The organism is Prauserella aidingensis (genome assembly GCF_024171865.1).
In the GTDB taxonomy this organism is placed as follows: domain Bacteria; phylum Actinomycetota; class Actinomycetes; order Mycobacteriales; family Pseudonocardiaceae; genus Prauserella; species Prauserella aidingensis.
Window position 1 is genome coordinate 111,665 of the sequence record NZ_JAMTCN010000002.1, and the last position, 57,671, is coordinate 169,335.

The following is a 57,671-nucleotide window of genomic DNA, read 5'->3' on the forward strand; positions in this document are numbered from 1 at the left end:
CATCGACGCGGTCACGCGTGTGGTCAAGGCGACCGGGTTCGTCGCCTCCGCGGAGGGCTTCAACGCCCAGCCCGCGGTCATCAACGGCGCGTCCGAGCTGCTCGGCGAGGTCTTCGGTGAGGCCGGCGCGCATGCGCGGTCGGCCGTCGGCGTCGCCGAACTGCCACTGGGCGCGCCGGTGGAGGTCGAACTGATCGTGGAGGTGTCCTGATGGACCCCGATGTCGAGCAGGCGTGCCACGAGCTGCTGCTGCGCCTCTCCGGCAGGCTGCCCGACAACCTGGTCTGGCGGTTCCGTGACTGGCTGGGCGAGGGTGCGATGAGCACCCTCGCCCGCGTGCTGCCCAAGACTTTGCTCAAGCACAGGGTCGATCTCGACCAGGAGGAGTACGGCCTCCTGGTCGCCGGCCTCGTACCGCACGGCGCGGACCGGCATCAGGTCAGTTCCACCCTTGGGGTAGACGCACCGTTAGAGAGCGGGTACACATTCACCGCGAGTACGCCTAACTGGGTGAACTCCGTCGACTCGGTGGCTGCCGTGATCGACGCAACGTTGCGACGGCGTCCCGATGTGGGTGAAGTGCGAGAGGCTTGGCGGCAGGAACGTGGGACCGGCCCGGAGGGGGCGAAGCGGGTCCTGCTCGTCACGGCCACTGCGGGGCTTCCCCGGCTGACGGGCGAACTGCAGCGGGTACTGCGCGTGCTGGGCGACGAAGCGCCCTGCGTGGAGGTGCTGCCCGCCCGGTTCGACCCGCCCGCCTATCACCGGGAGGCGCTCGCGAACTCGCGGTTCGTGTGCGTGGGGGCGGTCGACGCCGGGCGGCAACTCGTATCCGCATAGCGTCCGCGGCCGGCGGGCGGGAGGGAGAGCGGCGACATGGTGGACCACCGGTCCGGCGGTGATCAGGACGGCTTCGGCGTCCCGTTACGGCTGTACAACGCGTTGCTCGGGTTTGCGGGCAGGCTCGACGACAGTGCGCTCTCCGAGGCACGCGAACTCGTCGCCCGCTCGAACCCGGACGACGCCGTCGAACTGACCGTGGGCTCGCTCGTCGCGGGCCGCCTTCCCGTCCGCCCGGCCGAGCAGCGCGAACTGGCGTCCCTGCTGGAGCTGACCCGCTCCGACGTGACGCTCGCCGATCAGCTCACCGTGGTCGACGACATCGCGGCGACCGATCACCGATTCAGTCGCGAGAACGACCCGGACGCAGGGGTCGGCGAGGCCCTGGACCGCGTGCTGCGCGTGCTGCCCGACCTGCGTTCCGTGCACGCCGTGTGGCGCAACACCGCCGCGGGCAGCATCCCCGGCCCGCTGCCGCAGCGGGCCGTGCTCGTCGACATCGGGCCCGACGCGCACCCGCCCGCCGTCGCCTTCCGCGTCGGCGACGCGCTGCGCAAGGCAGGCATCCGCGCGGTCGTCGAGGTCACCGGGCCCGGCTCGGAACGCACCGCCTATCACGACGCGGCGCTGTCCTCCGGCGTTCCCGTGTGGCTCGCCGGCCCGGACACCGTCCGCCACGACGCGGCGAGGGCCGAGTCTGTAAGAGCGGAGCCGGCTCACGCTGAGCCGGCACCCGCCCCCACGGGTCCGGCGAGCGTGCCCCCGCCGCCCGAATCACCCACCCCGGAACCGCCGCGTGCCGCACCTCCGGCCCCGGCGGCACCCGAGAACCCGCCTGCTGTCGCGGCGGTCCCCGAAACGCAGGCGGCCGACGGCTCACTGCGGGACCCGGCCGCCGAGCACACCTCGGCCGGCCGCGGCTGGAACGCCGAACCACCCCGGTCGACCAGGCCGAACGGGGACTCCACCCGCGGTCGCCGCGCGCGCCAGCCCGCCCGCGGCCAGACCGAACCACCCCAGTCGGCCGGCGGCGAACTGCCCCGCAGCGAGGGCGGCCAGGTGGTCGAGTTCCCTCAGCCGTCGCACGACACCGAACAGGACAACCGGTCGGCACAGACCACCGAGATGTCCCGCGAGGAGGTGGCCCAGCTGCGCGCCGCGATCGCCGAGGACCGCGACAACGGACAGGCACTCGCGTCGGCCGACCTGGACTCGGACCAGCTCGCCCGGATCCCGGACCTCAACCTCGACGATCCGCAGCTCACCGACCGCGACCGCGAACTCCTGCGGGAACTGCACGCCGAACTCGCCCAGCGCGAACGCGCCGAGGCGCAGCGCCAGCGGACCGGCGGCAATCCCGGTCCCGGCGCCGCCAACGGAACCGACGCCCGTTAGCCGGAGCCGGACGCCTCGCCGCGACGGTATGTTGCGGGCGTGGCTGCGAACTTTCACGTGCCGAGGAGCGCGGTGCCCGACCTGATCAGTGACGCGAACCGGCCGGACGAGCCCGTGCCCGTCCGCGACGCGGCGACCGTGATGCTGCTGCGTGACACCCCGGGCGGCGTCGAGGTGTTCCTGCAACGACGGGTCGCGGCGATGAAGTTCGCCGCCGGGATGACCGTGTTCCCCGGCGGAGGTGTCGACGAGCGGGACGCCGACGCGTCGATCGCCTGGGCGGGCCCGCCGGCCGCGCAGTGGGCGGCATGGTTCGGCTGCGACGAACGCGTCGCCAGGGCGCTGGTGTGCGCGGCCGTGCGTGAGACGTTCGAGGAGTCCGGTGTGCTGCTGGCCGGGCGGGGATCCGACACGACCGTCGACGACACGTCCGGCTACGCCGACGCCCGGGCCGCGCTCGTGGCCAGGGAACTCTCGCTCGCGGCGTTCCTCGCCGACGCCGGGCTGACACTGCGCAGCGACCTGTTGCGGCCGTGGGCGAACTGGGTCACCCCGGAGCCGGAGACGCGCCGGTACGACACGAGGTTCTTCGTCGCGGCGTTGCCCGCGGGGCAGCACGCCGACGGGGAGACCACCGAGGCGTCCGAATCGGGCTGGCGCACACCCGCCGACGCCATGGCCGACGGCGAGGCGGGACGCAGCATGCTGATGCCGCCCACCTGGGCGATGCTGTCGGACCTCGCGGCGTGCCGTGACGTGGCCGAGGTGCTGGCGACCGACCGGACACCCGTCCCCAAGGTGATGCCCACCCTGCGGGTCGACGGCGAGTCCGTACTCGTCGAACTGTGACCGTGACTGGAGGTGCGATGACCGGCGCGAACGCGCACCCGGCGTACGAGACACCGCGGGAGGTGACGGCGGCGGCGACCGTGGTGCTCGAGGACAACCCGTCGACCATGACGCTCGAGGGCACCAACACCTGGATCCTGCGGGAACCGGGCGCGGCGGCGTCGGTGGTCGTCGACCCCGGGTATCTCGACACGGCCCACCTGGAGCGCGTCGAGGCGGCCGCAGGCCCGGTCGAACTGATCGTCCTGACCCATCACCACCCCGACCACTCCGACGGCGCGCCCTGGCTGGCGGAGCGGACCGGCGCGCCGGTGCAGGCGTTCGACCCGGGGCTGTGCCTCGACGGCGATCCGCTGGGTGACGGCGACCTCGTGCGCGCGGGCGGACTGGAGCTGAGGGTCCTGCACACGCCGGGCCACTGCGCCGACTCCGTGTCGCTGCGGTTCGACCACGACGACGTGGTCCACGTGCTGACGGGCGACACCGTCCTCGGCCGCGGCACGACGGTCGTCGAGCACATCGGCGACTACCTGCGTACGCTCGACCGGCTCGCCGAACTGCCCGCCGGATCGCTGGGCCTGACCGGGCACGGTCCTGAGCGCGACGACCTGTCCGCGACCGTCGACGAGTACCGCAGGCACCGCCGGCAGCGCCTCGACGAGATCCGGGGCGCGCTCGAGGTGCTGGGCGGGGAGGCGACCCCGCGGCAGATCGTCGAGCACGTCTACGCCGACGTCGACCGTGCCCTGTGGCCCGCCGCGGAGAGCAGTGTGACCGCCCAACTCGAATACCTGCGCAGCTGACCGGCCGACGCCGATGCCCCCAAGGGCACTGTGGTTGCACTCAACGCAACCAAGGTGCCCCTGGGGGCGACACCGCGACACCGCGACACGGCGTCACCGCGACACCGCGCAGGCGCCCGCGGTCAGGCAGTCAGGACGGAGGCGGGTTCCGGCTGCGGCGCGTGGGGGCGGACCGTCCCCCGGAGGAGTGCCACGACCGCGGCCAGCGTCATCGCCACGGCACCGGCCGTCAGGAACGCGGCCGACGGACTCGCGTGCTCGACGACGTAACCGCTCACGGACTGGCCGCAGGCGATCCCGAGCGTCACGGACGTGAGGACCCACGAGAACGCCTCGGCCGCCGTGTCGCGCGGTGCGGTGAGCTCGATCGTCGTCGAGTGCGTGGTCGACTGCGGCGTGATCATCGCGCCCGCCGCGAACATCGCCAACGCCAGGCCCCACATCGACGACGGCCACGCCATGACCGCCACGAGCGCCCCGAACAGGCCGAGCAGGACGGGCAATCGCGTCGGCAGCGTCCTCGGCCACGGCCGGAGGCTGTAGGCCACGCCGAACGCCACCGAGCTCACCGACCACAGCGACAGCAGCACTCCGCCGAGAGAGACGCTGCCGGCCCGCTCCGCCGCCGCGGGTACCGCGACCTCGACGAAGCCGATCACGATGCCGAAGCCCAGCGCCGCGAGCGCCAGCGTGCGCATGCCCGGGCTCGCCAGCGCCCCGAGCAGCGACGAGCCCGCCTGCGGGTTCGGCCCCCACTCCCGCACCGCGGGGCTCAGTGCGAACAGCGCCGCGCCCGTCGCCATGCACGCGCCACCGAGGACCAGGCCGGTGCCGGGCCACGGCAGTGCGATCAGCACGCCCGCCAGCCCGGGCCCGAGGATGAAGAACACCTCCATGCTGATCGCCTCGTAGGAGAACGCCGCGTCGCGTGTCGGTCCCTCGGGCAGGAGCCGTCCCCACAGGGCGCGCGAGGCGGAGCCCGTCGCCGGTTCGCACAGCCCGATCGCGGCGGAGCAGCCGACGAGTACCGGCACTGCCGCACCCGCCTCGATGACGACGATCAGCGAGGTCAACGCCGCGACGAACAGTCCGGTGACCACCAGAAGTGGGCGTGTCGGCCCGAACCGGTCGATGATCCGGCCCTGGACGACCGATCCGGCGGCCACGCCGACGAGCGCCGCGGCCGACACCAGTCCGGCCGCGGCGAACGATCCGGTCTCGTGCTGCACGTACAGCAACGCCGAGATGCCGATCATGGCGATCGGCAGGCGGGCGAGTACGGAAGCCACGAGTGGCCTGCGGGAACGCGGCGTGCGCAGCACCGCGCGGTAGTCGGCGAGGGAGGTGCGGCCGTGGGACTCGGGTGGCGCCGACTGAGGTGGCTCGGACTGGGACATGACCGCTATTATGGCACGTGCGTACCAGTCCGTTTTCTGGACCGGATCAACCGGCGACCCTGTGTATCGAGGTGCATACCCACCCCTCTTTCGGGTATCCGGGTCTCAGTTGGGTAACAGAACAGCGTTATCGGGCATCTTTCAGCCCGCCTGAGCGTCCTTGAGGGTGAAGACCCTTGAAGAGCGGGGTGGGTTCCGTGCGATTCTGAATAAGTCAGCGAGTCTCGCGTCATGAGACTCGGCAGCGCGAGTCCCACCCGTGAACAAGCTGAAGACGACTCACGTGACCGGGTACTAAGCGCCATGCTTCACCGAGCACAGTGCTTCGACCGCGGTGACGGGGACCACGGGAGGCACGCACGGCGTGTCGGAGTGGACGTCGGACGCTCGATCAACTACATAGTCGGTTTCCTCGCTTCGCAGCGGGTACCCCGTAATCGAGGGGCATTCGGTGACACCGAGCCTCGGTTACGTGACCACACGCTGCTGGAGGCGAACACAGTCTCCCTCCGGGATTCGGGTCGGGGCCTTTCAACCGGAGGGCGGGGAGCGTGGGCTGTCGGGGGATGGTCCACGCACAGGCAAAGGGCCGGTGCGCCACGTCGGGGGTGGCGCCCGGCCCTTTGTCATGTCTTGTTGCGGTCGCGCTCGGCGATACGACTCCGAACGGTTCTGCCGCTGCGACGGCGACTTGCCCGGTTCGGCAGGCGGCGATCCGCGCGTCCCGCGGTGCGGCCCAGGAGGGTCCGCACCTGCCCGGGATGCCGGATCCCGGATGTCGCGCCTGTCTCCGCGTGCGCCGTCGGAGTCGCCGACCGGTCATACGGGAATTATGGGACGCCACCCGGGTAGAGGTGTCGAACCCGCAGGTCAGCGGGCGCGTCGCGCGAGTCGCTCGGGGTCGAGGATCAGCACGCTCTTGCCTTCGAGCCGCAGCCAGCCGCGGTGTGCGAAGTCGGCGAGCGCCTTGTTCACGGTCTCGCGGGAGGCGCCGACGAACTGGGCGATCTCCTCCTGCGTCAGGTCGTGCGTGACGCGCAGCAGGCCTGCCTCCTGGCTGCCGAACCGCTGGGCCAGCTGCAGCAGCGCGCGGGCGACACGGCCGGGAACGTCGGTGAAGATCAGTTCCGCGACCATGTTGTTCGTGCGCCGCAGTCTGCGGGCGACCACGCGGAGCAGCTGCTCGGCGATCTCGGGACGCGTGGAGATCCACTGCCGCAGGGCGGCGCGGTCCATCGTCACGGTGCTGACCTCGGTCACGGTCGTCGCCGTCGAGGTACGCGGTCCCGGATCGAAGATCGACAGCTCGCCGAACATGTCCGACGGGCCCATGATCTGGAAGAGGTTCTCCCGGCCGTCGGCCGACTTGCGGCCGATCTTCACCTTGCCCGACTTGATGATGTAGAGCTTGTCGCCGGGTTCGCCCTCGTTGAAGATCACGTGGCCACGCGGAAAGTCCACGGTCTCCAGGGTCTGCGCGAGCGCTTCGGCCGCAGCCGGCTCCACGCCCTGGAATATGCCCGCCCTGGCCAGGGTCTCGTCCACCTCGTGCCTCCTTTGAGAAGCGACCATCGCACCCGGGGGACGGGAGCGTGGCGCCGGTCACTACGTGCAGTGTAGGGCGTGCCCTCGAGATCGCTTCCCGGCTCGCCGATCCGCCGTAGCGACACCCCGTCCCGGGTGACGTACACGGCAATCACCCGGCGCTGGGCGCTGCCTGACACAGCTCGTCGAGACCGTACGCGGACGATCTCCGACCCGAAAGTTTAACCCTGGCGTAACGGTGGCGGGCGACCGCCTCCGGTCGGGTGATGATCCGTCACCGCGGGTGTTACGTCGACTACCGCCAGGTCACGCTGTGCGCGCCGGTCTGGGCCTGATGGGTGAGCCGTCGGTGCCGCTGCGTGAGGATGCCCGCGTCGCCCGGTGAGGTGACGTCAGCCTGCGCCGCGCTCGCCGGTTCCGTCGCGGTCCTGCGACTCTGCAGGCCGGGTCGTGGGTTCCGGCACCGAGGATGCCGACGACGCCGGCGTCCGGGTCTGTGCCGACTGCGGTTCGGGCGCGGGACGGCGGGTCTTTCCGAAGCGGCCGCCGGAGCGACCGCCGAACCGCCTGCGCCGGAACAGTTCGAGGGCCCTGCCGATGCCGTGCCCGTACAGCGCCCTGACCTCTTCGGGTTTGGCCTGCTCGAGGAACTCCTCGACGTCCTCGCCGCGCACGGACACGTGGCGCAGTCGGGTCTCGACGCGTTCCATGCCGAGTGCGAACAGCATGACCGCCAGTGGGACCGCGATGACGAACCAGACGGTCATTTCTCTCCATATCCGGCGATCTGGGGCACCGCCGCGCTCGAGGGTAGTGAAGCGTGTGCCCGTCCTGTCGGAGGTCGCACGTAGGCTAACGATGTGTCGTCAGCGGTTCCTGAGCACCCCCGGGAGGGGACTCCCCGAAAGAGTGTTGTCCGGTCGCGGCCGCTTACCGAGGAGAGTCGGCTGGCATTGGTGCGGCGGGCGCGACGTATGAAGCGTTGCCTGGACGAGGCGTATCCAAACGCCGAGTGCGAGCTCGACTTCTCCACGCCGCTCGAGCTGCTCGTGGCCGTCATCCTGTCGGCCCAGTGCACCGACGTGCGGGTCAACCGGACCACGCCCGCCCTGTTCGCGCGCTACCGCACGGCCGCCGACTACGCGGGTGCCGACCGGACCGAGCTTGAGGAGTACATCCGGCCGACCGGCTTCTACCGCAACAAGGCGACGTCGCTGCTCAAGCTCGGTGCCGCGCTGCTCGAACGGCACGACGGCGAGGTGCCGGACACGCTCGACGACCTCGTGAAGCTGCCCGGGGTGGGCAGGAAGACGGCGAACGTCATCCTCGGCGAGGCGTTCGGACTGCCGGGTATCACCGTGGACACGCACTTCGGCAGGCTCGTACGCAGGTGGGGCTGGACGGCCGAGCAGGATCCGGTCAAGGTCGAGTTCGCGGTCGGTGAGCTGTTCCCGCGGAAGGACTGGACGATGCTCTCGCAGCGCGTGATCTGGCACGGCAGGCGGATCTGCCACGCCCGCAAACCCGCGTGCGGCGCGTGTCCGCTGGCGCGCGACTGCCCGGCGTTCGGCGAGGGCCCGACCGACTTCGACGAGGCCGCGGAGCTGGTCAAGGGCGACGAACGGGACCACCTGCTGGCCATGGTGTCGCAGCGGTGACCGCCACGGCGCGCTGGGCGTTGGTGGCGGGTGTGCTGCTGGTCGCCGCACTGGTGGCGGTCGTGCCGATGGTGAACTCCGAGGACCGGCCCGCCCGGGGTGAGGACGTCGGCCCCGCCCGGGCGGCCGCACAGCTCCAGCCCTGTCGTCCCGGATCCGCCGCACCCGCCCGCGAACTGCGGGGCGTCGAGGTCGAGTGCCTGGCCGACGGATCCCGCGTCGACGCCGGAGAGCTCGTCGCCGCAGGGGACCGGCCGACACTGGTCAACATCTGGGCCACGTGGTGCGAGCCGTGCCGGGAGGAGCTGCCGTTGCTCGACGACTACGCCGCCGAACCGGGCGCGGCACGGGTGGTCACCGTGCAGGTGGAGAGCGAAAGGCGGGAAGGTCTCGAACTGCTGGCGGAACTCGACGTCGACCTGCCGGGTGTGTTCGACGGCGACGGCCCGTCCGGACCGATCAGGGAGGCGCTGTCGGTGCCGCGTGCGCTGCCGGCGTCGTATCTCGTCACGCCCGACGGGGACGTCGAGCTCGTCCGGCAGCCGCGGCTGTTCACCTCCGTGGACCAGATCCGGGAGGTCGTGCGCTCGGGAGGCGGCCGGTGACGTGCGAGACGACGGGTCCGCTGGTCGACCCCGCGGATGTGCCCGGCTGGCTGGCGGGACTCGTCGAGGCGAGCGACGGAGCCGACGCCGAGGCGTTCACGCGCCTGACCGTCCCCGACGGGGAGCAGCCGCGGGCGGCGTCGGTGCTGGTGTTGTTCGGGGAGCAGCCCGCCCACGGTCCGGACGTGCTGTTGCTGCGGCGTGCCGACACGCTCGGGTCGCATGCCGGGCAGGTGGCGTTCCCCGGCGGTGGTGCCGAGGACGGCGACGACGGCCCGATCGGCACGGCGCTGCGTGAGGCGGAGGAGGAGACGGGCGTCGAGGTCTCCGGGATCCGGCCGGTGGCCGTGCTGCCGAGGTTGTACATCCCGGTGTCGCGGTTCGCGGTGACGCCGGTGCTCGCCCACTGGGCCGAACCGTCACCGGTGCACGCCGTCGACCCCGGCGAGACCGCCGCGGTGGCGCGCGTACCGCTGTCCGAACTGGCCGACCCCGGAAACCGGTTCATGGTCCGCAAACCCGGCGGGGGCTGGAAGGGCCCGGCCTTCACCGTCGGTGAGCTGTTCGTGTGGGGCTTCACCGCGGGCGTGCTGACCGCACTACTGCGGCTCGGCGGCTGGGAACGGCCATGGGATCACACGGACGTGCGAGACCTTGACGTAGCGTGGGCGCGGCACATGGAGCGTGAAACGGGCCGGGAGTGACGGTGAACTGGGTCGACCTGCTGGTGATCGCACTGGCGCTGCTCGCGGCCGTGTCGGGTGCGCGCCAGGGAATGCTCGTCGCGCTGCCCGCGTTTATCGGCGTCATGGCGGGCGCACTGCTCGGGATCGAGCTGGCGCCGTGGCTCGTGGACTCGTTCGACGAGCCGGCCGCACGGGTGGCGATCGCGGTCGGCACTGTCGTGTTCCTCGTCGCGCTCGGCGAGACCCTGGGCGTGCTCGCGGGAAGTCAGCTCAAATACCGCATCCGGTCCCCGAAGCTGTCCAGCGTGGACAGCACACTCGGTGCGATCGTGCAGGGCCTCGTGGTGTTCGTCGTGGCATGGCTGATCGCGCTTCCGCTCACCAGCGTGGCGGCGATGCCGGGGCTCGCACGTGCGCTCAACCAGTCGTCGGTGCTGGGCGGCGTGAACGACGTGATGCCCGACGCGGCGCAGGGGCTGCCTGCCGACCTGCGGGACCTGCTCGACGCCTCCGGGTTTCCGTCCATTATGGATCCGTTCCAGCAGGCGCCGGTGCGGGAGATCTCGCCGCCGGACGACGACCTGCCCGAGGGTTCCGTCGTGCGCGAGGTGCAGCCGAGCGTGCTGAAGATCCGCGGTGTCGCCAGGTCGTGCTCCCGTTCGCTCGAGGGCAGCGGATTCGTCGTCGCCCCGCAACGCGTGATGACGAACGCCCACGTCGTCGCCGGTACCGACCAGGTGGCCGTCGAGACGCCCCAGGGGCGCGAGCCCGCGACCGTGGTGCATTTCGACCCGAACACCGACCTCGCGGTGCTGGCCGTGCCCGGACTCACGACACGCCCGCTGGACCTGCGGGAGGAGCCCGCGGTCACGGGCGACCCCGCGATCGCGCTCGGTTACCCGCTCGACGGGCCGTACACGGCCTCCTCGCTGCGGGTGCGGGAGCGGATCAACCTGCGCGGCCCGGACATCTACGACGCCAACACCGTCCAGCGCGACGTGTTCACCGTCCGAGGGCAGGTGCGCAGCGGCAACTCGGGCGGGCCGATGATCGACCCGGACGGCGACGTCGTCGGTGTCGTGTTCGGCGCGTCGGTCGAGGACCCCGACACCGGGTTCGTGCTCACCGCCGACGAGGTGCGCGACGAGTACGAACAGGCGTCGACGTACGGCTCGGAGGTCGGCACCGGCCCGTGCACGTCTTGAGGCGGCTCGGGCGGTGCCGTGCCGGGGCGGGTGGCGTGCTCAGGCGGTGACGAGGTCGCGGCGGCGGAACGCGGCGGCCCCTGCGCCCACCAGCAGGGCACCGACGGCCGTCAGGATCCCCACGGCGCCCCAGGAGATCTCCTCGGCCGGATGCTGGCCGACGTGCTGGAAGGGTGAGGTGTCCAGCACCGCCTGGTCGAACTCCAGCATCTCGCCGAACAGGCTCAGCACCGTGCCGTACACGAACACGATCCACACCAGGCCGAGGAGCCTCGGCGCGAGTCCGTAGAGGGCGACGGCCAGCCCGAGGAGGAGCCACGCGGCGGCCACGTGCACCGCGTTCCCGAGCGCGACCGGGCCGAACAGCTCCCAGTCGCCGGTGCCGAGTGCTGCGCCGAACCCCTGACCGAGGCCGGCGAGCAGCAGCAGCCACAGGGCGCCGACCGCGGTGACGGCGGTCCACGAGCCCAGCCAGGACGTCCGGCTCACGGCCGTGGCGAGGACCGGCTCGGCGCGCACGCCCTGTTCCTCGCCCCGCAACGACTGCACCGACAGCACCACGTACACGGCGACGATCAGGGCGAAGTAGATGCCCATGAAACCCAGGTAGCCCTCGAGGAGCCCCTCGGCGCCACCCATGATGGCGACGATGTCCTCCGGCATGTCCGCCGCGCCCTCCTGCATGGGCTGGGCGAAGGCACCGAAGGTGACGCCGGCGAGCACCATCGCCACCGACCAGCCGATGAGCGACGGACGCTGAAGTCGGTAGGCCAGCGCGAGCGTGCTGCGCAGCCACGCGGCCGCACGTGCCGAGCCGCGCCGGTCGGGCAGGACGCCCGCGGCGAGGTCCCGCCGGGTCTGGAGGGCGTAGCCGACCGCGGCACCGGCGCAGGCGACTGCGACCGACAACAGCAGCGGCCACCAGCGGTCCAGCGTGAACGGCGCGGTCTGCTGCGACCACCCCAGCGGCGAGAGCCAGGACAACCAGCCGAGGCCGCCGTCCTGGGTGGTCGACATGTCGCCGATTCCACGGACGACGAATGCCGCCCCGAGCACCGCACCGGCGATGCCCGACCCGGCTCGCGAGAAGGCCGAGAGCTGCGTGGTGATCGCCGCGACACCGGCGAAGGCCAGCCCCGCCGCGCCGATGCCGGCGCCCATGAGCAGCGACGGCCCCGCATCGGGCGGCGGCTCGATCGTCGAGCCCAGCGTGACCAGGCCGGTCAGTCCGGCGACCAGCAGGTTCATCACCGTCGCCAGGATCAGCGCCGCGGTGAGCTGGGCGTGCCGCCCGAGCACGTTCGCGCGGACCAGCTCGGCCCGCCCGGTCTGTTCCTCGACCCGGGTGTGCCGGGACAGGGTCGTGATGGACATGAAGGCGGCGCCCAGCATCAGGTACAGGGCGTAGAAGCCCGCGACGAGCCGGGCGACGGTGATGTCGTCGAAGCCGTAACCGGGTCCGCCGATCAGCGCCATCACGGGGTTCGCGGCCATCGTGGCCATCCCGGCCAGGCTCTCGGCGTCCATGACGGCGCCGATCGCGTTGGCGAAGTAGGCCCACAGCACCGTCAACCCCAGCACCCAGGCCGGCAGGCGCACGCGGTCGCGGCGCACCATGAACCGCAACAGGGTCCCGGTACCGGTGAGCGCGCCGCGCTGGCGGGAGGTGGTCTCCTGCGGCGCCGCACCGCCGGGCCGTTCGGTGGTGGTCGTCATGACGCCACCTCGTTCCTGCCGGCGCGGAGCTTGCCTGCGCGGCGCTTACCGGAGCCGTTGGTCCCGGAACCGTCGTCGTGGTTGCCGTTGCTGCCGGCGCTGCCCAGTTCGTCGCCGTAATGCCGGAGCAGCAGTTGCTCCAACGTCGGCGGCGTGGCGGTCAGGGCCTGCACGTCGTGGGAAGCCAGGTCGCGCATGATCGCCGGCAGGTGCTCGGCATCGACCTCGAACCGCATCTGCCGGCCCTCGGCGTGCAGGTCGTGCACGCCCTGCCGACGAGCGAGCTCGGTGAGGGGCTTGTCGGTCGACACGGTGACGGTCGTCCGGGACAGGTGCCGCAGGTCCTGCAACGTGCCGGACTCGACGACCGTGCCCTTGCGAATGATGGAGATCCGGTCGGCGAGGATCTCGACCTGGGCCAGGATGTGACTGGACAGCAGCACCGTGACACCGGCGTCCTTGGCCTCGCGGACGCACTCCTGGAAGACGACCTCCATCAGCGGGTCGAGACCCGCGGTGGGCTCGTCGAGCAGCAGCAGGTCGACGTCGGAGGCCAGCGCCGAGATCAGCGCGACCTTCTGCCGATTACCCTTGGAGTAGGTCCGGCCCTTCTTGCGCGGGTCGAGGTCGAAGCGCTCGACGAGCTCGTCGCGTTTGGCGGCGTCCACCCCGCCCCGCAGCCGGGCGAACAGGTCCATGGCCTCCCCGCCGGTGAGGTTGGGCCACAGCTCCACATCGCCGGGCACGTAGGCCAGCCGGCGGTGCAGGGCGACGGCGTCGCGCCACGGGTCGCCGCCGAGCATGCGTACCGTCCCGGCGTCGTGGCGCAGGATCCCCAGCAGGATCCGCATCGTGGTGGACTTCCCGGCGCCGTTCGGTCCCAGGAAGCCGTGGACCTCTCCGCGTGCGACCTCGAGGTCGAGGCCGTCGAGGGCGGTGACCTTCCCGTAGTTCTTGGTGACGCCGGAGATGTCGATGGCAGGGGACTCGCCCCTGGCGGATTCGGTGGACGACATGGTCGACCCTCTTTCTGCCGTGGAGTCTCGTGGTGTTCGCGATGTCGTTCGCGTGGTCTGCAGGTGTGCGCCGGCTGTCCGCGGGTCAGGCGGTGTCGGGTGTGGTGTCCGGTCCGGCGGGCGGATCGGCCGGGGGGTCGCTGTCGCTGAGTGGTTCGGTGCGGTCGGACACGTAGGCGTCGAGCAGGGTGCTGTCGGTCAGCAGGCCGTGGGTGTAGAGCTCGAGGGCGGGCGGCATCAGCTCGTGGGTCGTCTGCCGCCAGAAGTCCGCGTCGAGCTCGCCGAGCTCCTTGTCCGCCATCAGGACGGACTGGAGCATCCAGCCGAGCGAGATCGAGAAGGTGAGCTTGACGCGGGCCCGCTCGTCCCGACTGGGCCGCATCACTCCGGTGCGGACCCCTTCGGCCATCCAGCGCTCGGCCTCGCCGTACATGTCGGTGAGGAGGTTCCGTGCCGCATCACCGCCGTTCATGAGGCTGCGCACCACGTAGCGGATGAGCGGCTGGAACTCGTCGACCATCGCCATCTGCGTCAGGAACGTGGCGCGCAGATCGGCCGAGCGCATGGCCTCGGTCTTGTACTTCCGGGTCACGTCCACGACGTGTTCGTCGCAGGCGCGGCGCAGTTCCTCCTTGGAGTCGAAGTGCTTGAGGATCGCCGGTGCGCTCACCCCGACGTCGGCCGCGATTGCGCGCAGTGAGGCGTCGAAGCCGTCCTGCCCGAAGCGGTTGACGGCGGCCTCGAGGATGCGGGTCCGGGTGTCCGGAACGTCTGCGGGTGAACGCATGTAAACCACGGTAAACGCGTGTAAACCAGACGCGCAAGTGGGGGCGCGAGACGGACGGTCCGCCCAGCTCACAAGGGTGCTCAGTGCAGGGTCCCGCCCGCGGGTGCGGGTTCGCCGGAGATCGGGCCGGTCAGCCGTCGGAGCGGACGCCGCGGAGGAACGTCGCCAGGATCGCCGAGGTCTCGCCGGGTGCTTCGAGGTGCGGGAAGTGGCCCACGGCGGGCAGCGTCACGAACTCGGAGTGCGGCCCGCGCCACGGCGTCGAATCGCGGGCCGTGGCGGGCAGGATGCACGGGTCGTCCTCGCCGTGCAGCTGGAGCACGGGCATCGTGACGCGGGTGTCGACGTCGCGCCGGAACCGTCTGCCGTCGCTGCGGAACTGCGAGCGCACGGCCCAGCGGTAGTACTCGAGCGCGCTGTGGGCGACACCCGGTATGCGCATCGCGTGCCGGAGCGTGGCGGTGGTCTCGGCGAAGTCGTCGGTGCCGCGCCACGCCTCGCCTGCCCACGACGCGAGCAGCTCGCCGGTGTAGGCGGCGTCGTCGGCGACGAGCCGTTTCTCCGGCGCCATGGGCACCTGGAACCGGAGCACGTGTCGTGACGCACGGGCCTGGGCGCCCCGGCGTCCGACGGGCAGTGTCGCGGCGGCATGTCGCAGCGCCAGCGGATGTGCACCGCCCAGCACGCCGACGGACCGCACGACACGCGGCCGGATCGCCGCGGCCGACCAGGCGAGCAGCCCGCCCCAGGAATGGCCGACGACGTGTGCCGAGCGGAGGCCGAGCGCGCGAATCAGTCCCGCGACGTCTCCCGCGGCCGTCCACGCGTCGTAGCCGCGCGGCGGCTTGTCCGAGTCCCCGTATCCGCGGAGGTCGACGGCCACCACGCGGAATCCGGCGTCGGCGAGGTCGCGCAGCTGGTGATGCCACGTCCACCACAGCCCTGCGAACCCGTGCAGCAGCAACACGGGCTCGCCCTCACCGGCCTCCGCGACGTGCAGCAGAATGCCGTTGGCGGACACGTCGCGATGCGTCCACGGGCCGGGATACCGGACGGTCGACGGGTCGGGCGGGAGCACTTCCGGGCTGTGGTGACGCGAGGGATCAGGACCGCGGCAGCGGCCGGCCCGCGGTCGCGGGCGTCCCGTCGGCGGCCTCGCCCGACTTCTGCTGCGGCTTCAGCGCCGCCGCCGACTCCTTGATGCTGTCGATCGACCGCTGCGGCGCGCGGACCTTCTTGAACTTCCGGTAGCCGAGGAATCCGCAGACGCCGGCGAACACCAGCATCAGCAGGAACACGATGCCGAAGGCGGCCCAGCGCTGGAGCCACTCCGACAGCAGCTCGCCGAGGAAGAAAAAGAAGAAGAACGAGCTGTAGAGCGCGACCACCGCGGCGATGATGAAGAAGACGCTGCCCTTGGTGGCCTTCTTGACCTCGCCGACAGTCTCGGCCTTCGCCAGCTCCAGTTCGGCGCGGAACAGCGTCGACATGTGCTGTGTCGCGTCCTTGACCAGCGATCCGATCGACGCGCCTTCGGCGGAGTCGGCCGTGGAGTCCTCCGACAACGGGAGGTAGGGCACCCAGTCCCCGGCATCCCGGTTGTCGCCGTCGTTGAGTTCATGCTTCGGGCTGCTCACGCGCCTCATCGTGCCATGCGGACGGGGTCACGGTCGCGAAGGGCGCAGGGCGATGTCGATGTTGTGTGAAGTTGTCGTCCGAACGGGTCGCCCGCAGGTCGGATCGGAAATCCGCCGAATGGGTGAGAGCTGACGGCGACAGCTATCACGATCGGTAGCAAGTGGGGAGTATTGTTGAGTACTGGCCGGTAATCCGGGACAGAGTCGTCAAAGTACGCAAGATCGGACAGTATTCAACATGTCGGGCAACGCCACTGAAGCCGCCGGCGCGGGATCCGCGGGCGACGGCAACGAGAAGACCTTCTTCGGGCACCCTCGAGGGCTCGCCAACCTCTTCGGCGTCGAGATGTGGGAGCGCTTCTCGTTCTACGGGATGCTCGGCATCCTGCCGCTCTACCTCTACTTCTCGGCCGCCGAGGGCGGTCTGGAGATGGACAGAGGCACCGCGCTCGGCATCGTCGGTGCGTACGGCGGTCTTGTCTACCTGTCGACGATCATCGCCGCGTGGATCGCCGACCGCCTCCTCGCACCCGAACGGACCCTGTTCTACAGCGCCGTCCTCATCATGATCGGCCACCTCGGCCTCGCGGTGCTGCCCGGTTACCTCGGTGTCGGCGTCGGCCTCCTCTGCGTCGCGCTCGGCAGCGGCGGTGTCAAGGCGAATGCCACCGCCGTGCTGGGCACCCTGTACAGGGAGGGCGACCAGCGGCGCGACGCCGGCTTCACGATCTTCTACATGGGCGTCAACCTGGGCGCCTTCGTGGGTACCGCGCTCACCGGCTTCTTCCAGCACACGGTCGGTTTCCACGTCGGGTTCGGCCTCGCCGCGGCGGGTATGGCCCTCGGCCTGGTCCAGTACTCGATCGGCCGCGCCAACCTCGGCGAGGCGTCGCGCGTCGTGCCGAACCCGCTGCCCGTGTCCCGCCGTCCGCTGGTCGCGCTGGTCTTCGCGGCGGTCGTCGCCGTGGCCGTGGTCCTCGTGCTGACGGGCGTGGTGACCGCGGAGAACCTCGGTGACGTCGCGGTGGGTGTCGCCGGTGTCGCGGCCGTCGTGCTGTTCGCGATCCTGTTGACCAGCTCCAAGGTGGACGGTGTCGAGCGCAGGCGCGTGCTGTCGTTCGTCCCGATGTTCGTGGGCAGCGCGGCGTTCTTCGCGCTGTTCCAGCAGCAGTTCACGGTGCTCGAGGTGTACTCGGACGAACGGCTCAACCGCGACCTGTTCGGCTGGGAGATGCCGATCTCGTGGGTGAACCTGATCAACCCGGTGTTCATCCTGCTCCTGGCGCCCGTCTTCGCGACGGTGTGGGCGAAGCTCGGCGACCGGCAGCCGTCGACCCCGATCAAGTTCGCGCTGGGTACCGGCGTGGTCGGTGTCGGGTTCCTGCTGTTCCTGCCGATGGCGGGCGGACACGGCAACACGAGTCCGCTGCTGGCGATCGTGGGCATCCTCGCGGTGGTCACGATGGCGGAGATGTTCCTGTCGCCGGTGGGCCTGTCGCTGTCGACGAAGCTCGCCCCGAAGGCGTTCCCCGCCCGGATGGTGGCCCTGAACTACCTGTCGGTCTCCCTCGGCACGGCGTTGTCCGGCACGCTCGCCGAGTACTACACGCCGGAAACCGAGGCCGCGTACTTCGGCACGGTCGGTGCGGTCGCGGTCGTGATCGGTCTGCTGATCGCGCTGGCCTCGCCGTTCATCCGCAAGCTCATGTCCGGGGTGCGGTGACGGCACCGCACGAGTCGGCGGAGCCGCGGTGACGCGTCGCGTGCCCTCGGGGCGATTCGGAGGGCCTCTCGGTTCTCCCGACTCGGCGGTTCTCCCGACTCAGCCGGTGGACACGCCGAACAGGGAACCGACGCCGTAGGTGATCGCCATGGTGAGTGCGCCGACGCCGACGTTCCGCACCACGGCGGGCAGTCGGCGCGCTCCGCCGAGGGTGGCGCTCGTCCATCCGGTCAGCACCAGTCCGGCGAGCACGCCGATCGCGCAGGTCGCGACGCGGATCTCGGGCGGCGGCAGCACCATGGCCAGTAGCGGGAGCAGGGCACCGACGACGAACGCTCCCATCGACGCGAGTGCCGCGTGCCACGGGTTCGTCAGGTTGTCCGGATCGATGCGCAGCTCGACGTCGGCGTGGGCGCCGAGCGGGTCCTTCTCGGTGAGCTCGCGGGCGACGCGTGCGGCGAGGTCGGGCGAGAGGCCCTTGTCCTCGTAGATTCCCGCGAGCTGCCGCTCCTCGGAGTCGGGCATCGCCTCCAGCTCCCACTTCTCGGTGCGGAGCAACGCTTTCTCCGTGTCCCGCTGCGTACTGACGGACACGTACTCCCCGCCCGCCATCGACAGCGCGCCCGCGACGAGGGACGCGACGCCCGCGACGACCAGGGCGGACCGGTCGGTCGTCGCTCCGGCGACCCCCACGACCAGGCCCGCCACCGAGACGATGCCGTCGTTGGCGCCGAGTACTGCAGCGCGGAGCCAGTTGGTGCGCCTGCCGACGCCGTCGTCGCGGTGGTTCGTCCGGTCGCCGTCCACACGATCACCCTGGCGTCACCGGCGACGGGTATCAAGGAGGCATGCGCGAGCGGGAGCACACGTACAGGTTGACTCTGCGGTGGACGGGTGACCGTGGCACCGGCACCTCGGGATACCGCGACTTCGGCCGCGAGCACGACGTCGTCGCCGACGGGAAACCGCCGTTGGCGGGGTCGGCCGATCCGTTCTTCCGGGGCGACGCGGACCGGTGGAACCCGGAGGATCTGTTGCTGGCGGCGCTCGCCCAGTGCCACATGCTGTCGTACCTCGCCCAGTGCGCACGGGCGGGCGTCGTGGTCACCGGCTACGCCGACGAGCCGTTCGGCACGATGACGGAGACGCTCGGGGTCGGCGAGTTCAGGTCCGTGTCGCTCCGCCCGGTGGTCACCGTCGCCGACGCCGACATGGTCGAGCGGGCCCGCGAACTCCACGAACCCGCCCACGAGGCGTGCTTCATCGCCCGGTCGGTGAACTTCCCGGTGCGCCACGAGGCCCGCATCGCCGTCGACGGGGCCCGTGGCGGTTCCGCAGGCGACTGATCACCGGCGGGCGGGTCACTGCTCCAGTTCGGCCAGCTGCTTCCTGGCCTCTTCGAGCTGGGCCTCGAGCTCGGCCACGCGGGCCTGTTGCTGCTCCTTCGCGGCGTCGATGACCTCGTCGATCGGCGTGGACAGCTGCTCGTGGAGTTCCTTGGCCGCACGCGACACGGCCGAGGCGGTCACGGCCAGTCCGCGCGTGACCCACTTGCTGCCGTGTTTGAGTTCGGCCTGCCATTCGCCGTCCGCGGTCCCCGTGACGGTGAGTGTCAGCTCGACCGTGCGGGTCTTGCGTGCGTTCGACCCCTTCGCGCGGCCCCGCTTGGGCTTCGCCTCCTCGGTGGACTGACCCTCGTCTCCGGGCCGGGCGGCCTCGTCGGAACCGGCCGACGTCGCATCGGTGTCGGCGTCGGCATCGGCGGAGTTCCGGTCCGAACCGGAGCTGTCCGAACCGGTGTCGTCGCTGCTCACCGGGGTGTCGGTGGTCGGATCGGGGGCGTCGGTGGACGCGCCGGTCACGGCGGTGTCGGTGGCTCCCGTGGTGGCTTCGGTGGTGGCGTCGGCGGTGGCTTCGGCATTCATCGCGGGCAGGTCCCCTCGAAACGTCCGGCAGTGGCGTCCACAGTGTAGAACATTCGTTCGACCTCTTGTCCACCCGGGTGTTCGCGAACCCGGCGAATGGCGTTAACAAAATCCGGAAAAGTGTGCTCCAGATCTCATACCGTCGAGTAGTCCGCCGGCCCGATGTGTCCGAATGGCGATGTGGAGTCTTTTCCGGCACGAACGTCGCCTCGGCCGTCCTGCCTGCGAAGTCGCGGTCCGCACCCCGTGTCCGTAGCTCGATGGAGTGATCCCACGATCGGGCCGTGCCCTGCGAAAACGCCGCATCCTTGCAGCTCGGGGCGCTGTTGAAAATTGGCAACGCATTTGATCGCGCCTTGCGGTGGCGATAACAATGCGAACCGTCGCGTACGCGAACAGTAAACCCCTGTGCACGTAAAACCCGTGTGGCGCGGAACGTTGTGCACGCAGCGGGGTCGTACTGGGGGCTGCGCCGGCGGGTCCGGACTTCGGACGTTCGAGCACGAGGAACGCCCTGGTGCGGGCTTGCGCAAACGGTTGCACATCGCGTGGGCGGCGCACCACTGAACGCTCCACACCTCGCACCTTCGTGTGCCTAGTTGCAGGACGTGATCGATGGAAAGGCGTAACAACGCCGGCTGTTCCGGTCCCGCGGGACCTCAGGCCGGTGTATCCGCCGGGTTCGGAGCCGTGCACCGGAAGCGGTCGCGGTCGCTGGCGGCAGTGGCGAGTGCGGCGGTGTTCGCGCTCGTCGTGACCGCGTGCGGTGGCGGGGACGACTCCGCCTCCGGTGGCGGGCAGGACACCAAACCGGTCGCCGTGACCCAGGAGCAGCTCGCGAAGCTCCCCAAGGCCACGACTTACGGCGACCTCGAACAAGCCCCGGCCGACCCCGCGAAGGGGGACACGTCGGCGAGCGAGAACGGCACCGGAACGGTGCTGCACCCCGAGAAGACCTTGGCGGTGTACGACGAGCCGGGCGGCGAGCCGTTCGCGAAACTGCCGACCAAGCAGATCAAGTCGCCGACGTGGGTTCCGGTCATCGCCGAGAAGGGCGACTGGGCGCAGATCCTGCTGCCCACGCGCCCGAACGGTGCCAGCGGCTGGATCCAGGCCACCGACAAGACGGTCGAAGAGGCCACCAGCGATTTCGCCGTCACGGTGCACCGCGACGACTTCACCCTCGAGATCACCGAGAAGGGTGAGCAGATCGGGGAATGGACCATCGGGGTCGGGAAGGACGAGCACCCGACGCCGACGGGGCGGCAGTACATCATCGCTTCCATCGAGGAGCAGGTGAACGACTACAGCCCCATCGTGCTTCCGCTGAGTTATCACTCGGAGTCGCACGAGACGTTCGGCGGTGGCCCCGGCACCGTCGGAATCCACACGTGGCCGGACAACAGTTTCGTTGGCAAGGCCAACAGCGACGGCTGCATCAGGGTCACGAAGGAGGCCCTGGACGAGCTCGTCAAGCTGCCGCTGGGAACGATCGTCGAGGTCGTCTGACGCCCTCGCCCACGGCAGTGCCCCACCGGTAACGGGCCCCCGCCCGGAAACCCGACCCGAATGCATCACCGGAAAGCGAAAGGTAATTCCTTGTCCAAGAAGAAGACCGCCGCGTTCAGCGCCGGCATCATGTCCGCCGCTCTGGTCGGTGGCGTCATGCTCGCCCCCTCCGCGGTCGCACAGACCCAGGACTCGGCGTTCGGCATCGCCGCCGACGGCCTGGTCAACATCGCCCCGACCCCGTTCGTCGAGGGTGAGGGTTCCGAGGAGGTCGTCGGCACCAACGTGGCGGGCCTGGCCGATGCGACGGTGCTGACCGCCGAGGTGTCCCCGAACTACGCCTACGCCGACGTCGCGAACCTCAGCGTCCTGCCCGGTGGTTCTCCTGTGCCGGGGGTCGGCGCGCCGCTGGTCGCGGCCAACGGAACGATCAGCGCTACCTGTGACAACGGCGAGCTCAGCTCGCAGATCACCGAGCTGACCGTCCTCGGCAACACGATTCCGATCGACAACCTCGCGCCGAACACGACCGTCGTGCCCGAGGCGCTCGAGGGCGTCGCCCAGATCACCCTGAACCAGCAGGAGGGCAACACCGTCACTGCGGTGAGCGTCGAGCTGCTGCAGGGCATTCCGGGCCTCGACGGTATCGCGGGCCAGACGATCGACATCGCCTCGGCCACCTGCACCGCGGCCGACGACGGTGGCGACGACGGTGACAACGGCGGCGGCGACGGCGGCGACAACGGCGGCGACGACGGCGGCAACGGTGGCGACGACGGCGGCAACGGCGGCGGCGACAACGGCGGCGACGACGGTGCCGGTGACGGCGGCGGCGACGAGGCCGACGACGACGGTTCCGCCCCGACCCCGACCCCGCAGCCCGGCCACCTGGACGTGACCGGCTGACGCATTCCCCAGGGGTGCACTGAACGAACGAAAGCTGCCTCCACAGTGGACATCCACTGTGGAGGCCGCTTTCGTGTGCGTACCGGTGGGCTCAGTCGTCCGAACCGGACGAGAGGCCCTTCGAGATCTGGTCCATGACCGAACTGTCGGCGAGCGTGGTCACGTCACCGACCTCGCGGTTCTCGGCCACGTCACGCAGCAGCCGCCGCATGATCTTTCCCGAGCGGGTCTTCGGCAGTTCCGGCACGACCATGATCTGCCGCGGCTTGGCGATCGGGCCGATCTCCTTCGCCACGTGATTCCGCAGCTCCTGGATCGCGTCGTCACCCGCCTGCGCCGCATCACCGCGCAGGATCACGAACGCCACGATGCCCTGGCCCGTCGTCGCATCGCTGGCGCCGACGACCGCGGCCTCCGCCACCGTCGGGTGCGACACGAGCGCGGACTCGACCTCCGTGGTGGAGATGCGGTGACCGGAGACGTTCATGACGTCGTCGACGCGGCCGAGCAACCAGACGTCGCCGTCGTTGTCGTACTTGGCGCCGTCGCCCGCGAAGTAGTAGCCCTGGTCGGCGAACCGCGACCAGTACGTGTCCTTGAACCGCTGGTCGTCACCCCAGATACCGCGCAGCATCGCCGGCCACGGCTTGTCGAGCACCAGGTAGCCGCCGCCACCGTTGCCGACCGGGGTGCCCGCGTCGTCGACGACCTTCGCCGAGATGCCCGGCAGCGGCTGCTGCGCGGAACCGGGCTTGGCGTGCGTGACACCGGGCAGCGGCGAGATCATGATCGCGCCGGTCTCGGTCTGCCACCACGTGTCGACGATCGGGCAGTTGCCGCCGCCGATGTTCTCGCGGAACCACATCCACGCCTCGGGGTTGATCGGCTCGCCCACGGTGCCGAGCACCCGCAGTGACGACAGGTCGTACCCGGCGGGGATCTCGCCGCCCCACTTCATGAACGTGCGGATCAGCGTCGGCGCCGTGTAGTAGATCGACACCTTGTATTTCTGGATGATCTCCCAGTGCCGCCCCTCGTGCGGGGTGTTCGGCGTGCCCTCGTAGACGACCTGCGTCGCACGGTTCGCCAGCGGGCCGTACACGATGTACGAGTGGCCGGTGACCCAGCCGATGTCGGCCGTGCACCAGTACACGTCCTCGCCCGGCTTGTGGTCGAACACGACGTTGTGCGTGTACGCCGCCTGCGTCAGGTAGCCGCCGGAGGTGTGCAGGATGCCCTTCGGCTTACCCGTCGTGCCCGACGTGTACAGGATGTACAGCGGGTGCTCGGAGTCGAACGCCTCGGGCTTGTGGTCGGCCGACTGGGCCTCGACGAGCTCGTCCCACCAGACGTCGCGGCCCTCGGTCCACGGCACGTCGCCGTCGAGGTCGCGGCCGGTGCGGCGGACCACGATGACCTTCTCGACGCTCGCTGCGCCCTCGAGTGCCTCGTCGACGTTCGCCTTCATCGGCGCCGCCTTGCCCCGGCGGTACTGCCCGTCCGAGGTGACGACGACCTTGGCCTCGGCGTCGTCGACCCGCTGCCGCAGCGCGCTCGGCGAGAACCCGCCGAACACCACGCTGTGCAGCGCGCCGATCCGGGCGCACGCCAGCATCGCGACGATCGCCTCCGGGATCATCTGCAGCTGGATCGCCACGCGGTCACCGGCGGTCACCCCGAGCGACGTCAGCGCGTTCGCGGCCTTCGAGACGTCATCCTTGAGCTGGGCGTACGTGATGTCGCGGGTGTCACCGGGTTCGCCGACCCAGTGGATGGCCGTCTGGTCACCGTGGCCAGCCTCGACGTGCCGGTCGACGCAGTTGTAGGCCACGTTCAGCTTGCCGCCGACGAACCACTTCGCGAACGGCGCGTCCGACCAGTCCACGACCTGTGTCCACGTGGTGTCCCAGTGCAGGCGCTCGGCCTGCTTCGCCCAGAACGCCTCGCGGTCGGCGTCGGCCTCCGTGTACCACTCCGCGGTCGCGTTGGCGGCCGCGGCGAATTCCGGGCTCGGAGGAAAGCTCCGGCTCTCGGTCAACAGGTTGTCGAGTGCCGGCGACTGCTCTGTCGTCATCTGCAAGGCCTCCTGGTCGTTGCTCAGGCGCGCGCGTCGTCGTGGCTGCGCCTGCCTGTGAAGTTAGTACCGCACGAGACAGGTTGCAGCGACGTAAGCCCACCCACAAGGCCCCGCGCTCGTTCCGGCGGACCTGGGCGATGAGCGGCTGACGAACGGTCGGCGCATATGCTCGCCGGGGTGTGCAAGCGACGCGGGAGGATGGCCAGTGGCCGAGAGTGAGCCGGAGCGCGAGGTGCTCACGTGGGATCTGTTCGGGACGGCGAGTCGTGAGCTCGCCAAGACGGTGGCCGACAGCGGGTTCCGGCCCGACCTGATCCTGTCGATCGCCCGCGGTGGACTGTTCGTGGCGGGCGCACTCGGGTACGCGCTCGACGTGAAGAACCTGCACGTGATGAACGTCGAGTTCTACACGGGTGTCGACGAGCGCCTGGACCTGCCCGTGATGCTGCCCCCGGTGCCGAACGCCGTCGACCTGGCCGGTGCGAAGGTGCTGGTGGCCGACGACGTCGCCGACACCGGTGCCACGCTGAAACTGGTGCGCGACTTCTGCGCCGACGAAGTGGCCGAGGTGCGGTGCGCCGTCGTGTACGAGAAGCCCGCGTCGACGGTGTCGTGCGAGTACGTGTGGCGGCGGACCGACCGCTGGATCAACTTCCCGTGGTCGACGGAGCCGCCCGTGGTGACGAGGGAAGGTCAGGTGCTGGACGCATGAGTCAGGGTGCTGCCGGGGATGGCGACCCACTCGCGCCGCTGGTCGAGCTCGACGGTGTCGCGGAGGCGGCGAAATCGGCGCAGGACGCCGTGTTCGCCGTGCATCGGTACGGCGTGAACCTGCGTGAGGGCTCGGCGACCGCCGCCGAGGCGTCGGTGCGGGCCGCGCGGGCGTCGGCGGGCGTGGAGGGTGTCGAGCCCGAGATCCCCGACGAGGGAGAGGTGCGTGACCCGGTGCTGGCGGGGGCGCTGCGCGTGGCGAAGGCGAGCGAAACGCTGCTGCCGACGTGGCGCCGCGCCCCGATGCAGGCGCTCGCCCGGATCCACGTCCTCGCCGCCGCGGACCTGACGTCGGACTCCGATGCGCTGGGCAGGCCCGACCCGGCGACCTCTCCCCGGCTCGAGTTGCTCGGACAGCTGGTCACCGGCGGGACGAAGGTGCCTGCGGCGGTGCTCACCGCCGTCGTCCACGGGGAGCTGCTGGCGCTGCAGGCGTTCGGCAGCGCCGACGGTGTGGTCGCGCGCGCGGCCGCACGGCTGACGATGGTGGCGAGCGGGCTCGACCCGAAGTCGCTCACCGTGCCCGAGGTCGCCTGTTTCCGCAGGCAGGAACGGTACGTCGAGACGGCGGCCGCGTTCGCCTCCGGTGAGCCCGACGGCGTGCGGGACTGGTTGTTGTTCTGCTGCGCGGCCTTCGAGGCCGGTGCCCGCGAAGCGCAGAGCATCGCCGACTCGGCGGCCTGAGCCGAGGTTCGAGTCACGGCCACGGGTGGGGTCGCCCGAGCCCACCCGTGGCCGGCGTGCCTGGTCAGGACGCGCGGGGCCGGATCTCGTCGAGGGCGTCGCGGACATGTCCGCCGGCGTGTTCGAGTGCGCCTGCCGCGGTCGTCACGTCGACATCGCCGAGCAGGTGCACGAGCGCCACCTTCAGGTCGCCGTCAGCGCTGGTCAGCGCCTCGTCACAGTCCTGCTCGCTCGCGCCGGTCGCCTCGCGGAGAATGCGCAACGTGCGGCCGCGCAGCTTCGCGTTGGTGGCGAGCATGCCGACCATCAGGTTCGAATAGGTGCGCCCCAGCTTGACCATCGTGGCCGTGGAGAACGCGGTCAGCACCATCTTCTGCGCGGTGCCCGCCTTCATCCGGGTCGACCCGGCCACGGCTTCGGGGCCCGTGTCGACGACGATCGACACGTCGACCTCCTCGGGTACCGGCGCGGACGGGTTGTCCGACACCAGGCCGGTCCGTGCGCCGAGCCGCTTGGCCTCTTTGAGCGCACCGAGCACGTACGGCGTCCGGCCCGACGCGGTCAAGCCGAGGACGAAGTCGCCCGCGTCGACCGACTCCGCGATCTCGGCCGCACCCGCCGACTCGTCGTCCTCGGCGTTCTCCACGGGAAGCCGCAGCGCACGTTCGCCACCCGCGTGGTGCGCGACGAACCAGTCGGCGGGAACGTTGTACGTCGGCACCAGCTCCGCCGCGTCGAGCACCGCGAGCCTGCCCGACGTGCCCGCGCCGACGTAGTGCACCCGGCTGCCCTCGCGCAGTGCCGCCACCGCGTGGTCGACCGCGACGGCCACCTCGTCCAGCACCGCCTGCACGGCACCGGCGACCTGCGAATCCTCGGTGTTGATCGCCGCCAGAATGCCGCGGGTCGACATGCGGTCGATGTCCGTCGTGCGCGGATTGCGTTGTTCGGTCGGCGACTCGACGTGCGCGATCGTCGTGACCTGCTGCGGGCCCGCGTTCGTCGTGCGGGATGCCATGTTCCTCACCGTCTCAGTTCTCACCCGGCCACTTGTCGGCCCGGTTCTCATCGGGTGCGCCGCCGCCCGTCGGGGCGGGTCCCGAGCCTGTGTGTGCCCACCGCGTCGCGCGTGGCGTCGAGAGCTTGCACGGCATCGTCCATGTGCTGCTGCGCGACGCCGATGAAGAGGCAGTCGATCACCGTGAGCTGCGCGATCCGGCTGGCTGTGGCGCCGGAACGGAACGTCGTCTCACGTGCCGCGGTGGTGAGTACGTGGTCGGCGACCTCGGCGAGCGGCGAGCGCGGAAAGTTGGTCAGCGCGACCGTCGTGGCGCCGTGTTCCTTGGCGGCGCGCAGCGCCTCGACGGTGTCGGTGGTCGCGCCGGAATGGGAGATGCCGACGGCGACGTCACCCTTGCCGAGTACCGCCGCCGAGGTCAGCATGATGTGCGTGTCGGACCAGGAGAAGCTGACGCGGCCGATGCGGTGCAGCTTCTGCTGCAGGTCCGCGGCGACGAACGCGCTCGCGCCGACGCCGTAGACGTCGACCCGTCCCGCGCCCGCCATCGCATCGACGACCTGTTGCAGCCGGTCGACGTCGAGTTGTTCGGCGGTCTCCTCGACGGCCCTGGCGTCCGTGAAGCCGATCTTGCCGACGATCGACGCGAGGTCGTCGTCGTAGGAGATGTCGCCGCCGTGGACCTGCGGCGTGCGTGCCGCCGAACGGGCCGTGTCCGCGGCGAGCGCGATGCGCAGCTGCGGGTACCCGCCCACACCGATCGCTTTGCAGAACCGGGTGACGGTCGTCTCGCTGGTGTTGGCCGCGAGTGCGACCTCGGTGATGCTGCGGCGGGAAACCGTGGTCGGGTCGTCGAGCACGACCTTGGCGACGCGCTGTTCGGCCTTCGCCAGACCCGGGAGCAGGGAGCGGATGCGGACGAGCGGGCTGCCGTCCGGGTCGCCCGAGTCCGCGGCGGTGCCCGTGACGTCCCCGGCGACCTCAGTCAACGTTTCATCACCTGCTGGATCCGTTGGAAAATTCCTTACTGCTGGCGTCTGCGACAAGGTTACCCACACCCTCCAGTCGATTGCAGCCCACGGTCGGTCCCCCGACGACCCCGGCTGCCGGACCATCGTTGCTTAGAAAGTCGCCAACCGCCTAGGCAACGTTAGGCACAGGGGCTTAACGACTTGGCAACGTCACCTGCGGCTATGTGCCGGTAGCAGAGAGCGATTCCGCACGGTTTGTACCTTTCGACGAGGTGGCGGCGATGCCTGTGCCCGGATGGGGCATCCGTTCCGCACATGCGGGCGGTGCGACCGGCCCGGCCCACACCGGCGGTTGTGAATCTGCTGGTGAATGGCCAACAATCGCCGCCGAGCGCATCGCAAGAGTGCGCCGATGCCTGCCGGCCTCCGGGTCGGATCCACCGTGGCCGATCCGGCCCGAAGAGCCTCCTCGACACCCTGGATTCCCACATCGCGGGCCCGATACGCGTGGAACACGTGTAACGCACCTCGCGTTGCGTGCGCCGCCGCTCCGGTGCACCGCCTGTCGCGCCCGTACAGCGGGGAGCCTGCGTGTCCGTACGGCGGCGGATGAGCCGCGGAATGCTTCCCCACAGGGCGGGGCGCAGCGGACCGACCTCACGCAGCGCTGAGGCGGGCCCGCGAGCAGTGGGATGGCACTGCCCGCGGACCCGCCTCAGCTGTGGCCCGAGTTGCCCGCGGTTACGAGCCGGGGTGGTGCAGCACCGGCTTCGGCCGGAGGCCGCCGGTGGACGCCGAACCCTTCTCACCGGAACCGGCCGGGTTGCCGGCGCCGCCACCGTGCGGCTTGTCGCCGTCCGACTTGCCACGTTGGGACGTGGCACCGGCGTTGCCGCCCTCGAGCTTGTCGTCCTGTGCGGGAGTACGGAACCAGGAGTTTCCGCCCGCGTTCGGCTTGGCCTTCAGTGCCTGCGACATCGAGGTCGCCCACGCCTCACGCGCGTCGTTGATCGAACCCCACTCGCGGGTCGGGTGCACCCGGTTGGTCAGCAGGATCGCCATCGACTGCGTGCGCGGGTCGATCACGAACGACGTGCCCGTGTAACCCGTGTGGCCTGCCGTGACGGGCGAGGACAGCTCGCCCATGTACCAGTCCTGGTCGAGTTCGAAGCCGAGGCCGTGGGCGTGGTCGGGGAACTCCTGATTCCGGTCGGTGAGCATGTCCCGGACGCTGCGCTCGGACAGGATGCGCTCACCGCCGTAGACGCCACCGTTCAGCAGTGCCTGCCCGAGGACACCCATGTCGCGCACGGTCGAGAAGATGCCCGCGTGACCGGCGACGCCGTCGAGCGACCAGGCGTTCTCGTCGTGCACGGCACCGCGGATCATGCCGCGGTCCGGCTCGGACTGGTACTCGGTGGCCGCGATGCGGTCACGTTTCGAGGCCGGCGGGTTGAACCCGGTGTCGGTCATACCGAGCGGGGCCGTGATGTTGTCGTGGACGTAGTGGTCGAGGCGCTTGCCGGTGAGCTTGCCGACGAGCTCGCCGAGGGTGATCAGGTTGAGATCGGAGTACTCGTACTCCGTCCCGGGCTCGTTCACCGGCTCGGCGGCGAGAACCGCACCGATGCGGGAGGTGCGGTCCGGGTAGTCCTTCCACAACGGCATCGTGGCCTCGAGCCCCGAGGTGTGGGTCAGCAGCTGCTCGACGGTGATCGAATCCTTGCCGTTCGATCCGAACGCGGGCAGGTACCGGGCGACCGGTGCCGACAACTCGACGTCGCCGCGTTCGATCAGCTGCATGACGGCGATCGAGGTGAACAGCTTCGTCACCGACGCCATGTCGAACATGGTGTTCTCGCGTACGGGCACCTGCTGGTTCGGCGGCAGTTCGTTGCCGTTGCGGTCGAAGCGCACCGCGCCTCCCGCCGAGAACTTGCCCACGACCTTGCCGTCGTGGGCGAGCAGTCCGGCGGCGCCCGAGTACATCGGGTGGCCGTCGACGGCGTCCGGCGCCGTCAAGCCCGCCAGCTGCCGCTCGGCCTTGCGGATCGGACGCGGGTCCACGCCCGCGTCCTTGGGCTTGGCCTGCGCGAGCGCGTCCGCCGTGGGCGACAGCGCGGTACGCGGGCCGTCGAACCCGTGGTCACCGGGTGTCGACGCCGCCGCGGTGGTCGTGCCTGTCAGGGCGAAGACAGCCGTCATCGCCACAATTCTGCCTCGCACGCGAGTAATCCCCCTACCGGTAGATCAAATACTGCTCCCGGTTCCGGCGGAATCCGGCGATCTCATCGGACCACGAACCGATGATCTCGTCGGTGCCTGCGCCGGCGTTCACCATCGTGCGGAGGCGATCGGAACCGAAGAGTTTGTCGATGAAGTTGTCCTCGCGCCATCCGAACAGCTCGGGGTGCACTCGTTTCGCCGTAACGATCATGGCGATGCCCGTGCGAATGGGCTCGAACGCGTGCGGGTCGGTGATGTTCAGCTGTACGCCACCGCATTGTTCGTCGGTGAATTTGCCGAACGTCGGCACGAAGTACGTTTCCCGGAACGATACACCGGGAAGGCCTTGTTCCTGGAGTGCTTCACGCCACCTCCAGTTGACGCCGGGCGCGCCCATGATCTCGAACGGGCGGGTGGTGCCCCGTCCCTCGGAGAACACCGTGCCCTCGAAAAGGCAGGTCCCGGGGTATGCGAGTGCGGTTTTCGGTGTCGGCATGTTCGGGCTCGGCGGAGTCCACACAAGATCGGTTTGCGAGAACAAACGATCGCGCTTCCAGCCGCTGATCTCGATGACGTCCAGACTGTCGAGCTTCCCGCCGTCCTCGGGCAGGAATTCGTTGTTGAACAACCGCGCGAGCTCGCCGGCCGTCATGCCGTGTTGCAGGACGATCGGCTTCAGCCCGACACCGGAACTGAATTTCGGGTCGAGCATCGGTCCGTACGCCGACCCGCCGATGGGGTTGGGCCGGTCGAGCACGACGAATTCCACTCCGACCCGCGCGGCCGCGGCCATGCCCTCGTACATCGCCCAGATGTAGGTGTAGAACCGCGATCCCACGTCGTTGATGTCGAAGACGACGGTGTCGACGCCGGACTTGCGGTACATGCGGGCGAGTTCGTCGATCGTGGCGCCGTACGCGTCGTAGACGGGCACGCCGGTCCGCGGATCCTTGTAGTCGCCTTCCGACCCGCCCGCCTGGGCACTGCCCCGGAAACCGTGCTCGGGGCCGAACGCGGCGACCGGGCGGATGCCGGCCTCGATCAGCGAATCGACGATGTGGTCGCCGCTCTTCAGGACACCGGTCGGGTTGGACAGGATGCCCACCTTGCGGTCGGCGAGGCGTTTCCAGCCCTCGTCGGCGAGGAGGTCGGCCCCGGGCCGGACGGCCCGCCCCGGTTCGGGGCCGGACCGCCCGGACGCGCCGTCGGGCGAGGCGCCGGGCAGTGGGGCAGCGGACGCGAGCTGCGAACCGGAGGTGAGCAGCGGTGTCGCGAGCGCGGTCGCGCCCAGGAACGTGCGGCGGTTCAAAGGCATGTCATCACCAGGTCAGACCGTGGCCGAAGGGGTAAAGGGTCGTGTCGGGGTCGTCGCCCGCCGGAATCGTCACCGGCAACGTGCCCTGCGGGGCCTGCTGGCCGAGCAGCACCTTCGCGAGTGAAGTCATGGAGACGTCCCGCCAGTCGTACGTGGCGAGCCATGTCGGGACGTCGACGTAGCCGGGGTCGTAGGGCTCCTGGACCGAGACTGCCACGACGTTCGCGTCCGTCGCCAACAACTCGTGCAGCAGGTCACGTTGTGCGGCGTCGCCCGCGAGGCCGTTCGTGAGGACGACGACGGTGTCGGCGTCACCCGCTGCGTTCACCGCACGCCGGATCGTCGCCTCGTCGGGTTCGGCGCCCGTCGGAAGGGCCGTCGCGGAATCACCGAGCTTCGCCGCGAGCGACTCGACGGGCCGGGCCGGATAACCCGGGTAGTCGAGGTTGTTCCAGCCGGTCACCAGGGTCTTGCCCTGGCCGGACAGCGGCAGGACCCGGTCGTCGTTGCTCAGCAGCGTCGCGGCCTTGTCGGTGGCGGCCTGCACGGTGGCGCGGTTGTCCGGCGTGCCGACCTTCTTGTCCACGGCTCCGATGTTGGCCATCGGTGCTTCGGGGATCCCGCGCTTCTGCTTCAGCTCGAGAATGCGGAGCACGCTCTCGTCGATGCGCTCCTCGGTGATGCGCCCGCTCTTCACCGCGTCCAGTACGCCGTCGACGGCGACGTCGAGGTCCGGCGGCATCAGCATCTGGTCGACCCCCGCTTCGAGGGCGAGCACCGGAATCTCACGGTCCGAGTGCATCTCGCGCACGCCCTGCATCCCCAGCGAATCAGTGACGACGACGCCGTCGTAGCCGAGTTCTTCGCGCAGCAGGCCGGTCATGATCGGTTTCGACAGGGTGGCCGGCCGGCCCGACGGGTCGAGGTTGGGAAAGCGGATGTGGGCGGTCATGATCGAGTCGATGCCCGCGTCGATGGCGGCCTCGAAGGGCGGCAGATCGATCTCACGCCATTCCTGTTCGGTGCGGTCGATCGTGGGCAGGCTCGTGTGGCTGTCGGTCGCGGCGTCGCCGTGGCCGGGGAAGTGTTTCGCAGAGCTCGAGACCGTCGCGGTGTTGCTGTCCGAGTCCTGGTAGCCGTGGATCTGCGCGCCGACGAATTCGCTTGCGACCTGCGGGTCGGCCGAGAACGACCGCGAGCCGATGATCGGGTTCGCCGGGTTGGAGTTGACGTCGGCGACGGGTGCGAAGTCCTGGGTGATGCCCATGGCGCGCAGTTCGGAGCCGGTCACGGCGGCCGTCGACTTCGCGGCCTCGGAATCGCGGCCTGCGCCGAGGGCCATCGCACTCGGCTGTTCCGTCGCGGGCTCGCCCACGCGGGTCACCCGGCCGCCCTCCTGATCGACGGCCACGATCAGCGGCACGCCGGCACCGGTCGAGTGGGCCGCTCGCTGGAGTCCGTTGGACAGCTTCGCGACCTGTTTCGGACGCTCGATGTTGTCCGTGCCGCCGTGGTTGAAGTAGATGACGCCGCCCGGCTGGTACTTGCGCACGACGTCGGACGGCGTGTCCACGCCGTACTTCTCCTGGTTGCCGGCGTGCTTCTCGTTCGGCGCCTGCCCCCAGACGTCAGCGACGAACAGCTGCCCCACCTTCTGTTCGAGCGTCATGTCGCGCAGTGTGCGTTCGGCCCAGTCCGCCTTGCTCTCCGCGCCGGACCGCGTCGGAGAGTTCGTGGACACGTCGGCGCCTGCGGCCGATGCGCCGACACCGCCGGTCACGACGAGCAGTCCGGTGAGCGTCGCAGCGGCATAGCTGTTCCTCCTGCGCCGGGAAGCAGGCTTTGTCACGAAATCCCTCCAGTGAGCGTGTGGATGTGAGAAATCCACGAATGCGTCAGCACCGGAAAGTTAGGCGAGCGCGGTAGGCCCGTCAATGGACGAACGTCGCGGATCGGTACGAGTGGGCCCTTCGCTCCGGAAAACGACATGAAGGGTCCACTCGTGGGTTCCGATGGGTGAGGGGGATGCACCGTTTCGCGGAGCGATTCGGGCTCACGGAAGGGTGACGGGCCCCCCATGTCGCGCTGCTGCCGTCCGCCGCGCACACAGGCGGGGCCCGCCGACGATGTCGACGGGCCCCGCCTCGCGCGAGCAACTGGGCGACCAAGCTGCAACGTGTGTCGCATCTTTTGGGGTACTAGGCGTCCGGCGTCCCGGTGACGCAGTCCCACGGCGACGAAGCCTTACGCGGCGTGCCCAGCGTGGGTACCCGGTACTCGCGCACGGAGATCGATCGGGGTGGATCGGGCTCATCCTCGCCGGATCCCTGGCCGGTTCGACGTCCGCACCTCCAGTTGTACTCAGTGATACAGATCACTTCAAGGGGTTGTTCGGGTGCACCGGTACAGATTGTGTCGGTACGTGCGCGCGACGTGCGTTTCCCTGGTGTGCCAGGAAAGTCAGCCGCCGGATGGGTGTTGACGCCCCACCTGCCGTCGTCGCGATGTGTGTCGTCGACGCGGGTCGCGGGGTCACGCCTCGCGTGTGCCCGGCCGTCGCCACATCCCGTAGGCGGTGATCCCGGCGACGGCGGCGATTCCCAGCCCGAGACCGAGCCCCGTGAGCACGTCGGCCCGCGCGGGCATCCGCGAGCGGATCGTCACCGGCTTGTCGAAGATGTGGATCTCCCAGGCGCGTTCCGTGGCGATCCGGCGGAGCGTGCGGTCGGGGTTGACGGCGTGCGGGTGTCCGACGGTCTCCAGCAGGGGAACGTCGGTGCTCGAATCGCTGTAGGCGTGGCAGTGGGCGAGGTCGTAGCCGTGTTCGGCGGCGAGCCGGCGTGCCGCGACGGCCTTCTGTTCGCCGTAACAGTAGAAGTCGATCTCGCCCGAGTAATGGCCGTCCACGATGCCCATTCGGGTACCGACGCTCCGGTCGGCGCCGAGCATCTCCGCGATCGGCGTGACCACCTCCTCGCCCGCGGCGGACAGCACGATCACGTCGTGTCCTTGCGCCTGGTGGGCGGCGATGAGTGCCTCGGCCTCGGCGTAGACGAGCGGTGTCACGACGTCGTGCAGCGCCTCCGCCACGACCGTTCGGAGCTGGGCCACGTCCCAGCCCCGGCACAACGCCGATATTTCGGCACGCAGGCGTTCGGTGCGGCCCTCGTCCGCACCGGACAACGAGAAGACGAGTTGCGCGTAGGCGCTCTTCACGGCGGTGCGGCGACTGATCATTCCTTCGCGCATGAGCGGTCGTCCGAACGCGAGTGCGCTCGACGAGGCGATGATCGTCTTGTCGAGGTCGAAGAATGCCGCGACGCCGCGGTTCGGAGAGCTCCCGGAGTCGGCCACGGGCCAACGATAGGTGATCGACACGGGCGCAGGAGACGCCGGACGACCGTTGCCGCCGTTCCGGTCGCCCGCGCCGTTCTCCGCGACCCTTCTGTTATCGAATTGCCTGTTCAGAACGGGTTTCGAACAGGTACGTGGAGCTACCCTGAAAGTAGTCCGGTGTCGCTCCCGGATGCGGCTCGGCTCACCCCCGGCCGAGCCCGGGCGGTCCCCGTTTCCCTCCCCCTGGCGGGGACCGCCTCCTCGAATTCTCCGCCGCTCCGTCCGCGGCTACCGCCGAGTTATCCACAACGACCCGGTTATCCACAGGTTCGCGGGTTTCCTCTTTCCGGCGTCGCGGCCGCAGGTGAATCTGGATGCGCAACCGAGAATGCATGCGTGGGGGAGTGATGGAACGGACTGTGGAGCGGCCGTCGCAACGCGGGGTCGCCGGAAGTGTCTCGGGGAACGCCGTCGCGGGGCGGGCCGGCGGGAGTGCCGCAGCCACCGAGCGCGTGACCGGCACCGACGGGCGGCCACTCGTCGTGGCGCGCGAAGGCCGCGTTCTGGACGAGATCCGTCGGCACGCCGCGGCGGTCGACTGCGACGTCGTCACGGTGGCCGACCTCGACGAGGCGGCACCGTACTGGCACGGCGCACCGTTCGTGCTCGTCGACGAAGAGGTGGCACCCGGTACGCGGGTACGCCCACGTCGTGGCGACGTCGTCCTGGTGTGCGGCGGCAAGCCCCCGCACAGCGTGTGGCGTCGAGCCGTGGTGTTGGGTGCGCGGGAGGTCGTGACGCTGCCCGACACGGACGGGGTGCTGCTCACCTCGTTGGCCGACGTCGTCGAACAGCCGAGCACGGACCGCGGCCGCGTCGTCGCCGTGGTGGGCGGACGTGGCGGAGCCGGTGCCTCGCTGCTGGCCGCGGCCGTGGCGGTCGGAGCGGCCCGCGCAGGTGACCGGCCGGTGCTGCTCGACTGCGATCCCCTTGGCGGCGGCATCGATCTGGTGCTGGGCGCGGAACTGCAGGACGGCGTTCGATGGCCGGACGTGCAGGTGCAGGGCGGCCGGGTGTCGATCTCCGCGCTGGACGCGGCGCTGCCGGTGGCGGGACCACCCGACGGTCCCGTGGCGATGCTCTCGTGCGACCGCGACGGCACGGGGCCCGCTCCGGAAACCGTCGAGGCGGTGCTCCGTGCAGGAGTGCGTGCCGGACGGACCGTGGTCTGCGATCTGCCACGTGATCCGGGGCCGTGCGGACAGCGGGTGCTCACTGCTGCGGATCTCGTCGTCCTGGTGGTGCCCGCCGAGCTGCGCGCGTGTGTTGCGGCGTCCCGCGTACTCGACCGGTTCGGGGACGCCCGTTCGCGTACCCGGGTGCTCGTCCGTGGTCCGTCGCCGGACGGGCTGAGCGCCCGCGACGTCGCCGGCAGCGTAGGTGCGGCGCTGCTGGGGTGGCTGCCCGTCGACCGTCGTGTCGCGAGGTCCGTCGAGCGAGGCTCGTTCGACCCACGTCGCCGCGGGCCGCTCGGCACGGCAGCGCGCACCGTGCTCGGCGAGTTGGCCGCCTGATCCGCGGAATCGGATCGAGTCACAAGCGCCACGACCGTCGATAACGGCCGGTTCGACTCGGAATCCGGTCACTGCTGTCCGATCGCCTTTCCCCTGGGGGAGCACATGAGAACCACTACTGTCCACTCCGGACAGCACGATGAAGTTCGGTCCGAGGACGCTCGGCTGGTGGAGCGGGTTCGGCAACGGCTCGCGAACACCGGGTCGGCGCCCGATCCGCAATCGGTGGCCGAAGCCGTCCGCGCGGAAACCTCCGGTGTCGCGGGACATCTGGACGTCCTGGATGCGTTGCGACTGCTGCGGCACGAATTCGTCGGTGCCGGCCCGTTGGAACCGTTGCTCGACGATCCGGGCGTGACCGACGTGCTGGTGACCGCTCCCGACGAGGTGTGGGTCGACGGCTCGGGCGGGCTACGCCGCACCGACGTGACCTTCGCCGACGAGGAGGCCGTCCGCAGACTCGCCCAGCGGCTCGCGCTCGCGGCAGGCAGGCGACTCGACGATGCGCAGCCGTTCGTCGACGGCTGGCTGCCCGGAGCAGGGCCGCACGGCCGGGTCCGTATGCATGCGGTGCTGCCGCCCGTGGCGGCCGGCGGTACGTGTCTGTCCCTGCGGGTGCTGCGCCCCGCGGCGCACGATCTGCGCGCACTGCGGAGGCTCGGCACCGTCGACGAGTCCGGTTTCGCGGTGCTCGAGGCGGTGGTCTCGGCACGGTTGGCGTTTCTGATCAGCGGAGCAACGGGCTCGGGGAAGACGACGATGCTCGCGGCCTTGCTGGGCGCGGTCTCGCCGAAGGAACGCATCGTCAGTGTGGAGGACGCAGCGGAGATCCAGCCGTCGCATCCGCAGGTCGTTCAGCTCGTCGCGAGACCGGCCAACGTCGAGGGCGCCGGTGAAGTGACACTGCGCGACCTCGTGCGGGAGGCCTTGCGGATGCGGCCGGACCGGCTGGTGGTCGGCGAGGTGCGGGGCCGTGAGGTCTGCGAGTTGCTGAACGCGCTCAACACGGGTCACGACGGTGGCGCCGGCACGTTGCACGCCAACTCACCGAGTGAGGTGCCCGCCCGGCTCGAAGCGTTGGCCGCACTCGGCGGACTGTCCCGTTCCGCGTTGCACAGCCAGCTCGCGGCCGCGGTCCAGGTCGTGCTGCACATGGAGCGTGCCGACGGCAGGCGGCGGCTCACCGAGATCGGCGTCGTCCGGCGGTCCGCGGACGGAGTGGAGGTGCGACCCGTCTCGACGGCCACTGGCCCCACCGACGACCACGAACTGCTCGCGGCCCTGTTGCGTGACCGGGGTGTGGAACCGCCATGGTGACTGCGACGCACGCGGCACCCGCCATGGCGGCGGTGGGCGTGGCCCTGCTGCTCTGGCCACAGCGGCGTAGCGGACGGCGGCTGCGGCACCTCGCCGGTCGGGTGACGGCCGCGGAATCGACACGGCGCCTGCGGCCGTCGTCGCGGTGCTGGAGAGTCCTCGCTGTCGCGGGCTCGGTTGCGGTGCTGTCGGGCCTGGTGGTGGCGGGCCCCGGGGTGGTGCTGGCCGCCGGATGTATCGCGGCGGCGGTGCTCGTACAGGTTCGTGCTCGCAGGAGGGTGCGGCGCGGCGTCGCCGCCCTGGCCGGCCTCGCGGAAGCGCTACGTGCGATGGCCGGTGACCTCCGATCCGGCGCGCACCCCGCGACGGCCGCGGAATCGGCGGCACACGACGCATCACCCGACATCGCCCCGGTGTTCCGTGCCATCGCGGCCTCGGTACGGCTCGGTGGGAATCCGGACGCGGGCCTCGCCGGCATGCCCTCCGGTACGGGCTCACTCCCCTTCGGAGTCCTGGAACGCGTGACGACCGCGTGGTCGCTGGCACGCAGGCACGGGCTCGCGCTGGCCGACATCGTCGACGCGGTTCACCGGGACGTGGCCACGCGGGCTCGGCTGGCGGGCACGCTCGACGCGCGCATGGCGGGGCCGCGGGCAAGCGCACTGATCCTCGCGGGACTGCCCGTGCTCGGTGTGCTGCTCGGCGAGGCGATGGGCGCGGCACCGCTCGCCGTGCTGTTCACGACGGCCCCGGGGCAGGTGCTGCTCGCCGTGGGCTCGGGGCTGTTGCTCGGTGGCGTGGCCTGGACGTCGGCGATCACCGGAAGGGTGCTGCCCCGATGAGCCCGCTGGTACCTGCGCTGCTCGCCGCCGTGTTCTGGCTGACACCCGCGCCGTCGGCCGTCCGGTTGCGCGCGCTGCTGCCGCCGAGGAGGGAGTCGGCGGGACGGTCGTGGCTGCGGCGGTGTCTCGGGCCGGCTGGCGGACTGTCCGAACGCGCGCTCGCCGTCCTCGCGGGCGGAGCGGCAGGGACGCTCGTCGCCGCCGCGGGGTCGATGCTCGCGGCGCCGGTGGCCGGTGTCGGCACCTGGTGGGGAGTCCGTCGACTGCGTACCCGCGGCGCTCGTGTGGAACCGGACCCGCTGCGCATGGCTGCGACCGGCGATCTCCTCGCGGCATGCCTGCGATCGGGAATGCCGGTGTCCACCGGGGTGCACGCGGTCGCGCCGACCGCCGAACCCGCCGCAGCGGCCGCGTTGCATACCTCCGCGGGCCTGCTGGCGTTGGGTGCCGAACCACGAGAGGCCTGGCAGCCCGCTCGGGAGTGTCCCGCGACGGCCGAACTCGCCCGCGCCGCGTGCCGCACCGCCCGCTCGGGCAGCGCATTGGCCGGGGTGGCCGAAGACATGGCCCACCGGGCACGGGACGCAGTCGCCGACACCGCAGAGGCGCGGGCCCAACGCGCAGGCGTGCTGGTGACGGGCCCACTCGGATTGTGTTTCCTGCCCGCGTTCCTGTGCCTCGGCATCGCGCCGGTGGTGATCGGGCTCGCGACCGAACTGCTGATGTGAATCCGTGGAGAAAACCGAGGGCGCCCGGTGTGTGCCGGTGTCCTGAGAACGACGAAAGGAAAAGAAACCATGAACACGGTGATGTCGATCGTGCGCACGATTCTGCCGCTCACCCGGCCCGCGAGCACCGCGGTCGGAGCGACACGGCACGGTGCCGCGACGGAGTCGGCCGGGCTCCGGGACGCGTCTGCCGGGGCCACTGGAACTCCCACCGGGATCCGGGGAACCGGCCTGCCGCAGCGAGAATCGTATGTGGACGATCACGAGGTCGACCTGACCGCGTTGCTGCCGAGACAGACCGGCCCGGACCGGGCGCCGGAATCGCTTGCAGCCGATGCCGACGAGGAGTGCCGGGAGAGACGGGCGGCGGCGGGCGGATCCCGCGAACCGGGCAGCGACCGGGTGGCTTCCGATACTGCCCGAACGGACGCTGCGAGTGCCCGTCCCGCCGGTGCAGCCGGTGACGACTCGGACGGCGCGAACTCCTGCACCAGGGCTGACACCGAGGGCGACGCCGATGGGGGCATGTCCACGGCTGAATACGCGATCGGCACTGTAGCCGCGGCGGCGTTGGCCGCGGTGTTGTACATGATCGTCACGGGCGACTCCGTGACCGCCGCGCTGACCTCGATCATCGAGCAGGCGTTGTCGGTGGACTTCTGATGCCCGGCGTGGTGTCCGATGTGGAGACGTGCGGGCGTGACGGCACCGCGGAACGTGCGGGTGCCGAGAAACCCGACAGCGGCGAACACCACGATGGCGAACACGGCGGTGGCGGACACGGCAGTGGCGAACACGGCGACGCCGCTCGTCACGGTGGCGGGATCGCGGGCGACGACCGCGGCTCGGTGACCGTCGAAGGCGCGATCACGGTGTGCTCGCTGATCGTGGCGCTGGGACTCGTCCTTGGCGTCGTGACGGCGGTGCTGGCCCAGGTGCGGTGCGCCGACGCCGCGGGCGAGGCGGCCCGTCTCCTGGGCAGAGGCGACGACGCTCGCGCCCGTGAAGCCTTCCGAAGTCTCGCCCCGGACGGAGCGACGTTGACGTCGCAGGGCGACGGCACGGGCATCGCCGTCACGGTGCGGAGCCCGATTCTCGACGGAATGCTGCCGGGAATCGAGCTCTCGGCCGAGGCCTACGCGGTCCGCGAACCCGAGACCGGAGGAGTCGGTGCGAACGGGGCACCGGAATGAGGACCGGTCCGGTTCGCTCGCGGCCGGGACGGCGCCCGCAGTCCGAACGCCACCCGTCGCCCGAACGGAACGAGGGCGGAGGTGCCGCGGGGCCGGGCTCCGAGGAGGGTACGGAGCCGGGCCACGCCGGCGAGGGCGTGACGGCCGATGCCGGTACGGCCACGGTGTGGGGCGCGTTCGCGATCGCAGGCCTGATGGTGGTCGCGGGTCTGGTGTGGCTGGTGGGACACGTGGCCGTGGTCCGACAACAGGTCGCCAACGCGGCGGATCTCGCGGCTCTCGCCGCCGCGGGACGAGTGGACCGCAGCGCGAGCGAGGCGTGCAGGTTCGCCGAGACGGTCACCGACCGGATGCACGTCGAGTTGGCCGACTGCCGGGTTGCGCACCCCGATGCGCTCGTCGTCGTCGACAAGGCCGGTGGGCCGTGGCTCGCGCCGTTCGGCCCGGTGACCGCTCGGGCGCGCGCCGGTCCGGTGACGGCGATCGACGGCGGCCCCACCGGCGAGACGGCGGCGACCGACGGTCACCACGCCGACGAGCAGCGGTCGTCTGCGCGCGATGAACGGTATGCGCGGTCCGCGCACCGACCGGACTCTGCGCAGGGATCACCGTTCCGCACGGCTCCGCCGAGGCGGGAGTGAGCAGGGGATTCGCAGGTCAACACCACGACGAACGGTCCGGCGACCGGGGTCGTGGTCCGGTCACCGGCTACCGACGTTCGGCCCGGCCGTTGTGTCGATGCTCACTCATCGTTTCCGAACGTCCGGTTGTCGAGCGCCTCTGTCGTCGCCCCTGCAACTTGCCGTTAAGTGAAATCAGACGCCGCGAACGCAGCAACGCAGCGGTGCGAACGTTTCAGGAGGCTTGAGCAAGACATGTTGGACATGGAGTGGCCCGACAGCTGGCGCGGCTCGTTCCGGATCGAGTTGCGCGCGGAGGCGATCAGCCTCGCCGAGCGCGGCTGGCCCATCCTGCCGGGCACGATCTCCTCGGGTGAGGGCGCGGACTGGGAGTATCCGACGCCCGCACACGAGGACTGGCAGGACCGTCTCGCCGCACATCCGCGTCAGGTCGCCGCGTGGTTCACCGGCAAGCCGTGCAGCTTGCTCGTCGCAACCGGCACGATGGTCGATGCGATCGAGGTCGGTGACGAGCTCGGCCGCCGAGCCGCATCGCTGCTGCGCGTGACCGGCCACCCGGTGCCGATCGTCGCGATGCCGAACGGCCGTTGGCTGTTCCTCACCGCGTCGACCGACACCGTGCATCCGGCACTCGCCGAGCACGACGACGTGACGTGGCACGGCCGTGACGGATACGTGCCGCTGCCTCCGACCCCGTACCGGCAGGGCGTGGTGCATTGGCGCGTCAAGCCGGAGATCTGGGGCTGGCGGTTGCCTGCGGCGTCGACCGTCAACGAGGTGCTCGTGCGTGCCCTGCTCGGCGAGCACGACGACGCGGCGGTGGTGGACGCGCCCGGCGCGGTACTCCCGACCGACGATCAGTCCGCCGTGGCCCCTTCCGCGGCCTGAACCACCCCGTGACCGTGTCCGCCATCGCGTCCCATCGCCCCGAGCACGATGTCGAGCACGGTCACAGCCCCCGCCTTGTCCAGCGGTTCGTTGCCGTTCCCGCACTTGGGCGACTGAACGCAGGACGGGCACCCGGCCGGGCACTCGCAGGAGACGATCGCCTCCCGCGTAGCGGCCAGCCATGGGACCAGCGCGGCAAACCCGCGATCGGCGAAACCGGCACCCCCGGGATGACCATCGTGCACGAACACCGTCGCCTCCCCGGTGTCAGCGTGCAGTGCGGTGGACACTCCGCCGATGTCCCAGCGGTCGCACGTAGCGAACAGCGGTAGCAGGCCGATCGCTGCGTGCTCGGCAGCATGCAGGGCGCCGGGAAGGCGCGCCGATTCCAGCCCCGGCGCCTCCCGGCGCCCTGCAGCATCATCGCCCGCAGTTGCGGCGGCTTCCGTCCCGGCAGGTTCCGTCCCCGTAGCGCCTGCCCCGGCGGCATCGGCCGTACCCGGCAGGTCGTCGGTCCTGGGAGTGCCGTCCGTGCCGGAGGACGTACCGGCGTCGGTACGTGCCGCGGCCTCGAGCAGTTCGTCGCTGATCGTGTACCAGACGGCCCTGGTGCGCAGCTCTTCCTCGGGAAGGTCGAGCGCCACCTGGTCCAGCACCGCACCCGACGGCAGCCGTCGGAGATAGCCCACGACCCGCGACGTCACGGCCACATCGCCGAGGCACACGGTCACGCCGCCGAAGTGCTGTTTCTCGGGCGTGGCCAGTACCTCGATGTCGATCACTTCGCGCGGCGAGGTGTTCCACTCCGGATCCTCGGCGTGCACGAGCGCCACGCCGTTGTCCAGATCCAGCTCGTCGACGACGTACGACGACCCCTGGTGCAGGTAGACCGCACCCGGATGCACCGTCGTGCACGCGGAACCCGGATCGACCGTCCCCAACAGCCTCGACGTCTCCGCCTCGACGACCGCCACCTGTTCGCCGCCCGAGCCGCGGATGTCGATCTCGAACTGCGGCCGGTCCCGCGACGTCCAGTACCACCCGCTCGGCCGTCGCCTCAGGACCCCGTCGGCCACGAGCGCATCGAGGACCGCGCGCGCCTCGTCGCCCCCGAACGTGTCCAACTCGCCCGCCTTCAGCGGCACCTCCGCGGCCGCGCACGCCAGTTGCGGCGCCAGCACGTACGGGTTGACGGGGTCGAGCACGGTCGTCTCGACCGGACGATCGAGCAAGGCCTCGGGATGGTGCACGAGGTACGTGTCCAGCGGATCGTCCCTCGCCACGAACACCACGAGCGCGTCGTCGCCCGCGCGGCCCGCGCGCCCCGACTGCTGCCAGAACGATGCCAACGTGCCGGGATAGCCCGCGAGCACCGCCGCGTCCAGCCCCGAGATGTCGACGCCGAGTTCCAGCGCGTTGGTGGTCGCCACGCCGAGGAGCCGACGTGCCATCAGGTCCGCTTCGAGACGGCGCCGTTCCTCGGGCAGGTATCCGGCGCGGTAGGCGGCGACCGTCTCCTCCAGCGCGGGGTCCACCTCGGCCAGGATGCGTTTCGCACCCAGCGACGTCAGTTCCGCGCCGTGACGTGACCGTACGAACGCCAACGTGCGAGCGCCCTCGATCACCAGCTCGGCCAGGATCCGGGCGGCCTCCGCGCCCGCGGAGCGCCGCACGGGTGCTCCGTTCTCGCCGGTCAGTTCGTCCAGCAGCGGCGGTTCCCACAGCGCGACCGTCCGTGGTCCGCGCGGCGACGTGTCGTCGGTGATCGCGGTGGCGGGCCTGCCGGTGAGACGGGCGGCGAACTCGGCGGGTTCGGCGGTCGTCGCCGACGCCAGCACGAACACCGGGTCCGCGCCGTAGTGGCGGGCGACTCGTTGCAGCCGCCGCAGGAGCAACGCCACGTGCGAGCCGAACACGCCGCGATAGCTGTGGCACTCGTCGACGACGACGTAACGCAGCTTGCGAAACACCGCCGCCCAGCGTGCGTGCCCGCTGAGGATGCCGCGGTGCAGCATGTCGGGGTTCGTGAACACCCAACGGGCGTGTTTGCGGACCCAGTCGCGTTCCTCGCGCGGGGTGTCGCCGTCGTACGACGCCGCGCGCACTCCGCCGAGGTCCAGCTGCGTGACTGCTCCCAGCTGATCGGCGCCGAGGGCCTTCGTCGGCGCCAGGTACAGGGCCGTCGCCGAGGTGTCGGTGACCAGGGACGAGAGCACGGGCAGCTGGTAGACCAGCGATTTTCCGGACGCGGTGCCGGTGGCGACGATGACGTCCGAGCCCTCCCACGCGGCCGAGGCACCCGCTGCCTGGTGCGTCCACGGGCGGTCGATACCGCTGTCGCGCAGTGCGGTCACCACCTCGTCGGGAGCCCAGGACGGCCAGTCGGTGACCTCTTCGTCGCGGCCCGGCAGGTCGGCGACGTGCGTGACCGGGTCGCGGTCGTCGGGGATGCCGGCCGTCGCGCGCTCGAGCAGCCGGCGTGCGCGCGTGGTCGAGGCTTCGTCCATATGTTCGAGAATCGCACAGGGCTCGTCGTGACCATCGTCACCCGATGGTGACCGGTGCCACACCCATGCGCCGGGTATCCGCCCCGAAACAGGTCTCCCGAGATCGACTCCGTTACCAATACACTGCGCCGACAAACCGCAAAAAGTGGTGCACATCCCATGTCAGCGTCGACACAGTGGAGTCCGCGGAGCCTCGCGGCCGACCGGTCGCTGCTGGCGTAGGCGACGTTTCAGGAGGACGCATGTCCCGGCACTTCCTCGCGGCCGGCTCTCCGGAGCTGGCCGGAGGTGACTACGGCATAGTCGCCGTGGTCGCCGTGATCGCCCTGGCTGCACTGGCACTCGGGTACGTGCTGCTCAAGGAGGTCCTGGCCGCAGACCAGGGCACCGAGCGGATGCGCGAGATCGCCACCGCCGTGCAGGAGGGCGCCGCTGCCTATCTCAACCGGCAACGCAAGACACTGGCCGTATTCGGCGTGGTCGTGTTCGTGCTGTTGCTGTTCCTACCGGCCGAGGACTGGAACGAACGCATCGGACGCTCGCTGTTCTTCCTCATCGGCGCGGTGTTCTCGTTCTCGATCGGCTACCTCGGCATGTGGCTGGCGACGAGGGCGAACGTCCGGGTTGCGGCGGCCGCCAGGGAGACCGGTGGCCGGGAGAAGGCGATGCGCGTCGCGTTCCGCACCGGTGGCGTCGTCGGCATGATCACGGTCGGCCTCGGCCTGTTCGGTGCCGCCGTCGTCGTGCTGGTCTACGCGGGTCAGGCGCCGAAGGTGCTCGAAGGCTTCGGTTTCGGTGCCGCCCTGATCGCGATGTTCATGCGTGTCGGTGGCGGCATCTTCACCAAGGCCTCCGACGTCGGCGCGGACCTGGTCGGCAAGGTCGAGCAGAACATCCCCGAGGACGACCCGCGCAACGCGGCGACGATCGCCGACAACGTGGGCGACAACGTCGGCGACTGTGCCGGCATGGCAGCCGACCTGTTCGAGTCGTACGCCGTGACGCTCGTGGCGGCGTTGATCCTGGGTAGTGCGGCCTTCGGGACCAGCGGGGAGGGACTCGTCTTCCCGCTGATCATCCCGGCGATCGGTGTGATCACCGCGGTGATCGGCATCTACATCACCAAGGCGAGGGCGAACGAGAGTGCGCTGACGACGATCAACCGCTCCTTCTACATCTCGGCCGTGATCTCGGCGGTGTTGTCGGCGATCGCGGCGTTCGTGTTCCTGCCGAGCTCGTTCCCCGGCGTCTCCGGCAACCCCGCCGTGATCGCCACGTTCTCGGTGCTCATCGGTATCGCGCTCGCCGGCGTGATCCTGTGGCTGACCGGCTACTACACGGGTACCGAGAACAAGCCGGTGAAGGACGTCGGCAAGACGTCGGAGACCGGGGCGGCGACCGTGATCCTCTCCGGTATCTCGGTGGGCTTCGAATCCGCCGTGTACACAGCACTCGTGGTCGGCTCGGCTGTGTTCGGCGCGTACCTGCTCGGCGGCGCGGTGGCGTTGTTCGCGGTGGCACTCGCGGGTACGGGTCTGTTGACGACGGTCGGCGTGATCGTCGCGATGGACACGTTCGGCCCGGTGGCGGACAACGCCCAGGGCATCGCGGAGATGTCCGGTGACCTGGAGGAGGGTGAGGGCGTACAGGTCCTCACCGAGCTCGACGCGGTGGGAAACACGACGAAGGCGATCACGAAGGGCATCGCGATCTCGACGGCCGTGCTGGCGGCGACCGCCCTGTTCGGGTCGTACTCCTCGGCGATCGGCGAGGCGCTGGACAGCGTCGGCCGGATGGCGGGCGACGCGCTGCCGGATTCGTTCCTCGACAGCATCATCTCGCCGAACACTCTGGTCGGCGTGATCATCGGTGCCGCTGTGGTGTTCCTGTTCTCGGGGCTGGCGGTGAGCGCGGTCGAACGTGCCGCGGGTGCCGTCGTCTACGAGGTGCGGCGGCAGTTCCGCGACATCCCGGGGATCATGGAGGGCACGACCCGGCCGGAGTACGGCAAGGTCGTCGACATCGTCACCCGCGATTCGCTGCGGGAGCTCGCGACACCGGGTCTGCTGGCGGTGTTCGCGCCGATCGCGGTGGGCTTCGGCCTCGGCACGGGTGCGCTCGCCGGGTATCTCGGCGGTGCGATCGCGTGCGGCATGTTGATGGCCGTGTTCCTCGCCAACTCCGGCGGCGCGTGGGACAACGCGAAGAAGCTGGTCGAGGACGGCCACCACGGCGGCAAGAACTCCGAGGCGCACGCGGCGACGGTCATCGGCGACACGGTCGGTGACCCGTTCAAGGACACCGCGGGCCCGGCGATCAACCCGCTGCTGAAGGTGATGAACCTGGTGTCGCTGCTGATCGCGCCCGCGGTCGTGCAGCTCACGGTGGGCGCGGACGCCTCGCCCGCACTGCGGATCACGTTCGCGGTCGTGTCGGTGGCGATCATCGTCGCGGCGATCGTCGTGTCGAAGCGGCGCGGTTCGGCGATGACCGAGACGCCCGCTGAAACCACGACGAACGCCTGACCCCGGCGCACCGTCCTGATGCCCCCAAGGGCACTTTGGTTGCATTCAACGCAACCAAAGTGCCCTTGGGGGCAGCTCTGTGCCCGGGTGGCCGGGACGGCGTGGGTAGGGGCGTGGGTAGGGGCACAGTCTCCGCACGGCCGAACCGCGGGACGGTACGGTCCGTGTCAGTCGGAGTACGAAACGTGACCGGGAGGGGCGGCGTTGGGGGCGCGGAGACTCGTGAGGGTCGGCGTGGCCGGCGGGATTCTCGGTGCCGCACTGCTCGCCGGGTGCGGACAGCCGGAGACGTCGCCGCGGCAGGCCGACCGGCCGTCCGGCCTCGCCTCCGGCGATCCCGTCCCGTCCGGTGTCACCGGCGGTGATTCCACCGACCGCGGCTCCACCGGCGGTGACGAACTCGTGGCCTGGGTCGACGAGTACTGCGGTGCGGCGGCCGACGTGGTCGACGCCGCGAGCCGCATCCCCGTGATCGACGCCAGCACGCCGGAACGCACCTCGGCCACGGCCGGCAGGTTGCTGACGGTGATGATCGGCGGTCTCGACAATGCGCTGGAACGTCTCCGCAGTCTCGGCGAGACCGGTGTCGACGGTGCCGAGCGGGTGCGCACCTCCACGGTCGAGGCCTACGGCCGGGTTCGCGACCAGGCCGCAGGCGCCAAACGCGCACTCGACCGTCGAGGTGCGGAGGCGGTCGGTGCGGTGCGCGCGACGCTCGACCGGGTCGGCGGGCTCGACCTGCTCGGCGACCTGGAGCGGGTGCCGGAGCTCCGTGACGCGGGCACCCGCTCGGACACCTGCGGCCGGCTCACCGCCTGGGGCAACGGGCGCATCGCAGGCAGGTGACATCGCAGGCACGTGACGCCCCGGGCACGTGGCTCGCCGAGGCCCGGTCCGGTGACATCGCAGGCAGGTGACGAGGCCGCGCGGTCCGTGCACCCGCCCTCAGTCGAGGCGCTGCTCGGCGTAGGCGGCCATCGCCTCGGCCAGGTACGCCGCCAGGCCCGGTTCGATGCGGTCGTAGAAGGCCGTGAACCGTTCGTCGTCGGTGTAGAGCCTGCCCAGGCCGTGTACGACTCGCGGTTCGGCGTCCAGAAATGCAGTAGCCACCGGTGGTGTGCGTCGACCGCGTCGACCGTGCGCGGGTCGGTCGCGGGGACGTCGTCACGCAGCAGCTCGGCGATCCGTTCGGCCGCCTCGGCGCCCTGCCTCTGCACGGCCTGCCACTTCTCGTCGGACCAGCCTTCGACCTTCGTCTGCGTCTCGCGTGCGCCCGGCCAGCGCTGTTCGGCCTCGCCCGCCAGCGCGCGGGCCTGTTCCGAGTCACGCGGGATGCCGGTGAACAGTTCTTCCGCGTTCACTGCGGTCCCTCCTTCCAGTGTGTCGATCGTGTGCTGCACGGTCCTGGCGAGCCGGTCGAGCCGGTCCCGTTGCGCGAGGAGTCGTTCGTGGTGTTCGCGGAGTGCGGTCACCCGGTCGGTGTCGCGGTCGAGGACCTCGCGGATCCGTTCCAGCCCCAGTCCCAGCTCCCGCAGTACGAGGATTTCCTGCAGCCGGAGCAGTTGCTCCGGTTCGTAGTAGCGGTAGCCGCCCTCCCCGGTGAACGCGGGCGAGAGCAGGCCGACGTCGTCGTAGTGCCGCAGGGTGCGCGACGTGATGCCGGACATCCGCGCGACGTGGGCGATCGAGTAGGCCATGAGCTCGACGCTAGGGGTTGACGCTGCGTCAACCGCAAGTCACGAATCCGGGGCGGCGTCGCCGGCCCCGGCACGGTCGCGGGCGGTCCTGGACGTGATTCGTGCGGCGGACGCTCGGGAATGTCTGGGCGGCCGGCGACGTCTCAATGACAGAGGCGCCCCCACGGCGACCGGACGTCTCGTCCGAGTGAGGCCCACGTCACCCGTGCAACCCGCGGGTGGGTGGTCACCGTTGGGGTGGTGGGCGCGAGGCGCCGCGGCGGCATGGAAACATCGGGGACGAATCGGCCATACCACTTGACACGCCGCGTGTGGCGTGTTGAGCAACCTGGGCAGACACGACGGACGTTCAGCGTGCACACTGGCGGGTCCGACAGGTGATGTGAGGAAGCGGGACAGCGTGGCGGCAACGACGCGGAAGAAGAACGGCGAGAGCTCGGGCGACGGCAACCGGCGGTTGGTGATCGTCGAGTCGCCCACGAAGGCGCGCAAGATCGCGCCTTATCTCGGAGGCGATTACGTCGTCGAGTCCTCCCGCGGCCACATCCGTGACCTGCCGCGGGGTGCCGCGGACGTGCCCGCCAAGTACAAGGGGCAGTCGTGGGCGCGCCTCGGCGTGGACGTCGACAACGACTTCGAGCCGCTGTACATCGTCCCCGCCGACAAGAAGTCCACGGTCACCGAGCTCAAGAGCCTGCTCAAGGACGTCGACGAGCTCTACCTCGCCACGGACCCCGACCGTGAGGGCGAAGCGATCGCCTGGCACCTGCTCGAGGCGCTGAAGCCGAAGGTGCCGGTGCGCCGCATGGTGTTCCACGAGGTCACGCCGGAGGCGATCCGCGCCGCGGCCGAGAGCACCCGCGAGCTCGACCCGGACCTGGTCGACGCCCAGGAGACGCGTCGCATCCTCGACCGGCTGTACGGCTACGAGGTCTCGCCGGTGCTGTGGAAGAAGGTCATGCCACGGCTGTCGGCGGGCCGGGTGCAGTCGGTGGCGACGCGCGTGATCGTGGAGCGGGAACGCGAACGCATGCGGTTCACGTCGGCGTCGTACTGGGACATCTCGGCGACGATGGACGCCGGTGCCGACGCCGCACCGCGGAACTTCCCCGCACGGCTGACGGCCGTCGACGGCGGCCGCGTCGCCACGGGCCGCGACTTCGGCTGGGACGGGCAGCTCAAGGCCGCCTCCGCCGAGGTCCGCGTGCTGGACGAGACCGAGGCGAACCGGTTGTCCGAGGCGCTCGACGGCCGCGACTTCGCGGTCAGCAGCGTCGAGGAGAAGCCGTACACGCGGAAGCCGTACGCGCCGTTCATGACGTCGACGCTGCAGCAGGAGTCCGGCCGCAAGTTGCGGTTCTCGTCGGAGCGCACGATGCGGATCGCGCAGCGGCTCTACGAGAACGGTTACATCACTTATATGCGTACCGACTCGACGACGCTGTCGGAGGCGGCGTTGTCGGCGGCGCGCAGCCAGGCCACGGACCTCTACGGCTCCGAGTACGTGTCGAACAGCCCGCGGCAGTACAACCGGAAGGTCAAGAACGCGCAGGAGGCGCACGAGGCGATCCGCCCCGCGGGCGAGGTGTTCCGCACCCCCGGTCAGGTCGCGGGTGAGCTGGAGACCGACGAGTTCCGGCTGTACGAGCTGATCTGGCAGCGCACCATCGCCTCGCAGATGGCCGACGCCAAGGGCACGACGATGTCGGTGAAGATCACCGGCACGGCGACCAGCGGTGAGGAGTGCGTGTTCTCGGCCTCCGGTCGGACGATCACGTTCCCGGGCTTCCTGAAGGCCTACGTCGAATCGGTCGACACCGAGGAGGGCGGCGAGGCCGACGACAAGCAGAAGCGCCTGCCGCAGCTCGCCGAGGGGCAGGGCCTGACCGCGGCCGAGCTCGACCCGGACGGCCACGCGACGTCTCCGCCCGCGCGCTACAGCGAGCCCGCCCTGGTGAGCAAGCTCGAAGAGCTGGGCATCGGCCGCCCGTCGACGTACGCGTCGATCATCAAGACGATCCAGGACCGCGGCTACGTGTGGAAGAAGGGGTCCGCGCTGGTGCCGTCGTGGGTCGCGTTCTCGGTGGTCGGGCTGATGGAGCGGCACTTCGAGCGGCTCGTCGACTACGACTTCACCGCCGCGATGGAGGACGAGCTCGACCGCATCGCCAGCGGTGACGACAAGCGCACGAGCTGGTTGTCGCGGTTCTACTTCGGCGGCGAGATGGGCGTCGACGGTTCGGTCGGCCGCATCGGAGGGCTGAAGAAGCTGGTCGGCTCGGGTGTCGAGGACATCGACGCGCGGGAGATCAACTCCATCCCGATGTTCACCGACTCCGAGGGCCGCGACGTCGTCGTGCGCGTCGGCCGGTACGGGCCGTACCTCGAGCGCGAGGTGGACGGCAAGTCGCAGCGGGCGAACCTGTCCGACGACCTGCCGCCGGACGAGCTGACGCTGGAGATCGCGGAGAAGCTGTTCGCGACGCCGCAGGAAGGTCGCGTGCTGGGCACCGACCCGGTGAGCGGGCACGAGATCGTCGTGAAGGAAGGCCGGTTCGGTCCGTACGTCACGGAGATCCTGCCGGAGCCGGAGGAGGAGTCGGCCGAACAGTCGGAGCCCGAGGAGGCGCCCGCGGAGGACTCCGGTGAGCAGGGCGGCACCAAGACGGCGGCGAAGAAGACCACGGCGAAGAAGACGACGAAGAAGCAGGCCAAGCCGAAGCCGCGCACCGCGTCGTTGCTGAAGTCGATGGACATCGCCGAGGTGACGCTCGACGACGCGCTGAAGCTGCTGTCGTTGCCGCGCGTGGTGGGTACCGACCCGGAGTCGGGCGAGGAGATCACCGCGCAGAACGGCCGGTACGGGCCGTACCTGAAGAAGGGCACCGACTCGCGGTCGTTGGCCACCGAGGAGCAGATCTTCGACATCACGCTCGAGGAGGCGCTGAAGCTCTACGCCGAGCCGAAGCGCCGCGGCAGGCAGGCCGCGAAGCCGCCGCTGCTGGAACTCAAGGAGGACTCGGTCTCGGGCAAGCCGATCGTCGTCAAGGACGGCCGGTTCGGGCCGTACGTGACCGACGGCGAGTACAACGCGTCGCTGCGCAAGTCCGACAGCGTGGAGGACCTGACGCAGGAACGCGCCGAGGAGCTGCTCGCCGAGAAGCGAGCCAAGGGTCCCGCGAAGAAGACGACGAGCAAGAAGTCGACCACGGCCTCGAAGACGTCGACGGCGAAGAGCGCCGCCACGAAGAGCGCCGCCACGAAGAGCACCGCGGCGAAGAGCACCGCGGCGAAGAGCACCGCGGCGAAGAGCACCGGCACGAAGAGCACCGCGGCGAAGAGCACCGGCACCAAGAGCACGGGCACCAAGAGCACGGGCACCAAGACGGCGGCGAAGAAGAGCACCTCCGCCAAGTCCTCGTCGGGCTCGACCTCGTCGAAGTCGAAGTCGACCACCTCCACGTCGACGAAGAAGTAGGCGACCGATTCCGCACCCGACCGGCTCCCCGGCGGTGGTCAGCGCCGGGGAGCCGTCGTCGTCGGGCGGTGGACGGCGCGTCACCGGTCCGGTGGATGTCGCCGACCGTGTACGTGCAGACCCGGTGTCACCGGCCGTAGTCGTCGCGCGTGTGATCCCCGCTGGGGACGTCTGCGCAGGTAGACGGGCTGCCGCGGCCTCCGGCGTGGTCGCGACGCAGCCGGTGGGCAGGCCGCCTGCCGTGGTCGGGGCGCCGGGTCGTCGTCCTGTTGGCGGATGCGCGCCGTGATGGGACCGCTACCCTGACAGCCGACGGCATGTCACTGCGGGTTCCACCCGCATCGCCCGAGCAGGTACGAGGAGGACGCGTGGGCAGCGGAGACGGTACCCAGGCTCCGGAGTCGGCGCACTACGGCGATTCGCTGGCCGACCCGGAATCCGCCGCGGACGGGTCCGGTTCGACGGTCCCTCCCGCGCAGTCGTCGGTGCCGGATCTGGAGGTCATCCGGAGCAAGGCCGCCGCGGCGTTGGCCGAGGAGGACGCGAAGCAGGCGCAACAGGCCGGCCCCGAGGAGCCGTCGGAAGCGGGCGACGCGGAAGCGCCCGAAGGCGAGGACGGCAGCGACACCACCGCGGCGGCGTCCGGCGCGAACGGCCTCAAGGGCAGGCTCGGCAAACTTCCGCGGCCGCGGATGCGGGGCCAGTTGCTGCCCGCGATGCTGCGCCGGGGTGAGAAGTCCCAGCAGGCGCAGCGGCCCGCGCAGGCCAAGCCCGTGAAACAGCCCCTGAACCAGCGCGTCACGCTGCGGAAGCCGTCGAACGCCTCGGCGGGCCTGATCGTGGCCGGCGTGCTGTTGATCGTCTTCGTGATCGTGGCGATCCGGTTCGTCGTGAGCTTCGTCGAGAGCGTGGGCAGCATCTTCTCCTGATCCCGCGCCCGCCCGCCTGACGACGCGGCGCCCCCTGATGACGCGGCGGGCCTGGCCGCGTCCGCTGCTGCCGGCGCCTTTCGGGGCTCACCGCGTGGGCGAGCGCCGGAATCCGGCGATTCGTCCGGTGTGACATCACGATCGGTGGGGTAACGCTTACCCGCGGTGTCTTCGCTGGTCCGCCCGCGAGAGCGAGCAGGTCAGCGATACCCTGGCCGCACAGGCAGCGCCGGTCATGTGGGGTGGGCACATCAGCGAGGCAGCTCGGGGGACACGGAACGCCGACGCGCGCGACGAACGCGCGGCGGCGGCAGACCCCACGGCCCAGGACACGTCCGGTGACGCCGAGGGCGCGAGACAGGTGAACGCCGGAGCGTCGGCGCACCACGAGATGTCCACGACCCGGCGGGCACGCAGTGTGCTGGGGATCCGGCCGTTCCGCAGGCTGTGGGCGGTGACGTACCTGTGCAGCGTGGCCGACTGGCTCGCCATGCTCGGCCTCACGGGCCTGGTCACGAAGTACACCGACGACTACCTGTTGCAGAACTTCGCGTTCGTCGGTGTCGTGCTCACCCAGCTGCTGCCCGGGTTGCTGTTCGCCCCGCTCGGCGGGCTGCTCGCCGACCGGTTCGACCGCCGCAAGGTGATGATCTGCGCCGACCTGGCGCGGTTCGCGCTGCTGTTCTCGATCCCGATCGTCGGGTCGCCGATCTGGCTGTTCGTCGCCAACTTCATGGCCGGGTCCGCGGCGATGATGTGGATTCCGTCGAAGGACGCGGCGGTGCCGAACCTGCTGCGCAGGCCGGATCAGGTGGAAACGGCCAACCAGCTCGGGCTGTTCATGACCTACGGCCTCGCGGTCGTCAGCGGCGCCGGGCTGTACTCGGTGCTCACCGGTGTGCAGACGACGCTCGGCATCTCGCCCGACGCGTTCGGCGAATTCGGTGTCGCCAACGCCGTCGTGTTCATCAACGCGGTGCTGTACCTGGCCAGTGCGATCCTCATCGCGACCCGCATCCCGGAACTGTCGCTCCGCAACGTCCACCCCGTGCCGGAGAGCACGGCCGCGTCACGGGACGACGCGGCGAGTCGTTCGGGCGAGAGCGGCGAGGCCGACGAGGACAAGGTCGGCTTCATCGCGATGGTGCGGCAGAGCTTCAGTTACATCCGGCGCACGAAGCTCGTCCGCGGCCTGCTGATCGGCATGATGGGCGCGTTCGCCGCGGGCGGCGCCGTGATCGGTGCGGCCAAGCCGTACTCCTCGAGCCTCGGTGGCGGTGACGCGTCGTTCGGTCTGCTGTTCGTCGCGGTGTTCGTCGGCGCCGCGACGGGCCTGGCGATGGTGCCGAAGCTCGCCCGCAGACTGCCGCACGACCGGCTGTTCGGCGTCGGCATCGTGCTGGCGGGCATGGCGCTGATCGTCGTCGCGCTGTCGCCGCACCTGGCCGTGTCGCTCATCGCGGCGGCCGCCGTCGGCGGCTGTGCGGGGGCGGGCTTCCTCACCGGTGTCACGATCATCGGCTCGCAGATCGACGACGCGATGCGCGGCCGGATCAACGCGATCTACCAGTCGCTGCTGAAGATCATCATCTTCGGCTCGACCGCGATGGTGCCGGTGCTCATCGGCCTGGTGCAGCCGCACAAGGTCACGGTGTGGGGCAACGAGCTCATCATCGACGGCACGCGTCCGGTGCTGCTCGGCGGCGGGTTGCTGGCCGCGCTGGTCGGCGTCGTCGCGTACCGCCAGATGGATTCGCGCCGCACCGAACCGATGCTCGCCGACCTACGCAACATCATGCGCAGACGCCCGCGGCGCGTGAACGGCCTGCTCATCGCGCTCGAAGGCACGGCGGCCACCGACACCGGCACGCAGGCCGCCCGGCTCGCCGACGCGCTGCGTACCGGGGAGCGGGACGTCGTCTTCGCCACCGATCCGGCGCTCGACGACGCGCGGTTGCAGGGCATCGTTTCCGGGGCGTCACTGTCGAGCGCTCGGGCGCAAGCGCTTGCGGCCGCGGCCGTGCGCGCCGACATCGTGGAACGCGACATCCGGCCCGCACTCGACTCCGGCGCCGTCGTCGTCATGGAACGGTTCGTCGACTCGCCCCTGGCGCACCTCGCCGCCGTTGCCGGCCTCGACGCGTCGGAGCTGGAAGGTCTCGCCGACTGGGCGACGGCCCGGTTGAGGCCCGACCTGGCGGTGCTGCTCGACACCGAGCCGGAGGGCGGTGCCGCCGAGGGCGGTGCCGGAGGCGCGTCGGCCGGTCCGCATCATTGGCGTGTGCAGCAGTTGCTCACCGAAATGGCGTCGGCGGACCCGCAGCACTACGTCGTCGTGGACGCGGACGGCAGTCCCGACGAGGTCGCAGGCCGCATCCACACCGCGGTCCAGTGTTCCCTCGCAGGCAAGGTCCCCGGGCTGGCCAAGCGCGGACGTCCGAAGGCCGGTCGCGGCTCGGACGTCCCCGGCGACGACGCCGAATCCCAGGACCGCGAAACCCACGACGCCGAATCCCAGGACGGTGGATCCCAGGACGGCGGAGTCGGGGACAGCGGAGTCGGGGACAGCGGAACGCGGGACACCGCATCCCAGGACACCGCATCCCAGGACGGTGACACCCGGGACAGCGAGACCCACGACGGTGACACGCGGGAGGCCGGCGAACGCGCGACGCAGGGAACCGCGCCGTGACGTCCGTCTGGTCGCAGGTGGTCGGCCAGGAACCGGCCGTGGAGACGTTGCAGACCGCCGCGTCGGCCGCAGCCGCGCTCGTCGCGGGCGAGCCCGATCCGCACGGCGGGATGACGCACGCGTGGCTGTTCACCGGCCCGCCCGGTTCGGGCCGTTCCGTGGCGGCGCGGACGTTCGCCGCCGCGCTGCAGTGCTCGACGGGCACCGGGTGCGGCGGCTGCACCGGTTGCAGGACAGCTGTCGCGGGCACCCACGCCGACGTGCGACTCGTCGTCCCCGAGGGACTGTCGATCTCGGTCGCGGAGATGCGGTCGCTCGTGCAGTCCGCCGCGCGTAGGCCCACGACCGGAGAATGGCAGGTCGTGATCATCGAGGACGCCGACCGGCTGACCGAGGGCGCGTCGAATGCGCTGCTCAAGGCCGTCGAGGAACCGCCGGACCGCACGGTGTTCCTGCTGTGCGCGCCGTCGGACCACCCCGAGGACGTGTCCGTGACGATCCGGTCGCGGTGCAGGCTCGTCACGCTGAGGACACCGCCGCCCGCGGCCATCGCACGCGTGCTCGCCGAGCGGGACGGGGTCGACGAATCGACCGCGAACTGGGCCGCGTCGGTGTGCGGCGGGCACGTCGGCAGGGCGCGCAGACTCGCCACCGACGAGGCCGCCCGCAGCAGGCGTGACGCCGTGCTGCGCATCCCGCTCGGACTGCGCAGGCCCGGCGACGTGTTCACGTGCGCCGACGAGCTGATCAAGACCGCCGAGTCCGACGCGGCCGACGAGAGCAAGTCGCGCGACGAGACCGAGGCCGAGGAGCTGCGCACCGCGATGGGCTCCGGCGGCACGGGCAAGGGCGTGGCCGCGGCGAAACGATCCGCGGACGCCGCCGTGAAACAGCTGGAGAAGCGGCAGAAGTCGCGCGCCACCAGGACCCAGCGGGACACGCTCGACCTGGCGCTCATCGACCTGGCCGGGTTCTACCGCGACGTGCTGGTCACCTCGAGCGGCGCGGGCGCCGCGCTGAACCACCCCGACTTCGCCGAGCAGAGTCGGGAGGCCGCACGCGACTGGACCCCGGCGTCGACACTGCGGCGCCTCGAAGCGGTCCTCGAATGCCGCGACGCGATCACCTGGAACGTCAAACCGCGCATCGCCGTCGAGGCCATGGTCACCACGCTCCGCGAAGGCTGACCGCCCGAGCGCGCGGCAGTGCCGTGCCCCCAGGGGCACCTTGGTGGCATTGAACACAGCCACGCGCCGGCGTGCCGTTGAGGGGCGGTGGTCGGGCCGGCGGGCGGGAGCCACACATCTTCCCCTCGCGCCGGCGTGCCACCCAACCGGATGCGACATGCGCGGTAGGTGCCGAAACGGCGAGGCCCCACGGCGCCAGGGCGGCACCGTGGCGCCGTGGGGCCTCGCCTACTTCGCTGTTACTCCCGCGGGCGAGGGGACGGCTTCGGCGGAGCCGTCGCCGCTGCCGATCCACCTCGACGTCCCGGCGACACTGCCACCAGGACCACACCGATCAGCAACATCGCCGTGCCCGTCCAGAAGATCGGCACCGACGCGTACGCCCCGCTGGTCTGGGCGAGCTTGTCCGGGGCCGCGGGTGGAGCGGCGCCGCCACCCTCCGGCGGGGCCGCGGGCTCCGGCTTGCTGCAGTCGACACCGCCGGTCGGCGCGAACGCGCGGGCGATCTGCTCACCCAGCGACACCTGCGCCAACGACGACGGGAGCTTGTCCGCCGCATCGTCGGGAAGCAGTTCCTCCAACTTCTTCGTCGGCAGGATCTGCAGGTCCAGCAGCCGCGCCGACGCGCCCTGCTGGTAGCCCTCGAACGGCTTCGCCTGCTCACTGCCACGCTTGGTCAACTCGGCGATGCTCAACCGCAGCACACCCAGATCGAGAACCCGCTTGGCCGCCACGTCGGTCAACGCCTTCACGCCGTCGTTCGCGGTCTGGGCGAGATCGCCGACCACCGGCGCGTCCTTCACCTGGTCGTAGCCGGGCAGCTCCTTCAACTCCGGCGTCGGCGCGCCGACCGGGATGTCCGCCGTCGGATTC

Annotated in this window: 47 protein-coding genes and 2 pseudogenes (2 of these 49 running past the window's edge); 29 read left to right on the forward strand and 20 right to left on the reverse strand. The window is 70.5% G+C overall.

Annotated features, from left to right (window positions below; translation table 11 throughout):
- From LY13_RS02555 to LY13_RS02575, 5 genes are all read left to right on the forward strand, one after another.
- A protein-coding gene (locus tag LY13_RS02555; RefSeq protein WP_183648786.1) for a RidA family protein crosses the window boundary here: on the forward strand, positions 1–211 show its final stretch. It extends 254 nt beyond the left edge of the window; only the last 211 of its 465 coding nucleotides appear in the window; its start codon lies off the left edge, out of view; the stop codon is at positions 209–211.
- Positions 211–840 (forward strand): hypothetical protein, encoded by a 630-nt coding sequence (locus LY13_RS02560; RefSeq protein WP_253826505.1) that lies wholly within the window; start codon positions 211–213, stop codon positions 838–840. The genes LY13_RS02555 and LY13_RS02560 overlap by 1 nt, the downstream gene beginning before the upstream one ends.
- 36 nt (positions 841–876) lie before the next feature.
- Entirely contained in the window at positions 877–2,235 is a 1,359-nt protein-coding gene (locus tag LY13_RS02565) for a hypothetical protein (protein ID WP_253826506.1), read from the forward strand.
- A gap of 141 nt (positions 2,236–2,376) precedes the next feature.
- Positions 2,377–3,084, forward strand: coding sequence for an NUDIX hydrolase (locus tag LY13_RS02570; RefSeq protein WP_253826775.1), 708 nt, complete (start codon positions 2,377–2,379; stop codon positions 3,082–3,084).
- A 17-nt stretch (positions 3,085–3,101) separates the two neighbouring features.
- Positions 3,102–3,887, forward strand: a complete 786-nt coding sequence (locus LY13_RS02575) for an MBL fold metallo-hydrolase (protein WP_253826507.1) — start codon at positions 3,102–3,104, stop codon at positions 3,885–3,887.
- Positions 3,888–4,009: 122 nt separating this feature from the next.
- Here LY13_RS02575 and LY13_RS02580 read toward each other — a convergent pair whose 3' ends face one another.
- From LY13_RS02580 to LY13_RS02590, 3 genes and pseudogenes are all read right to left on the reverse strand, one after another.
- On the reverse strand, positions 4,010–5,284 hold the full coding sequence (locus LY13_RS02580; RefSeq protein ID WP_253826508.1) for an MFS transporter: 1,275 nt from the start codon (positions 5,282–5,284) through the stop codon (positions 4,010–4,012).
- Positions 5,285–6,154: 870 nt separating this feature from the next.
- Entirely contained in the window at positions 6,155–6,829 is a 675-nt protein-coding gene (locus LY13_RS02585) for a Crp/Fnr family transcriptional regulator (protein ID WP_183648802.1), read from the reverse strand.
- A gap of 548 nt (positions 6,830–7,377) precedes the next feature.
- Positions 7,378–7,596: pseudogene (locus LY13_RS02590) on the reverse strand (hypothetical protein); the annotation flags it as partial.
- A gap of 207 nt (positions 7,597–7,803) precedes the next feature.
- Between LY13_RS02590 and nth the strand changes: the two are divergent.
- Genes nth through LY13_RS02610 form a run of 4 tightly spaced genes read left to right on the forward strand, consistent with a single transcriptional unit; the run spans position 7,804 to position 10,983 of the window.
- On the forward strand, positions 7,804–8,487 hold the full coding sequence (gene nth / locus LY13_RS02595; RefSeq protein ID WP_253826509.1) for an endonuclease III: 684 nt from the start codon (positions 7,804–7,806) through the stop codon (positions 8,485–8,487).
- On the forward strand, positions 8,484–9,092 hold the full coding sequence (locus LY13_RS02600; RefSeq protein WP_253826510.1) for a TlpA family protein disulfide reductase: 609 nt from the start codon (positions 8,484–8,486) through the stop codon (positions 9,090–9,092). The genes nth and LY13_RS02600 overlap by 4 nt, the downstream gene beginning before the upstream one ends.
- Positions 9,089–9,796 (forward strand): NUDIX hydrolase, encoded by a 708-nt coding sequence (locus LY13_RS02605; protein ID WP_253826511.1) that lies wholly within the window; start codon positions 9,089–9,091, stop codon positions 9,794–9,796. The genes LY13_RS02600 and LY13_RS02605 overlap by 4 nt, the downstream gene beginning before the upstream one ends.
- A gap of 2 nt (positions 9,797–9,798) precedes the next feature.
- A complete protein-coding gene (locus LY13_RS02610; RefSeq protein ID WP_253826512.1) occupies positions 9,799–10,983 on the forward strand; it encodes a MarP family serine protease in 1,185 nt (394 codons plus the stop codon).
- Between the two features lie 39 nt (positions 10,984–11,022).
- Here the strand turns inward: LY13_RS02610 and LY13_RS02615 are convergent, their stop codons facing one another.
- The 5 genes from LY13_RS02615 to LY13_RS02635 all read right to left on the reverse strand — a co-directional run bounded on the left by LY13_RS02615 (position 11,023) and on the right by LY13_RS02635 (position 16,148).
- Positions 11,023–12,699, reverse strand: coding sequence for an ABC transporter permease (locus tag LY13_RS02615; RefSeq protein ID WP_253826513.1), 1,677 nt, complete (start codon positions 12,697–12,699; stop codon positions 11,023–11,025).
- Complete coding sequence (locus tag LY13_RS02620; protein ID WP_253826514.1) at positions 12,696–13,715, reverse strand: ABC transporter ATP-binding protein; 1,020 nt, start codon at positions 13,713–13,715, stop codon at positions 12,696–12,698. Before LY13_RS02620 ends, LY13_RS02615 begins: the two co-directional genes overlap by 4 nt.
- An 85-nt stretch (positions 13,716–13,800) precedes the next feature.
- Positions 13,801–14,502 carry a TetR/AcrR family transcriptional regulator gene (locus LY13_RS02625; protein ID WP_253826515.1) on the reverse strand — a complete coding sequence of 234 codons (702 nt, stop codon included), beginning with the start codon at positions 14,500–14,502 and terminating at the stop codon, positions 13,801–13,803.
- 130 nt (positions 14,503–14,632) lie between these two features.
- A complete protein-coding gene (locus tag LY13_RS02630) occupies positions 14,633–15,580 on the reverse strand; it encodes an alpha/beta fold hydrolase (protein ID WP_253826516.1) in 948 nt (315 codons plus the stop codon).
- A 25-nt stretch (positions 15,581–15,605) separates the two neighbouring features.
- Positions 15,606–16,148, reverse strand: a complete 543-nt coding sequence (locus LY13_RS02635) for a phage holin family protein (RefSeq protein WP_253826517.1) — start codon at positions 16,146–16,148, stop codon at positions 15,606–15,608.
- Positions 16,149–16,377: 229 nt separating this feature from the next.
- Here LY13_RS02635 and LY13_RS02640 point away from each other — a divergent pair, with 229 nt between their 5' ends.
- Complete coding sequence (locus tag LY13_RS02640) at positions 16,378–17,862, forward strand: peptide MFS transporter (RefSeq protein WP_301298340.1); 1,485 nt, start codon at positions 16,378–16,380, stop codon at positions 17,860–17,862.
- A 99-nt stretch (positions 17,863–17,961) separates the two neighbouring features.
- Here the strand turns inward: LY13_RS02640 and LY13_RS02645 are convergent, their stop codons facing one another.
- On the reverse strand, positions 17,962–18,669 hold the full coding sequence (locus tag LY13_RS02645) for a VIT1/CCC1 transporter family protein (RefSeq protein WP_253826518.1): 708 nt from the start codon (positions 18,667–18,669) through the stop codon (positions 17,962–17,964).
- Between the two features lie 41 nt (positions 18,670–18,710).
- On the opposite strand from LY13_RS02645, the gene LY13_RS02650 reads away from it, so the two are divergent.
- Entirely contained in the window at positions 18,711–19,208 is a 498-nt protein-coding gene (locus tag LY13_RS02650; protein ID WP_253826519.1) for an OsmC family protein, read from the forward strand.
- A gap of 15 nt (positions 19,209–19,223) precedes the next feature.
- Here the strand turns inward: LY13_RS02650 and LY13_RS02655 are convergent, their stop codons facing one another.
- Entirely contained in the window at positions 19,224–19,787 is a 564-nt protein-coding gene (locus LY13_RS02655) for a DUF6319 family protein (RefSeq protein WP_301298341.1), read from the reverse strand.
- A gap of 690 nt (positions 19,788–20,477) precedes the next feature.
- Between LY13_RS02655 and ldt-CoaP the strand changes: the two genes are divergently transcribed.
- Together ldt-CoaP and LY13_RS02665 are read left to right on the forward strand one after the other, a co-directional pair.
- Positions 20,478–21,296, forward strand: coding sequence for a L,D-transpeptidase, choice-of-anchor protein P-associated (gene ldt-CoaP / locus LY13_RS02660; protein ID WP_504964848.1), 819 nt, complete (start codon positions 20,478–20,480; stop codon positions 21,294–21,296).
- Between the two features lie 90 nt (positions 21,297–21,386).
- Positions 21,387–22,202 carry a choice-of-anchor P family protein gene (locus LY13_RS02665; RefSeq protein ID WP_253826520.1) on the forward strand — a complete coding sequence of 272 codons (816 nt, stop codon included), beginning with the start codon at positions 21,387–21,389 and terminating at the stop codon, positions 22,200–22,202.
- 91 nt (positions 22,203–22,293) lie between these two features.
- Here LY13_RS02665 and acs read toward each other — a convergent pair whose 3' ends face one another.
- Positions 22,294–24,276, reverse strand: coding sequence for an acetate--CoA ligase (acs, locus tag LY13_RS02670; protein ID WP_253826521.1), 1,983 nt, complete (start codon positions 24,274–24,276; stop codon positions 22,294–22,296).
- Between the two features lie 208 nt (positions 24,277–24,484).
- On the opposite strand from acs, the gene LY13_RS02675 reads away from it, so the two are divergent.
- Positions 24,485–24,991, forward strand: a complete 507-nt coding sequence (locus LY13_RS02675) for a phosphoribosyltransferase (RefSeq protein WP_253826522.1) — start codon at positions 24,485–24,487, stop codon at positions 24,989–24,991.
- Positions 24,988–25,734 (forward strand): Fic family protein, encoded by a 747-nt coding sequence (locus LY13_RS02680; protein WP_253826523.1) that lies wholly within the window; start codon positions 24,988–24,990, stop codon positions 25,732–25,734. Before LY13_RS02675 ends, LY13_RS02680 begins: the two co-directional genes overlap by 4 nt.
- Before the next feature lie 64 nt (positions 25,735–25,798).
- Here LY13_RS02680 and murQ read toward each other — a convergent pair whose 3' ends face one another.
- The 6 genes from murQ to LY13_RS02710 all read right to left on the reverse strand — a co-directional run bounded on the left by murQ (position 25,799) and on the right by LY13_RS02710 (position 34,618).
- The gene (gene murQ, locus LY13_RS02685; protein WP_253826524.1) at positions 25,799–26,752 is read right to left on the reverse strand and encodes an N-acetylmuramic acid 6-phosphate etherase; all 954 of its coding nucleotides are present in this window, start codon (positions 26,750–26,752) and stop codon (positions 25,799–25,801) included.
- 47 nt (positions 26,753–26,799) lie between these two features.
- Positions 26,800–27,741 carry a MurR/RpiR family transcriptional regulator gene (locus LY13_RS02690; protein WP_253826525.1) on the reverse strand — a complete coding sequence of 314 codons (942 nt, stop codon included), beginning with the start codon at positions 27,739–27,741 and terminating at the stop codon, positions 26,800–26,802.
- A 723-nt stretch (positions 27,742–28,464) separates the two neighbouring features.
- On the reverse strand, positions 28,465–29,928 hold the full coding sequence (locus tag LY13_RS02695; protein WP_253826526.1) for a serine hydrolase domain-containing protein: 1,464 nt from the start codon (positions 29,926–29,928) through the stop codon (positions 28,465–28,467).
- Between the two features lie 34 nt (positions 29,929–29,962).
- Positions 29,963–31,264: an exo-beta-N-acetylmuramidase NamZ family protein gene (locus LY13_RS02700; protein ID WP_253826527.1), complete on the reverse strand. Its 1,302-nt coding sequence runs from the start codon at positions 31,262–31,264 to the stop codon at positions 29,963–29,965.
- Between the two features lie 4 nt (positions 31,265–31,268).
- On the reverse strand, positions 31,269–33,113 hold the full coding sequence (locus tag LY13_RS02705; protein ID WP_253826528.1) for a glycoside hydrolase family 3 protein: 1,845 nt from the start codon (positions 33,111–33,113) through the stop codon (positions 31,269–31,271).
- A 683-nt stretch (positions 33,114–33,796) separates the two neighbouring features.
- Complete coding sequence (locus tag LY13_RS02710; RefSeq protein ID WP_253826529.1) at positions 33,797–34,618, reverse strand: HAD family hydrolase; 822 nt, start codon at positions 34,616–34,618, stop codon at positions 33,797–33,799.
- A gap of 389 nt (positions 34,619–35,007) precedes the next feature.
- On the opposite strand from LY13_RS02710, the gene ssd reads away from it, so the two are divergent.
- From ssd to LY13_RS02750, 8 genes are all read left to right on the forward strand, one after another.
- Positions 35,008–36,174: a septum site-determining protein Ssd gene (gene ssd / locus LY13_RS02715; protein ID WP_253826530.1), complete on the forward strand. Its 1,167-nt coding sequence runs from the start codon at positions 35,008–35,010 to the stop codon at positions 36,172–36,174.
- A gap of 105 nt (positions 36,175–36,279) precedes the next feature.
- Positions 36,280–37,491, forward strand: a complete 1,212-nt coding sequence (locus LY13_RS02720) for a TadA family conjugal transfer-associated ATPase (RefSeq protein WP_253826531.1) — start codon at positions 36,280–36,282, stop codon at positions 37,489–37,491.
- On the forward strand, positions 37,485–38,333 hold the full coding sequence (locus LY13_RS02725) for a type II secretion system F family protein (RefSeq protein ID WP_253826532.1): 849 nt from the start codon (positions 37,485–37,487) through the stop codon (positions 38,331–38,333). The genes LY13_RS02720 and LY13_RS02725 overlap by 7 nt, the downstream gene beginning before the upstream one ends.
- Positions 38,330–39,061, forward strand: coding sequence for a type II secretion system F family protein (locus LY13_RS02730; RefSeq protein WP_253826533.1), 732 nt, complete (start codon positions 38,330–38,332; stop codon positions 39,059–39,061). The genes LY13_RS02725 and LY13_RS02730 overlap by 4 nt, the downstream gene beginning before the upstream one ends.
- 81 nt (positions 39,062–39,142) lie before the next feature.
- Positions 39,143–39,724: a DUF4244 domain-containing protein gene (locus LY13_RS25550; protein ID WP_301298380.1), complete on the forward strand. Its 582-nt coding sequence runs from the start codon at positions 39,143–39,145 to the stop codon at positions 39,722–39,724.
- The gene (locus LY13_RS02740; RefSeq protein ID WP_253826535.1) at positions 39,724–40,254 is read left to right on the forward strand and encodes a TadE family type IV pilus minor pilin; all 531 of its coding nucleotides are present in this window, start codon (positions 39,724–39,726) and stop codon (positions 40,252–40,254) included. The genes LY13_RS25550 and LY13_RS02740 overlap by 1 nt, the downstream gene beginning before the upstream one ends.
- Positions 40,251–40,895: an Rv3654c family TadE-like protein gene (locus tag LY13_RS02745; RefSeq protein WP_253826536.1), complete on the forward strand. Its 645-nt coding sequence runs from the start codon at positions 40,251–40,253 to the stop codon at positions 40,893–40,895. Before LY13_RS02740 ends, LY13_RS02745 begins: the two co-directional genes overlap by 4 nt.
- A gap of 234 nt (positions 40,896–41,129) precedes the next feature.
- Positions 41,130–41,783 (forward strand): bifunctional DNA primase/polymerase, encoded by a 654-nt coding sequence (locus LY13_RS02750; protein ID WP_253826537.1) that lies wholly within the window; start codon positions 41,130–41,132, stop codon positions 41,781–41,783.
- On the opposite strand, the gene sftH is transcribed toward LY13_RS02750, so the two are convergent.
- The gene (gene sftH / locus LY13_RS02755; protein WP_253826538.1) at positions 41,753–44,290 is read right to left on the reverse strand and encodes a DEAD/DEAH box helicase; all 2,538 of its coding nucleotides are present in this window, start codon (positions 44,288–44,290) and stop codon (positions 41,753–41,755) included. The two genes, LY13_RS02750 and sftH, sit on opposite strands and share 31 nt — an antisense overlap.
- 242 nt (positions 44,291–44,532) lie before the next feature.
- Between sftH and LY13_RS02760 the strand changes: the two genes are divergently transcribed.
- Positions 44,533–46,815: a sodium-translocating pyrophosphatase gene (locus LY13_RS02760; protein WP_253826539.1), complete on the forward strand. Its 2,283-nt coding sequence runs from the start codon at positions 44,533–44,535 to the stop codon at positions 46,813–46,815.
- 222 nt (positions 46,816–47,037) lie between these two features.
- On the forward strand, positions 47,038–47,661 hold the full coding sequence (locus LY13_RS25845) for a hypothetical protein (protein ID WP_253826540.1): 624 nt from the start codon (positions 47,038–47,040) through the stop codon (positions 47,659–47,661).
- A 99-nt stretch (positions 47,662–47,760) separates the two neighbouring features.
- Here LY13_RS25845 and LY13_RS25855 read toward each other — a convergent pair.
- Positions 47,761–48,512 (reverse strand): annotated as a pseudogene (locus tag LY13_RS25855) (MerR family transcriptional regulator).
- A gap of 400 nt (positions 48,513–48,912) precedes the next feature.
- Between LY13_RS25855 and topA the strand changes: the two are divergent.
- From topA to LY13_RS02795, 4 genes are all read left to right on the forward strand, one after another.
- Complete coding sequence (topA, locus tag LY13_RS02780; RefSeq protein ID WP_253826541.1) at positions 48,913–51,990, forward strand: type I DNA topoisomerase; 3,078 nt, start codon at positions 48,913–48,915, stop codon at positions 51,988–51,990.
- Between the two features lie 368 nt (positions 51,991–52,358).
- Positions 52,359–52,919: a hypothetical protein gene (locus LY13_RS02785; protein ID WP_253826542.1), complete on the forward strand. Its 561-nt coding sequence runs from the start codon at positions 52,359–52,361 to the stop codon at positions 52,917–52,919.
- A 391-nt stretch (positions 52,920–53,310) separates the two neighbouring features.
- Complete coding sequence (locus tag LY13_RS02790) at positions 53,311–55,611, forward strand: bifunctional MFS transporter/dTMP kinase (RefSeq protein WP_253826779.1); 2,301 nt, start codon at positions 53,311–53,313, stop codon at positions 55,609–55,611.
- Positions 55,608–56,798: a DNA polymerase III subunit delta' gene (locus LY13_RS02795; protein WP_253826543.1), complete on the forward strand. Its 1,191-nt coding sequence runs from the start codon at positions 55,608–55,610 to the stop codon at positions 56,796–56,798. Before LY13_RS02790 ends, LY13_RS02795 begins: the two co-directional genes overlap by 4 nt.
- A 239-nt stretch (positions 56,799–57,037) precedes the next feature.
- Here LY13_RS02795 and LY13_RS02800 read toward each other — a convergent pair whose 3' ends face one another.
- Positions 57,038–57,671 carry the 3' end of a hypothetical protein gene (locus tag LY13_RS02800; protein ID WP_253826544.1) on the reverse strand. The gene runs 1,034 nt beyond the window's last position, so 634 of the gene's 1,668 nt are visible here — the last part of the coding sequence; the start codon falls outside the window, past its right edge; it ends in the stop codon at positions 57,038–57,040.

Bases quoted from the DNA above. Each gene is read 5' to 3' on its own strand.
- LY13_RS02560 (WP_253826505.1), top strand. From the start codon at position 211: ATGGACCCCGATGTCGAGCAGGCGTGCCACGAGCTGCTGCTGCGCCTC.
- LY13_RS02565 (WP_253826506.1), top strand. From the start codon at position 877: ATGGTGGACCACCGGTCCGGCGGTGATCAGGACGGCTTCGGCGTCCCG.
- LY13_RS02570 (WP_253826775.1), top strand. From the start codon at position 2,377: ATGCTGCTGCGTGACACCCCGGGCGGCGTCGAGGTGTTCCTGCAACGA.
- LY13_RS02575 (WP_253826507.1), top strand. From the start codon at position 3,102: ATGACCGGCGCGAACGCGCACCCGGCGTACGAGACACCGCGGGAGGTG.
- LY13_RS02580 (WP_253826508.1), bottom strand. From the start codon at position 5,284: ATGTCCCAGTCCGAGCCACCTCAGTCGGCGCCACCCGAGTCCCACGGC.
- nth (WP_253826509.1), top strand. From the start codon at position 7,804: ATGAAGCGTTGCCTGGACGAGGCGTATCCAAACGCCGAGTGCGAGCTC.
- LY13_RS02615 (WP_253826513.1), bottom strand. From the start codon at position 12,699: ATGACGACCACCACCGAACGGCCCGGCGGTGCGGCGCCGCAGGAGACC.
- LY13_RS02620 (WP_253826514.1), bottom strand. From the start codon at position 13,715: ATGTCGTCCACCGAATCCGCCAGGGGCGAGTCCCCTGCCATCGACATC.
- LY13_RS02625 (WP_253826515.1), bottom strand. From the start codon at position 14,502: ATGCGTTCACCCGCAGACGTTCCGGACACCCGGACCCGCATCCTCGAG.
- LY13_RS02635 (WP_253826517.1), bottom strand. From the start codon at position 16,148: ATGAGGCGCGTGAGCAGCCCGAAGCATGAACTCAACGACGGCGACAAC.
- LY13_RS02640 (WP_301298340.1), top strand. From the start codon at position 16,378: ATGTCGGGCAACGCCACTGAAGCCGCCGGCGCGGGATCCGCGGGCGAC.
- LY13_RS02650 (WP_253826519.1), top strand. From the start codon at position 18,711: ATGCGCGAGCGGGAGCACACGTACAGGTTGACTCTGCGGTGGACGGGT.
- LY13_RS02655 (WP_301298341.1), bottom strand. From the start codon at position 19,787: ATGAATGCCGAAGCCACCGCCGACGCCACCACCGAAGCCACCACGGGA.
- acs (WP_253826521.1), bottom strand. From the start codon at position 24,276: ATGACGACAGAGCAGTCGCCGGCACTCGACAACCTGTTGACCGAGAGC.
- LY13_RS02680 (WP_253826523.1), top strand. From the start codon at position 24,988: ATGAGTCAGGGTGCTGCCGGGGATGGCGACCCACTCGCGCCGCTGGTC.
- murQ (WP_253826524.1), bottom strand. From the start codon at position 26,752: ATGGCATCCCGCACGACGAACGCGGGCCCGCAGCAGGTCACGACGATC.
- LY13_RS02695 (WP_253826526.1), bottom strand. From the start codon at position 29,928: ATGACGGCTGTCTTCGCCCTGACAGGCACGACCACCGCGGCGGCGTCG.
- LY13_RS02700 (WP_253826527.1), bottom strand. From the start codon at position 31,264: ATGCCTTTGAACCGCCGCACGTTCCTGGGCGCGACCGCGCTCGCGACA.
- ssd (WP_253826530.1), top strand. From the start codon at position 35,008: ATGGAACGGACTGTGGAGCGGCCGTCGCAACGCGGGGTCGCCGGAAGT.
- LY13_RS02720 (WP_253826531.1), top strand. From the start codon at position 36,280: ATGAGAACCACTACTGTCCACTCCGGACAGCACGATGAAGTTCGGTCC.
- LY13_RS02725 (WP_253826532.1), top strand. From the start codon at position 37,485: ATGGTGACTGCGACGCACGCGGCACCCGCCATGGCGGCGGTGGGCGTG.
- LY13_RS02730 (WP_253826533.1), top strand. From the start codon at position 38,330: ATGAGCCCGCTGGTACCTGCGCTGCTCGCCGCCGTGTTCTGGCTGACA.
- LY13_RS25550 (WP_301298380.1), top strand. From the start codon at position 39,143: ATGTCGATCGTGCGCACGATTCTGCCGCTCACCCGGCCCGCGAGCACC.
- LY13_RS02740 (WP_253826535.1), top strand. From the start codon at position 39,724: ATGCCCGGCGTGGTGTCCGATGTGGAGACGTGCGGGCGTGACGGCACC.
- LY13_RS02745 (WP_253826536.1), top strand. From the start codon at position 40,251: ATGAGGACCGGTCCGGTTCGCTCGCGGCCGGGACGGCGCCCGCAGTCC.
- LY13_RS02750 (WP_253826537.1), top strand. From the start codon at position 41,130: ATGTTGGACATGGAGTGGCCCGACAGCTGGCGCGGCTCGTTCCGGATC.
- sftH (WP_253826538.1), bottom strand. From the start codon at position 44,290: ATGGACGAAGCCTCGACCACGCGCGCACGCCGGCTGCTCGAGCGCGCG.
- LY13_RS02760 (WP_253826539.1), top strand. From the start codon at position 44,533: ATGTCCCGGCACTTCCTCGCGGCCGGCTCTCCGGAGCTGGCCGGAGGT.
- LY13_RS02790 (WP_253826779.1), top strand. From the start codon at position 53,311: ATGTCCACGACCCGGCGGGCACGCAGTGTGCTGGGGATCCGGCCGTTC.